Annotated in this window: 40 protein-coding genes and 2 pseudogenes; 23 read left to right on the top strand and 19 right to left on the bottom strand. The window is 66.4% G+C overall.

Annotated elements, in window-relative coordinates; translation table 11 throughout:
- Window positions 1–178: 178 nt before the first annotated feature.
- From ACTJKF_RS13380 to ACTJKF_RS13390, 3 genes are all read right to left on the bottom strand, one after another.
- A complete protein-coding gene (locus tag ACTJKF_RS13380) occupies window positions 179–988 on the bottom strand; it encodes a prolipoprotein diacylglyceryl transferase family protein (RefSeq protein ID WP_440624005.1) in 810 nt (269 codons plus the stop codon).
- 479 nt (window positions 989–1,467) lie between these two features.
- On the bottom strand, window positions 1,468–2,052 hold the full coding sequence (locus ACTJKF_RS13385) for a DUF4410 domain-containing protein (RefSeq protein ID WP_440624006.1): 585 nt from the start codon (window positions 2,050–2,052) through the stop codon (window positions 1,468–1,470).
- 152 nt (window positions 2,053–2,204) lie between these two features.
- Window positions 2,205–3,209, bottom strand: coding sequence for a hypothetical protein (locus tag ACTJKF_RS13390; RefSeq protein ID WP_440624007.1), 1,005 nt, complete (start codon window positions 3,207–3,209; stop codon window positions 2,205–2,207).
- A 25-nt stretch (window positions 3,210–3,234) separates the two neighbouring features.
- Between ACTJKF_RS13390 and ACTJKF_RS13395 the strand changes: the two genes are divergently transcribed.
- Complete coding sequence (locus ACTJKF_RS13395; RefSeq protein ID WP_440624045.1) at window positions 3,235–3,504, top strand: type II toxin-antitoxin system prevent-host-death family antitoxin; 270 nt, start codon at window positions 3,235–3,237, stop codon at window positions 3,502–3,504.
- Entirely contained in the window at window positions 3,501–3,920 is a 420-nt protein-coding gene (locus tag ACTJKF_RS13400; RefSeq protein ID WP_440624008.1) for a type II toxin-antitoxin system VapC family toxin, read from the top strand. Before ACTJKF_RS13395 ends, ACTJKF_RS13400 begins: the two co-directional genes overlap by 4 nt.
- Window positions 3,921–4,038: 118 nt before the next feature.
- Here ACTJKF_RS13400 and ACTJKF_RS13405 read toward each other — a convergent pair whose 3' ends face one another.
- Window positions 4,039–4,515, bottom strand: a complete 477-nt coding sequence (locus ACTJKF_RS13405; RefSeq protein WP_440624009.1) for an N-acetyltransferase family protein — start codon at window positions 4,513–4,515, stop codon at window positions 4,039–4,041.
- A gap of 202 nt (window positions 4,516–4,717) precedes the next feature.
- Here ACTJKF_RS13405 and ACTJKF_RS13410 point away from each other — a divergent pair.
- From ACTJKF_RS13410 to ACTJKF_RS13430, 5 genes and pseudogenes are all read left to right on the top strand, one after another.
- Window positions 4,718–4,954, top strand: a pseudogene (locus tag ACTJKF_RS13410) (ArsR/SmtB family transcription factor); the annotation flags it as partial.
- Between the two features lie 20 nt (window positions 4,955–4,974).
- Window positions 4,975–6,327 carry a pyridoxal phosphate-dependent decarboxylase family protein gene (locus ACTJKF_RS13415; RefSeq protein WP_440624010.1) on the top strand — a complete coding sequence of 451 codons (1,353 nt, stop codon included), beginning with the start codon at window positions 4,975–4,977 and terminating at the stop codon, window positions 6,325–6,327.
- A gap of 87 nt (window positions 6,328–6,414) precedes the next feature.
- Window positions 6,415–7,638, top strand: a complete 1,224-nt coding sequence (locus ACTJKF_RS13420) for a Zn-dependent hydrolase (protein ID WP_440624011.1) — start codon at window positions 6,415–6,417, stop codon at window positions 7,636–7,638.
- Between the two features lie 128 nt (window positions 7,639–7,766).
- Window positions 7,767–8,234, top strand: coding sequence for a cupin domain-containing protein (locus tag ACTJKF_RS13425; protein WP_440624012.1), 468 nt, complete (start codon window positions 7,767–7,769; stop codon window positions 8,232–8,234).
- A gap of 34 nt (window positions 8,235–8,268) precedes the next feature.
- Window positions 8,269–9,090, top strand: a complete 822-nt coding sequence (locus tag ACTJKF_RS13430) for an SDR family NAD(P)-dependent oxidoreductase (protein ID WP_440624013.1) — start codon at window positions 8,269–8,271, stop codon at window positions 9,088–9,090.
- A 124-nt stretch (window positions 9,091–9,214) separates the two neighbouring features.
- On the opposite strand, the gene surE is transcribed toward ACTJKF_RS13430, so the two are convergent.
- The 3 genes from surE to ACTJKF_RS13445 all read right to left on the bottom strand — a co-directional run bounded on the left by surE (window position 9,215) and on the right by ACTJKF_RS13445 (window position 11,218).
- Window positions 9,215–9,994, bottom strand: a complete 780-nt coding sequence (gene surE, locus ACTJKF_RS13435) for a 5'/3'-nucleotidase SurE (protein WP_440624014.1) — start codon at window positions 9,992–9,994, stop codon at window positions 9,215–9,217.
- 194 nt (window positions 9,995–10,188) lie between these two features.
- The gene (locus ACTJKF_RS13440; RefSeq protein ID WP_440624015.1) at window positions 10,189–10,491 is read right to left on the bottom strand and encodes an AzlD family protein; all 303 of its coding nucleotides are present in this window, start codon (window positions 10,489–10,491) and stop codon (window positions 10,189–10,191) included.
- Window positions 10,481–11,218, bottom strand: a complete 738-nt coding sequence (locus ACTJKF_RS13445; RefSeq protein ID WP_440624016.1) for an AzlC family ABC transporter permease — start codon at window positions 11,216–11,218, stop codon at window positions 10,481–10,483. Before ACTJKF_RS13445 ends, ACTJKF_RS13440 begins: the two co-directional genes overlap by 11 nt.
- 125 nt (window positions 11,219–11,343) lie before the next feature.
- Between ACTJKF_RS13445 and ACTJKF_RS13450 the strand changes: the two genes are divergently transcribed.
- Both ACTJKF_RS13450 and ACTJKF_RS13455 read left to right on the top strand, forming a co-directional pair.
- The gene (locus ACTJKF_RS13450) at window positions 11,344–11,802 is read left to right on the top strand and encodes an Lrp/AsnC family transcriptional regulator (protein WP_006749370.1); all 459 of its coding nucleotides are present in this window, start codon (window positions 11,344–11,346) and stop codon (window positions 11,800–11,802) included.
- Between the two features lie 219 nt (window positions 11,803–12,021).
- On the top strand, window positions 12,022–12,591 hold the full coding sequence (locus tag ACTJKF_RS13455) for a hypothetical protein (RefSeq protein WP_440624018.1): 570 nt from the start codon (window positions 12,022–12,024) through the stop codon (window positions 12,589–12,591).
- Between the two features lie 78 nt (window positions 12,592–12,669).
- Here ACTJKF_RS13455 and ACTJKF_RS13460 read toward each other — a convergent pair whose 3' ends face one another.
- The 7 genes from ACTJKF_RS13460 to ACTJKF_RS13490 form a co-directional block, all read right to left on the bottom strand.
- Window positions 12,670–15,507 (bottom strand): nitrate reductase, encoded by a 2,838-nt coding sequence (locus ACTJKF_RS13460; RefSeq protein ID WP_440624019.1) that lies wholly within the window; start codon window positions 15,505–15,507, stop codon window positions 12,670–12,672.
- Window positions 15,504–15,902, bottom strand: a complete 399-nt coding sequence (locus ACTJKF_RS13465) for a nitrite reductase (NAD(P)H) small subunit (RefSeq protein ID WP_440624020.1) — start codon at window positions 15,900–15,902, stop codon at window positions 15,504–15,506. Before ACTJKF_RS13465 ends, ACTJKF_RS13460 begins: the two co-directional genes overlap by 4 nt.
- A gap of 35 nt (window positions 15,903–15,937) precedes the next feature.
- Window positions 15,938–18,388 (bottom strand): nitrite reductase large subunit NirB, encoded by a 2,451-nt coding sequence (nirB, locus tag ACTJKF_RS13470; RefSeq protein WP_440624021.1) that lies wholly within the window; start codon window positions 18,386–18,388, stop codon window positions 15,938–15,940.
- A gap of 324 nt (window positions 18,389–18,712) precedes the next feature.
- A complete protein-coding gene (locus ACTJKF_RS13475) occupies window positions 18,713–20,113 on the bottom strand; it encodes an MFS transporter (RefSeq protein ID WP_440624022.1) in 1,401 nt (466 codons plus the stop codon).
- 350 nt (window positions 20,114–20,463) lie between these two features.
- Window positions 20,464–20,751: a helix-turn-helix domain-containing protein gene (locus ACTJKF_RS13480; protein WP_440624023.1), complete on the bottom strand. Its 288-nt coding sequence runs from the start codon at window positions 20,749–20,751 to the stop codon at window positions 20,464–20,466.
- A gap of 516 nt (window positions 20,752–21,267) precedes the next feature.
- Window positions 21,268–22,128, bottom strand: coding sequence for a hypothetical protein (locus tag ACTJKF_RS13485; protein WP_440624024.1), 861 nt, complete (start codon window positions 22,126–22,128; stop codon window positions 21,268–21,270).
- Window positions 22,129–22,134: 6 nt separating this feature from the next.
- Complete coding sequence (locus ACTJKF_RS13490; RefSeq protein ID WP_440624025.1) at window positions 22,135–22,467, bottom strand: DUF2322 family protein; 333 nt, start codon at window positions 22,465–22,467, stop codon at window positions 22,135–22,137.
- A gap of 486 nt (window positions 22,468–22,953) precedes the next feature.
- Here ACTJKF_RS13490 and ACTJKF_RS13495 point away from each other — a divergent pair, with 486 nt between their 5' ends.
- Window positions 22,954–23,280: a thioredoxin family protein gene (locus tag ACTJKF_RS13495; RefSeq protein WP_440624026.1), complete on the top strand. Its 327-nt coding sequence runs from the start codon at window positions 22,954–22,956 to the stop codon at window positions 23,278–23,280.
- 10 nt (window positions 23,281–23,290) lie between these two features.
- Window positions 23,291–23,711: pseudogene (locus tag ACTJKF_RS13500) on the top strand (secondary thiamine-phosphate synthase enzyme YjbQ).
- Window positions 23,712–23,793: 82 nt separating this feature from the next.
- Here ACTJKF_RS13500 and atsR read toward each other — a convergent pair.
- Genes atsR through ACTJKF_RS13515 form a run of 3 tightly spaced genes read right to left on the bottom strand, consistent with a single transcriptional unit; the run spans window position 23,794 to window position 27,039 of the window.
- Window positions 23,794–25,605, bottom strand: coding sequence for a hybrid sensor histidine kinase/response regulator AtsR (gene atsR / locus ACTJKF_RS13505; protein WP_440624027.1), 1,812 nt, complete (start codon window positions 25,603–25,605; stop codon window positions 23,794–23,796).
- Between the two features lie 9 nt (window positions 25,606–25,614).
- The gene (locus ACTJKF_RS13510; protein ID WP_440624029.1) at window positions 25,615–26,115 is read right to left on the bottom strand and encodes a molybdopterin-dependent oxidoreductase; all 501 of its coding nucleotides are present in this window, start codon (window positions 26,113–26,115) and stop codon (window positions 25,615–25,617) included.
- 48 nt (window positions 26,116–26,163) lie between these two features.
- Window positions 26,164–27,039, bottom strand: coding sequence for a response regulator (locus tag ACTJKF_RS13515; RefSeq protein ID WP_440624030.1), 876 nt, complete (start codon window positions 27,037–27,039; stop codon window positions 26,164–26,166).
- 236 nt (window positions 27,040–27,275) lie between these two features.
- Here ACTJKF_RS13515 and ACTJKF_RS13520 point away from each other — a divergent pair, with 236 nt between their 5' ends.
- Entirely contained in the window at window positions 27,276–27,524 is a 249-nt protein-coding gene (locus ACTJKF_RS13520) for a hypothetical protein (protein WP_440624047.1), read from the top strand.
- Between the two features lie 184 nt (window positions 27,525–27,708).
- On the opposite strand, the gene ACTJKF_RS13525 is transcribed toward ACTJKF_RS13520, so the two are convergent.
- Complete coding sequence (locus tag ACTJKF_RS13525; protein ID WP_440624031.1) at window positions 27,709–27,903, bottom strand: hypothetical protein; 195 nt, start codon at window positions 27,901–27,903, stop codon at window positions 27,709–27,711.
- A 125-nt stretch (window positions 27,904–28,028) separates the two neighbouring features.
- On the opposite strand from ACTJKF_RS13525, the gene ACTJKF_RS13530 reads away from it, so the two are divergent.
- From ACTJKF_RS13530 to ACTJKF_RS13580, 11 genes are all read left to right on the top strand, one after another.
- On the top strand, window positions 28,029–31,112 hold the full coding sequence (locus ACTJKF_RS13530) for an ATP-binding protein (RefSeq protein WP_440624032.1): 3,084 nt from the start codon (window positions 28,029–28,031) through the stop codon (window positions 31,110–31,112).
- Window positions 31,113–31,233: 121 nt separating this feature from the next.
- Complete coding sequence (locus ACTJKF_RS13535) at window positions 31,234–31,422, top strand: hypothetical protein (RefSeq protein WP_440624046.1); 189 nt, start codon at window positions 31,234–31,236, stop codon at window positions 31,420–31,422.
- 273 nt (window positions 31,423–31,695) lie between these two features.
- Window positions 31,696–32,358, top strand: coding sequence for a response regulator (locus ACTJKF_RS13540; RefSeq protein ID WP_440624033.1), 663 nt, complete (start codon window positions 31,696–31,698; stop codon window positions 32,356–32,358).
- An 83-nt stretch (window positions 32,359–32,441) separates the two neighbouring features.
- Window positions 32,442–35,471 (top strand): ATP-binding protein, encoded by a 3,030-nt coding sequence (locus ACTJKF_RS13545; protein ID WP_440624034.1) that lies wholly within the window; start codon window positions 32,442–32,444, stop codon window positions 35,469–35,471.
- A gap of 461 nt (window positions 35,472–35,932) precedes the next feature.
- Window positions 35,933–36,469, top strand: coding sequence for a CS1 type fimbrial major subunit (locus ACTJKF_RS13550; protein WP_440624035.1), 537 nt, complete (start codon window positions 35,933–35,935; stop codon window positions 36,467–36,469).
- Window positions 36,470–36,573: 104 nt separating this feature from the next.
- A complete protein-coding gene (locus ACTJKF_RS13555; RefSeq protein ID WP_440624036.1) occupies window positions 36,574–38,829 on the top strand; it encodes a TcfC E-set like domain-containing protein in 2,256 nt (751 codons plus the stop codon).
- A gap of 33 nt (window positions 38,830–38,862) precedes the next feature.
- Window positions 38,863–39,549: a pilus assembly protein gene (locus tag ACTJKF_RS13560; protein WP_440624037.1), complete on the top strand. Its 687-nt coding sequence runs from the start codon at window positions 38,863–38,865 to the stop codon at window positions 39,547–39,549.
- On the top strand, window positions 39,549–40,025 hold the full coding sequence (locus ACTJKF_RS13565) for a hypothetical protein (protein WP_440624038.1): 477 nt from the start codon (window positions 39,549–39,551) through the stop codon (window positions 40,023–40,025). The genes ACTJKF_RS13560 and ACTJKF_RS13565 overlap by 1 nt, the downstream gene beginning before the upstream one ends.
- Before the next feature lie 99 nt (window positions 40,026–40,124).
- Entirely contained in the window at window positions 40,125–41,180 is a 1,056-nt protein-coding gene (locus ACTJKF_RS13570; RefSeq protein WP_440624039.1) for a hypothetical protein, read from the top strand.
- An 8-nt stretch (window positions 41,181–41,188) separates the two neighbouring features.
- On the top strand, window positions 41,189–41,758 hold the full coding sequence (locus ACTJKF_RS13575) for a hypothetical protein (RefSeq protein WP_440624040.1): 570 nt from the start codon (window positions 41,189–41,191) through the stop codon (window positions 41,756–41,758).
- Window positions 41,759–41,952: 194 nt separating this feature from the next.
- On the top strand, window positions 41,953–42,618 hold the full coding sequence (locus tag ACTJKF_RS13580; protein WP_440624041.1) for a hypothetical protein: 666 nt from the start codon (window positions 41,953–41,955) through the stop codon (window positions 42,616–42,618).
- 457 nt (window positions 42,619–43,075) lie between these two features.
- Here the strand turns inward: ACTJKF_RS13580 and ACTJKF_RS13585 are convergent.
- A partial coding sequence (locus ACTJKF_RS13585) for a beta strand repeat-containing protein (protein ID WP_440624042.1) occupies window positions 43,076–45,008 on the bottom strand: 1,933 nt, incomplete at its 5' end.

Below are 45,008 nucleotides of genomic sequence, written 5' to 3' on the forward strand. Positions count from 1 at the left end.
TGGCGTTCGAACTCACGCGCGAATGCCGCGCATCGCCCGCGCCAGTGCTTCGGTCGGCACGCACGGTCCAGAGATTTCCCGTTCCCCGATCAACGCAAACGCGCCGCGCATGCCGTGAATCTGCGAGCGCGCGACCAGCAGATCGCCGGCGATAACGGCGGCAGCTCGTCGGCAGGCGTCACTGTCCGAAGCGCTGCGTCACGGCGTCCTTCAACCGCGCGGCAGTAATCTCGCCCATGTGCGATTCGACGAGTTCGCCTTTCGCATTGAAGAACAGCGTCGTGGGCAGCCCGCGCGAACCATACGCCTGCATCGCGCGCAGCGAGGGATCGAGCAGCACGTTGTCGAAGCGCAGCCCCTGTTGTTCGAGGAACGCGCGCACCGCCTGCGCGTTTTCTCCCTGGTTGAGCATCAGCACCGTGATGCCCGGATGATCGCGCTGTGCCTGTTCGAGGATCGGCATCTCGCGGCGGCAGGGCGGGCACCACGTCGCCCACAGGTTCACGACGACCGGCTTGCCGGCGAAGCGCTGCGGCAACACGGGCGTCGCATCGAGCGCTTCGAGCTGCATCGCGGCGAACGGCGGCGCGGTGCGCTGCAGCGTCGCCAGCGTGCCCTGCGCGATGCCCCAGGCCGCGAGACCCGCGACGATGCCGGCCATCACCGGTTTGCGCAGCGCGGGCAGGCGGCGCAGCCGCCACACCGTGAACACGAGCGCGGCTGCGAGGCCGATGCGCCAGTCGAAACCGCCGTCGCCGAGCGCGACGATCGAGCGCGGCGCGGCCGCATAGTCGCGCCACCATTGCGCGACGTAGCCGATGCGTGCGGCGATCAAGCCGAGCAGCAGCACGTCGAGGATCAGGCTCGACGCGCTCTTGTGCTGGCCATCCGGTGGGCGGCGCTGGATCAAGCGGGCGACGAGCCACGCCAGCAGCGCGGCGGCGGCTACCGCGACGACGCGGATCGAGAAGGGACCGATGCTCAACATGGGAACGAGAGGATGGGGAGGGAGGATCGATCGGTGAAAGCGACGCCGTCGACGGTCAGGTCGCGTTTCGACCCGACATCGTGTGCGGGGTTCCCGCTGCGGCGGTAACGGCGCGTTTCGGCTCCGACGATATGACGGATGCACTTCGCGCGGAGGGCTGGCCGGTAATCAGGACACCGCCGTTTCGATGCGGACGGCGCGTGAGTCGGGCTGGGCCGATGGTCGGCGCGATGCCGGTCGTCGACACGATGTACGCCGGTACCCCGTTCCGGGATCGCTCCTTGACGGCCGCTCTTCCCTGGGCGGCTGATTTTCTGTCGTCATGCGAGCGGGCGTGGTGAATGCCTGGTGGCGGCCGGTGGGCGCGGCCGCAATCGAATTCAAATCGGCTGGATCAACGGGCACCGTCGCCGGACGATGGGCACGGCGACTGTCGCCCGGCGGGCGGCGATTCCGCGATCCGCCGGGCGCGTCGGACCTTACAGCTTCTTGTCCGGTGCCGCGGCGGCCTGCTTCGCAGCGGTTGCCGGATCGAGCGTCGCGAGCGTCTGCTCGGTGAATTTCTCGTACAGCCAGTCCAGGCGCACGCTGTCGACGCCGGCGATGCCGCCGAGCGCATACGATGCCGACACCTTGAAGTGGTCGACCGGATGATTGTCGGCATCGACGAGCGTCACGTTGCCGTTGACATGATCGTTGCCCGCCATGAAGCCGAACATGACCGCCGAAAAGCTCGACCGCACGCGAATGCCGGTGACTTCGACATTCAGGTGCATCGCATCGGTGGCATCCGCTTTTGCCAGCAGTTTGCGTGCGTCCAGTGCGCTTTCGATTTTCCCCTGCAGTTGCTTCACGTCGAACTTCAGGTTGTCTTTCAACTCTTCCCGCGCGGCATCGTCGAGCGTGACCTTCACGATCACGGGTTTCGTGCCGAATTGGGTCGTCGATGCGGTCACGGGGGCCCCCGCCGAATTGCTCGCATCGCGTGTCACGCTGCTCGCGCAGCCCGACAGAAAGCCAATCGTAACCAGTGCCAGGGCGGCATGACGGAAAAGAGATTTCATGGTTTGGTCTTTTATTTCAGGTTATTGGAATGGGCTCGGTGGCCGGGAGTGAATCTAGCACGGGACGATTCGATTCAATTCGTCGAAAAGACGGGCAAGATCGAAAACCGGTTCCGCATGGATTCATCGCGGCGCCGGCGATTGACGTGCGATTACCGTCCGTTGGCGGATACCGCCGCGCCAAGTCGATACGCGGTAAAGAACGCGTACCACGGCGACCCTTGCCCGACCGGTATGCCGAGCGCCGACGTGCGCTGTTTCAATGCCGTGAACACGTCGTTGATGCGTGCGGTCTGTGCCGTATCGCTGAACGGACGCGGCTTCGCCTTGCCGGCCGCGAATGCGCCGTAGGCGATCGCGAGCAGGCGTGCCCGGTCGTCGATCGAGAAGATCGACCCGTTGATCGTTTCGACGAAGCGCGGCCGGTCTGCTTCACGCGATGCGGCGATGCACTGAAATACGATCGCCGAGACTTCGCGCAGGTCGTTCGCACGCAGCAATGCCGGCAGGCGCGCGGCGATCCGGTCGGCCGGTTCCTCGTGCAGCGCGGCGCCGAAGTCGAGCACGGCCACCATCGGGTTGCCGTCCTGCGTCACGCGATCGAGCGCCGATGCCGGTGAAGCGGCCGCTGCTTGCGCGTTGTTTCCGGACGCGGCGCGCAGCACGTCGGCCACCTGCTGCTGCCATTCCGGAAAGATCATCCGCACGTTGCCGAACTGTTCGCCGCCTTGCGCATCCGGATTCCAGCGATAGACGATCGTGCCGCCGTGAATGAACGGCGAATACAGATGCTCGGGCGTCTGCGGCAGCGGCCGCCGGTTGATCGGCAGCCACGCGAGCGTCAGCCAGTCGTAGCGGCCGGTGGCCGGCACCGACGGGCTCGAACTCGCGACGACCTGCCAGGTGCCGCGGTTCGCATAACGCCGGCGCGCGTCGGGCACGGCGACGGTCTCCTGTTTGGCGGTATCGAAGTAGGTGGTGCCGGTCACGTTCGCGCCGCTGTCCGCGGCCGGCGTGATGGTGGCGATGACCCACGACGAACCGTCGGCGGAACGGTAGTCGGAGGGCTGCAACGTGGCGACGTCGTGCACCATCCGCGTTTCGGCGGCGACGGAGCTCGGTGGAAGCGTGGCGGGACCGGCGACGATACTCGGCATGGACGTTCCTCGAAATCGGGTGCGCATCGCGCAACGGCGACGCAGGTCGTTTCTCGTCACTTTAGGACGTTGGAACGGGTCTCGCGAGAGGGTTGCGCACAAGCCAAAGGATGGCCCCGTGTTTATCACGGATCGTGGCAGACCCGCTCATGTGTTGCTGAGTTTCGCTGAATACCAGCGCCTGACCGGGCAACGGCGCAACATTGCCGATGCGCTGGCCTTGCCCGGTGTCGAGGACGTCGAGTTTGATCCTCCGCGAGCGGACATCAGGATCAAAGAGACTGATTTCAGATGATGTTTATTCTTGATACAACTGTCGTTTCGGAGCTCCGAAAGGTGCGCGCAGGGCGGGCGGACAAGAATGTGGCGGTCTGGAGTTCGTCCGTCGACGCGTCGACGCTTTTTGTCTCGGCCATTACGATCATGGAGCTGGAGACCGGTGTTTTGCAGATCGAACGTCGAGACTCGGTCCAGGGCGCGCTTCTCAGGACATGGCTGGACGGGCATGTCCTTCCCGAGTTCGCAGGCCGCGTGCTGCTGGTCGATACTGCGGTTGCTCAACGATGTGCGCGGCTCCATGTTCCCGATCGACGCTCCGAGCGGGACGCGCTCATTGCTGCGACTGCGCTCGTGCACGGCATGACGGTCGTGACGCGTAATGTGGCCGACTTTGTCGAAACCGGTGTCGCCATCGTGAACCCGTGGGATTGAGCGACTCTTCCATCCCGCTGACGAACAGGACGCGGATTCGCACGTTCCCGCTTCGCCGTTGGGAGCGCGATCGGATCGTCCACTTGAATCCATCCCGGCGCGGTCTCGCACATCACATTCAGCGCGGCAACACCTTCCGGTAGATCACGAACCCGGTTTTCTCCGCGACGGTGTCGTAAAGCCGCATCGCCGTGTGATTCGTTTCGTGCGTCTGCCAGTACACGCGTTCGGCGCGCTGCTGCCGCGCCGCGTCGTACACGGCTTCGATCAACGCGCGGCCCACGCCCTTGCCGCGTTCGCTGTCGAGCGTGAACAGATCCTGCAGATAGCAGGTCGGGCCGACGAGCGTCGTGCTGCGGTGATACAGGAAGTGCACGAGCCCGACGAGCCGGCCGTCGCGTTCCGCGACACGCGCGTGCACGGGCTCGTCGCCGTCGAAGAAGCGCGACCACGTGAGCTCGGTGATCTCGCGCGGCAGCGCGGTGTCGCCGAAGCGGCCGTAGAAGCGGTTGTAGTCGTCCCACAGCGGCAGCCAGTGGTCGAAATCGTCGTCGCGCACGGGGCGCACGGTCAGGCCGGTGTCGGTAGCGTTCACGATCGCGAACCTCTCGAGGATGGATGGAATGAAGCGTTGCCGGCGCGGCCGGAAACGCGTGTAGACCGCTACGATAGAAAGTTCGTGGCACCATGTGTAGACCCATGAAACCTACCCATTCTGGCGCCACGATGGATTACGCGGTGCTGCTGTCGACCTTCGAGCGCGAAGCGGGGCCGCACGCGGCCACGCGGCCACGCGGATGTCGCAGCCGCGCCAGCACGTCCCGCCGCAGCCGCACGGCGACTTCGACGAACTCGGCGTGTGCTGCACCTACATCGCCGAGAAGCTCGGCATCGCGCCGGCGACGACCACGCGCCACATGCGCATCCTCGCGGATGCCGGGCTCGTGCAGGCGACGCGCGTCGGCAAGTTCACGTACTACAAGCGGGTCGACGATGCGCTGCATCAATTGGGCCGCGAGCTCCTGCAACGCTGATCCGCACCGAGGCAATCGACATGGATGAACTCGCCCTGCTGGCCGACGCCGACCGGCGCGCGCACGCCTATCTCGCCGCCACGAACGAACGGCGCGCGTATCCCGACGCGGCCGCGCTCGCCGGACTGGCCGCCTTCGACGAGCCGCTGCCCGACACCGGCTACCCGGCCGGCGACGGGTTGCGCCTGCTCGACGCGCGCGGCACGCCCGCGACCGTCGCGTCGAACGGCCCGAACTACTTCGGTTTTGTGATCGGCGCGACGCTGCCGGCCGCGGCGGCGGCCGAGCGGCTGATGCTCGCGTGGGACCAGTGCGCGTCCTCGTTCGCGAATTCGCCGGTGGCCGCGACGATCGAGCGGCAGGCTGCGCGCTGGGTGGTCGACGTGCTCGGACTGCCCGAAGGCAGCGCGGTCGGTTTCGGCACGAGCGCGACGGCCTGCACGCTCGTCGCGCTGGTCGCCGCGCGGCGTGCGCTGCTCGCGCGCAAGGGCTGGAACGTCGACGAGGACGGCCTGATCGGCGCGCCCGAGGTCAAGGTCGTGCTCTCCGAGCTCGCGCACATTACGGTGAAGAAGGCGCTGCGCGTGCTCGGCTTCGGGATGAAGCGTCTTGTCGTCGCGCCGGTCGACCCGCATGGCCGCATCGATCCCGCGCAATTGCCGCCGCTCGACGACCTGACGATCCTCTGCGTGCAGGCCGGCGAAGTGAACACCGGCGAATTCGACCCGTTCGCGGCGCTGATGCCGCCCGCGAAGGCCGCCGGCGCGTGGGTGCACGTGGACGGCGCGTTCGGGCTGTGGGCGCGCGCATCGTCGAAGCGCGCGCTGACCGACGGCATCGACGGCGCGGACAGCTGGACCACCGACGGTCACAAGTGGCTGAACACGCCGTACGACGGCGCGATGGTGATCTGCCGCGACGCGGCCGCGCTCGCGACCGCGATGAACAGCGATGCCGTCTACCTGAGCGGCGCGCACGACGCGCAGAAGAACCTGAACCTCGAATTCTCGCGGCGGGCGCGTGGCATTCCGGTGTGGGCCGCGCTGCGTGCGCTCGGCCGCGCCGGGGTGGCGACGATGGTCGAGCGGCATTGCGCGCAGGCCCAGCGCGTCGCGGACGGCCTGCGCGCGGCAGGCTACGACGTGCTGAACCGGGTGGTGCTGAACCAGGTGCTGGTGCGCGCCGGCACCGACGACGAGACCCTCGCGATCCTGCAGGCCGCGCAGGATTCGGGCGACGTGTGGTTCGGGCAGACCGTGTGGCAGGGGCGGCCGGCGTTCCGGATCAGCGTGTCGTCGTGGCGCACCGAGGACGAACACATCGATCGTCTCGTCGCGTTGCTGACGAAGCTGCGCGGCGTGCACGTGGGTTGACCGGCGGCGATTGCCGTCCATGGCCGCCGTCTTTGCCCGACGCGGCCGCCGATATATGCTCGCAGTTTTTCAGGAGGAGCGGTCGCGATGATTCTCGTGAACCAGCAACGGCTGTGGGATTCGCTGATGGAGATGGCGACGATCGGCGCGACCGCGCGCGGCGGCAGCTGCCGGCTCGCGCTGAGCGCCGACGAGGTGCTCGGCCGGCAACGCTTCATCCGCTGGTGCGAGGAAGCCGGGTGCGAAGTCCGCATCGATCCGATCGGCAACGTGTTCGCGCGCCGGTCCGGCACGCAGCCTGACGCGCCGGCCGTGATGTGCGGCAGCCATCTCGACACGCAGCCGCTCGGCGGCCGCTTCGACGGCGTCTATGGCGTGCTCGCCGGCCTCGAGGCGATTCGTGCGCTGAACGAGCAGGGTGTCGTCACGCGTCATCCGATCGACATCGTCGCGTGGACCAACGAAGAAGGCTCGCGCTTCACGCCGGGCATGATGGGCTCGGCCGTCTATGCGGGCACGCTGGAGCTCGATGTCGCGCTCGCCCGGCCGTGCATGCAGACGGGCGTGCGGCTCGGCGACGAACTCGCGCGCACCGGCTTCGCCGGCCGCGAGCGCGAGCGGCAGATGCCGAAGGCGTATTTCGAAGCGCATATCGAACAGGGGCCGGTGCTCGAGAACGCCGGTGTGCCGATCGGCGTGGTGACGGGCGTGCAGGGCATCTACGAACTCGACATCACGGTGACGGGCTTCGAGTCGCATGCGGGCACGACGCCGATGAGCGTGCGCCGTGACGCGATGGGCGTGGCGGCGGCGATGATCGCCGCGATCGTCGATCACGGGCACGCGTTCGATGCCGATGCGCGCGTGACGGTCGGCCATGTCGCGTGCCAGCCGAATTCGCCGAGTACGATTCCGGGCCGGGTGCGTTTCAGCGTCGACGTGCGTCATCCGTCGCGACCGGCGCTGCAGCAGCTCGTCGCCGACATCGACGCGATCTGCCGGGAGCGCATCCCGCTGCGCGGCACGCAAGTGCAGGTGCAGACCATCGCCGAATACGAGCCGGTGGTGTTCGATGCCGATTGCATCGCGCGCGTGCGGCAGGCGACGGCCACCGCCGGCTATGCGTACATGGAGATGTGCAGCGGCGCGGGGCACGACGCGGTGAACCTGTCGTACGTCGCGCCGAGCGCGATGGTGTTCGTCCCGTGCAAGGCCGGACTGAGCCACAACGAGGCCGAGGATGCCGATCCGGTACACCTTGCGCAAGGTGCGTCGGTGCTGGCGAACCTGCTGGCCGATTGCGCACGGTAGCGGTGCGGGGCGGCGTGCGCATCCGCCTTTCTCGTCTGCGCGAAAATGTCGGACAATAACGCGGCATGCGCGCCGCGCGGCGCCCGGGCGGCGCATTCGATCGATGCATTCACGCTCACGAGATCCCCATGTCCACGACACCTCCCCGGGAATTGCTGAAAGCCGCCGATATCGCCAAGATGGAACCGACGCGCGCGGTGCATTCGCTGAATCCCCATGCCGTTCGCCTCAAAAAGCAACTCAGCGACCTGACCGGCCTGACGCAAATCGGTGCGCATTTGCTCACGCTGATGCCGGGCAGCGAGTCGTCCGAGTATCACCGCCACCTGTACGAAGAAGAATGCGTGTACGTGTTGTCCGGCACGGGCACGGTGACGATCGGAGCGTGTCGTCACGACGTCGGGCCGGGTGACTTCCTCGGCTTCCCGCGCGGCGGCGAAGCACACGTGCTCGAGAACACGAGCGATGCGCCGCTTCACATGCTGGTCATGGGCCAGCGGCTCGAACACGACGTGTGCGAATACCCGCGAAGCGGCAAGCGGCTTTACGTCGCCGGCGAACTCGAAGACTTCGTCGATTTGCCGAAGCAGCCATAATCCCGGCTGAATCTCACCGACAGGATTCCCCGCCATGGACACGCCGCATCCGCCGATGACTGCCCCGATTGCCGAAACGGAACCTGAAACCGAAACCGTCGCCGAGCCGCGCGCATCGCGCGTGCAGCGGCCGGTCGCGCTCGTCACCGGATCGACGTCGGGAATCGGCGCGGCCATCGCGCGACGCCTGGCGGCGGACGGCTATGCGGTGATCCTGCATTCGCGCAGTTCCGCCGACACGGGCCGCGCGATGGCGCGCGAACTTGGCGCGGCCTACGTGCAGGCCGATCTCGCGGACGATGCGCAGCGCGTGCGCCTGATCCGCGATGCGCTCGCGGTGCACGGCCGGCTCGACGTGCTGGTCAACAACGCGGGCGTCAGCCGCGTGATTCCGCATGACGATCTCGCCGCCGCGACGCCCGACGTGTGGCGCGAGATGCACGAGATCAACGTGATCGCGCCGTTCCGGCTCGTCGCCGAAGCGCAGTCCGCGCTGCTCGAAGCGGCGTCGAGCGGGCGCGCCGGGTGTGTGATCAACGTCAGCTCGCATGCGGGCGTGCGGCCGAAAGGCGCGTCGATCCCGTACGCGGCGGCGAAGGCGGCGCTCAATCACACGACGCGCTTGCTCGCGCGCACGCTCGCGCCGGCGATCCGCGTCAATGCGGTGGCGCCGGGGCTCGTCGATACGCCGCTGACCGCCGACTGGACCGGCGCGCAGCAGCTCTGGCGCGAGCGTGCGCCGATGCGCCGCGCGGCGACGCCCGAGGACGTCGCGCAGACGGTCGCGATGCTCGTCGCGTCCGATTACGTGACGGGCGAGATCGTGATGCTCGACGGGGGAATGAACCTGACGTGACGGGGCGCGGCCGGTGCGGCCGGTACGGTGAGCCGGCGCGGCGACCTCGTGCCGGCGTCATGCGCGCCAGCGCCGCCGCCTGCCGGTTTTGCCTGTCGATTTCCCCGTTCAGCGATCTCGTGAGTCAGCCGAGATTCGACCGCAGCCGCGCGAGCGCCTGATCATGCGTGCGTTCGAACTTCAGCGGCGTGACCGCGACATAGCCTTCGCCGAGCGCGACCGTTTCCGAATCCGCATCGTCGTCGCGCGGTGCGCGCGTCAGTTTCAGCCAGTGGTATTCGAGGTCGCGCGGATCGCGCCCCGACACGATGTCGACACCCTGCAGCGTGCCGGCGCCCTGGTTCGTCACCTTCAGGCCGCGCACGCCGTCGGCCGGCCGCGGCGGGAAATTCACGTTGAGGCACGCGTCGCTGTCCCAGCCGGCTTCGACGAGCCGGCGAATCACGTCCGGCGCATGCGTGAGCGCCGTATTCCACGGCACCGCGTTGCGGTCGCTGAACGCCTGGCTCAGCGCGATCGCCGGCACGCCGACCAGCATGCTCGTCATCGCGGCGCCGACCGTGCCGGAGAACACCGTTTCGGTGCCGAGGTTCGCGCCGCGATTCACGCCGGACAGCACGAAGTCGGGCCGGGCGCCCTTCATCAGGTGGCTGACCGCGATCGCGACGCAATCGCCCGGCGTGCCGCGCACGGCGAAGCGGCGCTCGCCCTTGCGATGCACGCGCAGCGGTTCGTGCAGGCTCAGCGAATGCGACGTGCCGCTCTGGTCTTCCGCCGGCGCGACGATCCAGACTTCGCGCGCCAGTTGCGTGGCGACCTGTTCGAGCACTTCAAGGCCGGGGGCGTCGAATCCGTCGTCGTTGGTGAGCAGGACGCGGTCGAACAGCGGGCGGGTTTCTTGCATCGGGACGATCCTCGCAGGGTGGCAATCAGAGGGAAAGGCATCGCGGGTACACCCGCAAGGCTAGCATTCCGTCGTGACGCGTGTCGTGCCGAGCCACGCCGCGCGCGGCCCGCACATGCAAGAACGGGCGCATCGCGCGCCCGTTCCCTGGTTCATCTGCCGCCCGTGCAGCGGGCCGCAACCGCGTATCCGCGTTACCCGAGCACATGCCGCAGCACGCCGGCCGACACCACGCCGACGATCACGGTCGGCAGGATCGACAGGCGCGTCGCCGCGATCAGCGTGACGGCGAGCGCGAGCAGGTCGGCCGGGCGCGTCGACACGAACGCCGGTGCGATCACCGAGATCAGCACGCAACCGGGCACGTTCTCCATCACCGACGCCATCCGCGGGCTCAGCGTGCGGTTGCGCAGCAGCACGTAGCCGAGCACGCGCGACAGGTAGGTCGTCGACGCCATCAGCACGATGGTCGCCACCGTCGCGAAATCAGGCAGCATCGCGCGGCTCCCACAGCAGCGCGGCGATCAGGCCCGCGCACGCGCCGGCCGGGACGTACCACGCGCCGGGCAGCGCCAGATGCGTGGCCGCCGCGACGACGAGGCTCACGAACCACGGACGGCTCGTGCGCATGCCTTTCCACATCCCGCGCAGCAGCACCAGAAACACGGCCGTGAACGCCATGTCGAAGCCGTACTGCTCGACGTTGCCGATCGTCGGGCCGACCGCCGCGCCGAGCGTGGTCATCGAGATCCAGGTCAGGTAGAGCCCGCTACAGATGCCCGCGTAATAGGGGGCGCTGATGTGCGTGGCCGAGCGCGAGCGGGCGTCGGCGAGCGACATCGCCCAGCTTTCGTCGCACATGAAAAACAGCGCGGCGAATGCGCGGCGGCGCGGCAGGCGCCGGATATAGGGCGCGAAGGCCGCACCCATCAGGATGTGGCGCGAATTCACGAGGAACGACATCGCGACGATCAGCGCGATGTGCGGCGGCGATGTCCACAGATGGATCGCCGCGAATTCGGAACCGCCGCCGAAGTTCAGGCCCGTCATCATCGGGACCTCGAACAGGCTCAGCCCTTTTTGCGCGGCTTGCGCGCCGAGCACGAGCGCGAACGGCACGAAACCCAGCATGACGGGCAGCGCCGCGCGCAATCCGCGACCCATCTCGGCGACATAGGCGGGCTTGTCGCGAAGCCCGGACGACGTTGAAACGCTACTGCTCATTACTCCTCCTTAGGGGAGTAGGATTGTCTGCTTTTTTGACTCGAATCGGGTTGCGTTGTGGCCAGATCTTGCGGAGAATTTGGCATTGAACGCATGATTCACGATTTTTTTGGAATTGGATGCCAATGAAGCTTGACGCTATCGACCGCCGGATCCTGAGCGCGCTGCAGCGCGACGGCCGCATGCAGAACGTGGAGCTCGCGCACGAGGTCGGGCTGTCGCCGTCGCCGTGCCTGCGGCGCGTGCGGTTGCTCGAGGAGGCGGGGGTGATCGAGAAATACGTGGCCGTGCTGAATCCGGCGAAGGTCGGCAAGGGGCTGACGATCTTCACGCGCGTATGGCTGAAGGGGCAGGACGCGGAATCCGTGAACCGCTTCGCCGACGCGGTCCAGCAGATGCCCGAAGTGGTCGAATGCCACCTGATGGCCGGCGACTGCGATTTCCTGCTGCGCGTGGTGGCGGCCGACATCGACGACTACCGGCGCTTCCAGATGGAGACCCTGACGCGCATTCCGGGCGTGTTGAGCGTGAAGACCGACATCCCGATGCAGAAGGTCAAGCTCACGTCGGCGCTGCCGACGTAACGCGGCGCGGGGCCGTCACGACGATCCGGCCCGTGGTCACCGGCCGGTGACAATCGCCCGATACACTGACGGAACCCGCCGTTTTGCCGTGCACCGGTGGCAGCACGGCGCGACATCGATGTGCAAGCAACTAACGGTCAACCGCGAGGCGAACGGCGCACCCGCGCGCAGCGCGCGATGCGATCCGCCCGGCGGTGCATTTCTCTTGTCGAGCCTTTCATGCAGCCATTCAACACGCCGTGGAATTCGCTGGAAATCGTCAAGCTCGTGCTCGGCGTGCTGACGCCCTTGTCGGTCGCGTGTCTCGGCTGGCTCGTCGCGCGCCGGCTGAAGCGGCTCGAACTCGTGCAGTGGACCAACCAGCGGCTGATCGAGAAGCGGCTCACGCTGTACGACACGGTCGCGCCGCAGCTCAATGCGCTGTTGTGTTTCTACACGTGGATCGGCTACTGGAAGGACATCTCGCCGGACGACGTGATCCGCGCGAAGCGCGAACTCGACCGCACGTTTCACATCTACCGCTACCTGTTCGACGACGACGTGTACGACGCGTATCACACGTTCATCCACGCGCTGTTCGAGATGCATACGGGGCCGGGGCGCGATGCGCGGATCCGTTCGCTGATCCAGGCGCCGGACGGCGACCGCAGCGTGCACGGTACGTATGAATGGAAGCCGGCGTGGGCCGAGCGGTTCTCGACCGCGGACGTCGTGTCGAAGGACGACGTGGTGCGGCATTACACGCGGCTGATGGAGCGGCTGCGCGTCGCGCTCGGCGCCAATCGCTGACGCTCGCGCACGCGCTCGGGGCATCGGTAGCGGAATTCGCTACCCGGCGGCGCGGATTGCTCCTCTCGCGTGAGCCCGCTACGACACGACCGCCTCCGCACTCATCCGCCGCAGCTCGGGCACGCACGAGCCGCACTGCGTGCCGCATTTGAGTTGTGCCTGCAAGCCGGCGAACCGCTCCGCCGGCGTCGCGCCTGCCGGGCACGCCGACAACACCGTACGGATCTCGCGCTCGCTGACGCCCACGCAATTGCAGACCGCGCGGCCACGTGCGGGCGCCGCCTGCAACGGCACGCGCCCGGCGAACAACAGCATCCGGCCGATCGCGCCGACGCCGGTGCCGCTGTCGACGTAGTCGCGCAGCACGGCGGCGCTGTCCTCGGTTGCGCCGGCCGCGCCCGACACGGAAAACGCCGTCAGCGCACCGTCGACCACGCGTATGCGGCGGGCGGTGCCGCGCCGTGCGTCGCCGTAGCTCATCACGTCGATCGCATGGTCGGGCAGGCCGAGCAGTGCCTCGACTTCGCGTTGCAACTCGATCGGTACCGGCTCGTAGGCCGCCGCGCGCCATGCGAGTCCGCCGCCGGCGTCGTCGCCGAACGGCACGCAACTCGCGTACGGGAATCGCGCAAACAGCGCACGCACGTCGCGCTGCCGCGCCAGCAGTTCGTCTGCGGCCAGGCGTGCGGCGATCAGCCAGCGCCACGGCAGGTCGGCCTTCAGCAACTTGATTGCCGCGTGCTTCAGTTCCGGCTGACGCGAGTGCGGGTCCAGCGCGGCGGACGTCACCGTATTGACGCCGGCGCCGATGCGATTGCCGGCCACGCCGGACACGAATTCGTCGCCCCAGTGCATCGGCGTGAACGCCTGTCCGGGCAAGATCGCGTCGTCGGCACGCGCGGGCAGCAGCATGCTGCCGCGGCGCGACGTCAGGTGCACGAAGTCGTGCGGGCCGATGCCGAGGCGTGCGCAGTCCGCGGGGTTCAGGTCGACGCTCGGCGCCGGGGCATGCGAGAACAGTTTCGGCACGCTGCCCGTGCGGCTGCAGCCGTGCCACTGGTCGCGCAAGCGGCCGGTCGTCAGCGCGAAGCGAAAGCGCGAATCGACGGGCTCCGCGACCGGCTGGTACGGGGTCGCGATGAAACGGGCGCGGCCGTCGGCCGTGGGAAACCGGCCGTCGGCGTAAAGGCGCGCGGCACCGTGCGGCGCGCCCGCCGGAAACGGCCATTGCTGCGGGCCGTCGGACTCGAGCCGCGGCCACGACAGTCCGCCGATGTCGCAATCGCGCCCGGCGGTCGTCGCGCGATGCTCGTTCCACACGGCTTCCGTGTCCGCATACGGAAACAGCGTGGCCCGGCCCGGCGTGAGCCGGGCCTCCAGCCGCCGGCCGACCTCGGCGGCGATCCGCCAGTCCGCGCGCGCGTCGCCGTACGGTTCGACGGCCGCCCGCACGCGCGAGATGCGCCGCTCCGAATTGGTGACGGTGCCTTCCTTCTCGCCCCACGTGGCGGCCGGCAGCAGCACGTCGGCATACGGTGCGGTACCGGTATGCGCATACGCGTCCTGCAGCACGACGAATTCTGCGCGGGCGAGCCCCGCGCGCACGGCCGCCTGGTTCGGCAGCGAATGCGCCGGGTTCGTGCAGACGATCCACACGGCCTTGAGCTCGCCCGCGGCGAGCCGGTCGAACATCTCGACCGCCGTCAGGCCGGGCTGCGCCGGCACGTCGTCGACGCCCCACAGGCGCGCGATCTCGGCGCGATCGTCCGGGTTCGCGAGATCGCGATGCGCGGACGCGAGCGTCGCCATCCCGCCCACTTCGCGGCCGCCCATCGCGTTCGGCTGCCCGGTCAGCGAGAACGGCCCCGCGCCGGGCTTGCCGATCTGGCCGCTGGCCAGATGCAGGTTGATCAGCGCGACGTTCTTGTGCGAGCCGTCCGCCGACTGGTTCAGCCCCTGGCAGTATAGCGACAGCGACGGGCCGTCGGCGAACCAGCGCGCGGCGGTCACGATGTCGTCGGCGCGCAGCCCGCAGACTTGCGCCGCAACCGCCGGCGACCATTCGCGCACGCTGTCGCGCACCGCGTCGAAGCCGTTCGTGTGCGCGTCGATGAACGCGCGGTCGAGTGACCCGTCCCACACCAGCACGTGCAGCATCGCGTTGAACAGCGCGACGTCGGTGCCGGGCTGCAGCGCGAGGTGCAGCGTCGCGTCGCTCGCGGAATCGGTGCGGCGCGGATCGGCGACGATCACCTTCATCGCCGGATTGCGCTCGCGCGCGGCTTCGAGCCGGCGGTACAGGATCGGATGCGCGAACGCCGGGTTCGCGCCGGCGATCAGCACCGTGCCCGCGTGTTCGAGGTCGTCGTAGCTGCACGGCGGCGCGTCCGCGCCGAGCGACTTCTTGTAGCCGACCACGGCCGAGCTCATGCACAGCCGCGAATTCGAGTCGATGTTGTTGGTGCCGATCAAGCCCTTCGCGAGCTTGTTGAACACGTAGTAGTCTTCGGTGAGCAACTGGCCGGAGACATAGAAGCCGACCGCGTCGCGGCCGTGCTGCTCGACGATCCGGGCGAAGCGCGCGGCGACGTGGTCGAGCGCGTCGTCCCACGACACGCGCGTGCGCGCCGCGTCGCGCACGTGCCGCAGTTCGGGATGCGTCGCACGCGTTTGCGCATAGCGCTCGGGCGCGGCGGTCAGGTGCAGCGTGCTGCCCTTCGAGCACAGCCGGCCGAAGTTCGCCGGATGATCGGGGTCGCCGCGCACGCCGACGATCCTGCGTTGTCCGTCGCCGTCGCCGCGCGTCTGGATGATCACGCCGCAGCCGACACCGCAGTAGCAGCAGGTCGAATGCGTTTCGCGCAGGTCCGCGTCGGCGTGCGCGTCGCGATCGAGTGCTGCCGCCAGTTCCGTCATGCAGCGTGTCCCGGTTCGGTGCACGCGGGTGCGCCGGATGCGTCGTCGCCGATCGCGAGCGACGCGAGTTCGCTGCGCCTGAGCAGCACCGCGTCGCCGTCGCACGCGACGCTGAACACGGGCGTGCAGCCGTCGTCGGGCGGCAGTGCGCAGCCGTTGCCGAACGCGACGTTGAAGCCGTGCAGCGGACACGTCACCTGTTCGCCGTGCACGATCCCCTGCGACAGCGGGCCGCCGCGATGCGGACAGCGGTCGAGCAGCGCGAACACGCGGTCGCCCGCGGTGCGAAACAGCGCGACGGGCGCGCCTTCGGTCCGCTTGACGACCCGCGCGCCGAGCGGGGGAATGTCGTCGATCCGGCAGACTGCGATCCAGTCGGGTTCGAAAGTGGTCATCGTAGGGCTTCCTGGCGGTGGCAGTGACGGCCGCGTCAGCGGCCGGCCGTCTCGACGGCGATCGGGGTGAACTGGCGCAGGTCGACCTGCGCGTCGTCGGTGTCGTGCCACGGATCAGGCTCGTCCTTCAGCGCGAACTGCAGGCGTTCCCACAGCGCCGCGCGGTTGCCGGCATCGTCCAGCACGCGCGCCTTCACGTAGTCGAGGCCGACGCGCTCGAGGTAGTGCACGGTGCGCTCCAGATACCAGCCTTCCTCGCGATAGAGCTGCAGGAAGGCGCCCGCGTATTCGAGCACTTCCTCGTGCGTCTTCACCTTGCAGAAGAATTGCGCGACCTCGGTCTTGATCCCGCCGTTGCCGCCGACGTAGATTTCCCAACCGGAATCGACGCCGATCACGCCGACGTCCTTGATCCCCGATTCCGCGCAGTTGCGCGGGCAGCCCGACACCGCGAGCTTGACCTTGTGCGGCGCGTACATCCGCCACAGCGCGCGTTCGAGCTGCTGGCCCATCAGCGTCGAATCCTGCGTGCCGAAGCGGCACCATTCCGAGCCGACGCAGGTCTTCACGGTGCGCAGCGCCTTCGCGTACGCGTGCCCGCTCGGCATTCCGAGGTCGTGCCATACGCCCGGCAAGTCTTCCTTCTTCACGCCGAGCAGGTCGATGCGCTGCCCGCCCGTGACCTTGACGGTCGGAATCGCATACTTGTCGACGACGTCGGCGATGCGGCGCAGCTCGTCGGCGGTCGTCACGCCGCCCCACATGCGCGGTACGACCGAATAGGTGCCGTCCTTCTGGATGTTCGCGTGCGCGCGTTCGTTGATGAAGCGCGATTGCGGATCGTCCGTGGCTTCATGCGGCCAGGTGCTGATGCAGTAGTAATTGAGCGCCGGGCGGCAGGTCGAGCAGCCGTTCGGCGTGCGCCATTCGAGGAAGTGCATCGCGGCCGGCACCGACAGCAGCTTGTGCTCGCGAATCGCCGTGCGCACTTCCGCGTGCGTGCGGTCGGTGCAGCCGCAGACCGGCTTCGCCTTCGGCGACGCGGAATAGTCGCCGCCGAGCGTCGACATCACGATCTGCTCGACGAGGCCCGTGCACGAACCGCACGACGCGGACGCCTTCGTGTGCTTGCGCACGTCCTCCAGCGTGAAGAGCCCCTTCTCCTTGATCGCGCTGACGATGGTGCCTTTGCAGACGCCGTTGCAGCCGCACACCTCGGCGGTGTCGGGCATCGCCGCCGCGTGCGTGACGCCGCTGTGCCCGGTGTCGCCGAGGCTCGTCTCGCCGAACATCAGCGTCTCGCGGATGTCCGCGATGTTGCGGCCCTCGCGCAGCAGCTTGAAGTACCACGCGCCGTCGGCCGTGTCGCCGTACAGGCAGGCGCCGACGATCCGGTCTTCCTTGACGACGATCTTCTTGTAGACGCCCGCGAGCGGATCGGACAGCGTGATGTCCTCGGTGCCTTCGCCGCCGAGGAAGTCGCCCGCGGAATAGAGATCGATGCCGGTGACCTTCAGCTTCGTCGACGTGACCGAGCCGGCATAGCGGCCGATGCCGAATTCCGCGAGATGGTTCGCCGCGACCTTGGCCTGCTCGAACAGCGGCGCGACGAGCCCGTACGCGATGCCGCGATGACTCGCGCATTCGCCGACCGCGTAGATGCGCGGATCGTAGGTCTGCATCGTGTCGCTCACGACGACGCCGCGATTGCAGTAGAGCCCCGCGCTTTCCGCGAGTTCGGTGTTCGGCCGGATGCCGATCGCCATCACGACGAGATCGGCGTCGAGCGAATCGCCGTCGGCGAAGCGGACCGCGCGCACGCGCGTGCCGTCCGGGCCGTCGGCTTCCAGCGCGGCGGTCTGCTTCGACATCAGGAAAGCCAGGCCGCGCGCTTCCAGCGACTTGCGCAGCAATTCGCCCGCGGTGGCGTCGAGCTGCCGTTCCAGCAGCGTCGGCGCGAGGTGGACGACCGTGACGTCCATGCCGCGCAGTTTCAGGCCGTTGGCGGCTTCGAGGCCGAGCAGCCCGCCGCCGATCACGACCGCACGGCGATAGTGCGACGACGCATCGATCATCGCCTGCGTGTCGGCGATGTCGCGATAGCCGAGCACGCCGTCGAGCCCGATGCCGGGGATCGGCAGCATGAACGGGTTCGAGCCGGTCGCGAGCAGCAGGCGGTCGTACGGCGCCTCGGTGCCGTCGTCGGCGATCACGACCCGGCGCACGCGGTCGATCTTCACGACCTTGCGGCCGGTCAGCAGCGTCACGCCATGCTGCTCGTACCACGCGTAATCGTTCAGGACGATCTGCTCGAGCGTCTGCTCGCCGGCGAGCACCGGCGACAGCAGGATCCGGTTGTAGTTCGGATGCGGCTCCGCACCGAACACCGTGACGTCGTACAGATCCGGGGCCAGCTTGAACAGTTCCTCGAGCGTGCGGACGCCCGCCATACCGTTGCCGACCATCACCAGTTTCAACTTCCGCATACCGACGTCTCCTTGGCCTTGAGCGTGCAGGTCGCCCTGCGTGTCAAGGAGACAAAAAGCAAGCGGCATGCCAATCGCGCCGGGGCGCGGCCCGGTGCGTTGCGTGCAGGTTGGTGCGCACCGCGCGTATGCGCGGCACGGCCTACATTGGTGCATCGCAATGCAAGTCGGTGCACGGGGTCGGTCGCGAAGTCGGTCACGGTCGATTCGTCAGCGGTTTCCCGTCGCAGGTGCGTGGCGGCGCGCGTGCGGCGCCGCCGGCATTGCGCTCGTCACGCAGGCTGCGCCGGTTGCGCGGGCCGATGTTCCGGCCCGTGGCGGCGCTCACTCGGCGACCTGCGTGACGCCGTGCGCGGGCATGGCCGGCATGCCGGCCGGGCGCGCGTCGGCGGGCATGGCCCAGCCGAGCCATTGCGCACGCAGCCACACGAGGGCGCCGCACGCACCGGCGGCGAGCGCGCCGAACGTGACGAAGCCGAGCTGATAGCTGCCGGTGCTTTCCTTCGCGATGCCCATCACGACGGGCAGATAGAAGCCGCCGATGCCGCCCGCGGCGCCGACGATGCCGGACAGCAGGCCGGTCTTGCCCTGCCAGCGGTGCGGCACGAGTTGGAAGGTCGCGCCGTTGCCGAGCCCGAACGCGACGTACAGGCAGATCAGCAACGCAATGCCGCCCGCCAGCGGCGGCATCCACGCGGCGAACGCGAAATCGGCGACGGCGATCGCGGCGAGCAGCACGATCAGCGCGCGGACGCCGGTGACGCGGTCGGCGATGAAGCCGCCGAGCGGCCGCACGATCGCGCCGAGGAACGCGAGCAGCGACATGAACAGGCCGGCGTCGATCTTCGACATTTGGTACAGCGACGTCAGCAGCAGCGTCACGTATGACGACATCCCGACGAAGCCGCCGAACGTGATGCTGTAGATCAGCATGATGACCCACGTATCGCGCTCGGCGAGCACCGTGCGGTAGCGCGCGGGCAGGCTCGCGATCGCGAGCAGCGCGCCCATCACCGGCAACAGCAGCACGCCGGTCTTGCCGGTGCCGAACAGGCCGCCGTGCACGGCCAGGACCAGCGCGACGAGGCCCGCGAGCGTGATCGCGAAGGCACCGAGCGCACGCGGCACGCTGCCGGATTTCTCGCCGCGATCGTCGGCCCACGCGGCAATCGCCAGGCCGGCGATCGCGAGCAGCGGCAGTGCGGCGGCGGTCGACAGCTTCCAGCCGACGGCGGCCGCGATGTGCGGAAACATGAAGCCGTCGAGCACCGCGCCGATGTTGCCGGCCGCGGCGAGACCGAGCACGAGCCCCTGCACTTTCGGCGGATAGCTGCTGCCGGCCATCGGCAGCGCCACCGCGAAACTGGCGCCGCCCATGCCGAGCAACACGCCGAGCACGAGCAGCAGCGCATACGACGGCGTGCCGGGCACGCACGGCAGGACGATGGCCGGCAATGCGGACAGCACGACGCCCATCAACGCGATCGTGCGTCCGTTCGCGGATTGATACAGATTGCCGAGCGTCACGCGCAGGATCGCGGCGGCGAGCACCGGCACCGCGACGAGAAAGCCCTGCTGGGCCGCGGACATCGCGATGTCCTTGCCGATGAACGGCGCGAGCGGGCCGTACAGCACCCAGACGGTGAAGCCGGTGTCGAAATACAGGAAGCACGCGAGCAGCGAGCGCCAGTTGCCGCTCTGCAGGGAGGTGCGCAAACGCGTCATGGTGAAGACCTCGGCGGATTGCCGGTCGGACACCGGCGGGATCGGTCGGAACATCGGAGGGCGCCGCGTCGCGGCGTCAGGTCTTCGTTGGCAATATGTATGCCAGGCAGCGACAGATGGCGACGCATGCGGCGCCGGGCCTTGTCGGGAGCGGGCGTTGGGGGATCCGCGGCGATCGGTGCGACGCGGGGCGCGCGGCACTGCCGGCGTGCGCGCGGCGCGGTGCCGGTGCGGCGATGCACCGGGATGATTCGGGGTGCTATCGGTGATTGGGCAGGGTGGTGGGGATGGGGGGGAGCGACGGCGGCGACCGCCGGCCGCTCGAACGGCGGCCGGCCGGATACGGCGAATCAAGCGAACGAGATCACGAGTTTCTTGCCGCACGCTGCCGCGTACTTGCGCAGCGTATCGATGGACGGTGAATGCTGGCCCGTTGCGAGCGCGCGCTCGAGTCGCGTCACGGCCGGTGCTTTCGTCCCCATGCGCTCCGCCACCTCGGCTTGCGACAGGCCAGCATCTCGCCGGGCGGCCAGCATCACGTCGAGCAGTGCGAGTTCTTCGCGGTTCAGTCGTTCGTACTCGGCGCGCACCTCGGGGTTGGACAAGGCACGCTCGCGCAGTTCCTTATACGTTGCCATCTTGAACCTCCTTGAGTCGACGGCGTGCGATTTCCAGTTCTTTCCGCGGCGTCTTTCATACGAGTTAAGCTACACAGTAACAAATATGTTATGTTCGGGCAAGTGCGATGTCCGACCGCGACTATGGATGCAGGCGGCCGGGCGGACGTTCGAAGCGTCGTTACGGCTGTCGGGGAAGACGATCAGGAAGGCGGTATCGGACCAGGTTCGGGCGACCTGAACGAGGTGACGTGTGCGATTCGGTCCCGGCGCAGGTTGGAAGCGCCGGCAAGGTCAATTCCGTCCCACCACCGCCGTGGAGAGATCGATCATGGAAGTCCCCTTGTGCCGGAGCGGCGTGAATAGGGGGTCAGTTTGGGAGCGTGTTCGGAGCGGGTCAATTGACCGATCGGCTGACGATTCGCTGCGCCGGCGCAGCCGGTCGCCAACGGATGCACGCCGTTTTCGGCGCGCCGGGAGACGTACGCCAGGCCGTCACGCGCAAATCGAGCGCATGCGCCGACGCGCACACGCCGACTACTGTTTCCTGCAAGCCACCTGATGATCGATCACGGTATTCGCCGACGGCGTGTCCGGCTCGCCGCCGACCGTCGTCACGCCGAGCACGCCGGCCGCGCTCCGATATCGCAGCGCGCAATACCCCATGCCGGTGCCCGAGCATGCTTCGGCTTCGATGATCCCGTGCTTCGCGAGCGTCGCCGCGCCGTCCATCGGGTCCGGCTTGTCGTGTGGAGGCAGCGGTTGCCAGCCATGCGAGATCAGGATCCTGCGCGCCTGGTCGAGCGGTTTGCCGTACACGTTGGGCACGACCGCACGGCCGTGGCAGTACGTGCGTTCCGCGGCGACCGCGGTCAGCCGCAAGCCGCCATGCTCTTCGCGCAGCTCGCCCACGGGTGCCGCCGGACCATCGCCGCCCCAGACCAGCAGCGCGCCGCTTTCCAGCGGCTCCACCGAGCCGAGCTGCCAGCGGGCCGCGTGTGTCGTATAGCCGAGCGCGACGAGCGTCGTGCCGTCGAAGACGCCGACGTTGGCATGGCGCGCAAAGCAGATCGCGCTCGTCCCCGGCTTGAACCCACTCGTGAACGTGACGACCGTATAGCGGCCGAGCGGCGCCTCGGACGTCACGACCCAGCCGAGCTTCGCGACGTCGCGGCCGGCCGCGGTGGCAATTTTTGCGCGATATTGCGCGCAAAACGCGTCGAGCGCGCCGTTCTCCGGCGAGCGCGGCAGCGCGCCGAGCCGAACCAGCGACGCGCCGTCGATATCGGAAGCCGTGCGCAGCGTCTCGGCCGATGCCGCCCCGCCGAGCACGACGCACGCGAGTGCCGCGAGCGATGCGCCGCGGCGGGCAAACGGCCGGGCAGCGATGCGCCGCACGTGGGCTCAGCCCTTCGCGATCACGTCGATCCGCAGCGCATCGCCACCGTCGACGATCGCCAGCAGACGATCGACGTTCGGATGCGCGCCCGGGCGGTTGCGTGCGTCGGCGGTGTGTTCCGCGAACACGGCGAGGCCGTGCTCGGCAGCCTTCGCATCGAGCGTGCCGAATGCCTGCTTCAGGTAGTGGTACACCGCGAGCGAGCCTTGCTTGCCCGGCTGGTTCTCGATGCTGGCGACCACGTCGCCGTTCGGGCCGACGAGATCGATGCGCGCGATACCGTCGATGGCCGGCAGTTGCGCGAGGTTGTCCTTGAATACTTGGGTCGGTTGAATCACTGAAACACTCCGTCGGTTCGGTCATGGGCCAATCGGCCCGTATCTTATCCGATCGGCCAACGTGCCCCCCGCGCCGCCTGCGGCTCGCCAGGATGGCGGAGATCGATATGACGATGGGTGGGGAGCCGGCACCTTGTGCAATACGTCATCATGAAATACCGTGGTCGATGACTCTGACAAAATAGAACTCCTGACCGTATGCGGGCGAGTGGGCCGCGCTCGGACAGCCGGTCGTGTGGGAGCGCTAGCCGACGCGCGAACGGGTCGAGAGAGTCCCGTCGCGCGTTCGCGGAAGTCGCCGAGCCGTGACGCAGGTACTGCCGGCCGATCCGGGCCGCGCGGTCCTGCGCCAACCCGATCGCTACGCGCGCTCCGAACCGCGCCGGCATCGCCCGCGCTTTTCCGCTAGAGTAGGCAATCAGGTCACGCACGCCGCCCGTGCCGGCATGCGGCGGCCCCTTACCGCAACTGCACACGAGGGCTCCGATGGACACACAGGAACGCTACACCGCCAACGCGCCGACGCGCGCGGAAGTCGATGCACTGGCCGGTGCTACCGTCATCGAATTCGGCACGAACTGGTGCGGGATCTGCGCGGGCGCGCAGCCCGCGATCGTCGCGTCGTTCTCCGCGCATCCGGCCGTGCGGCACCTGAAGATCGAGGATGGCCCGGGCCGGCCGCTCGGCCGTTCGTTCCGCGTGAAGCTGTGGCCGACGCTGGTGTTCCTGCGCGACGGGGTCGAAGTCGCACGGGTCGTGCGTCCCGCCGATGCGAAGCAGATCGAAGCCGACGGCTTCGCCGCGCTCGCCTGAGGTTGCGATCATGCAACAGGCCATCACGCACCTCGGCGTCGAAACACGCGGGAGCGGCTTGATCGAATTCACGCCGCAGGTGCGTGCGTTCGTCGACCAGCAGACGATCCGCACCGGGCTGTTGACCGTGTTCTGCCGCCATACGTCCGCAGTCGCTGCTGATCCAGGAGAACGCCGACCCGTCGGTGCAGCGCGATCTCGAACGCTACTTCGCGACGCTCGCGCCCGAGGACGACACGCGCTACGAGCACGACACGGAAGGGCCCGACGACATGCCCGCGCATCTGCGCACCGCGCTCACGCAGGTGCAGCTGTCGATCCCGGTCGAGCACGGGCGCATGGTGCTTGGCACCTGGCAAGGGATCTATCTGTTCGAGCATCGTCGCGCCGCGCATCGGCGTGACATCGTGCTGCATCTGATCGGCGAGTAAGCGCCGAAACGCCGAAACGCCGAAACGCCGGCACGCGAACGAGCAGGCAGGCGCTCGCCGCGTGGCACTCTCGCAACCGCGTTCAGCCGAGCAGCTTCTCGACGAGCGCGCCGAGTTCGCGCAGGTGAACGGGCTTCGGCAGGAATTCGTCGAATACCCGCTGGTTCTCGCGCAGCGCGGCCGATTCGTACGCGCTGACGCCGAGGATCGACGGAAACCGTCCATCGTCGTCCGGCTGCGCGACTGCCCGGATGCGATGCGCGACTTCGAAGCCGCTCAGGTCCGGCAGCTCGAGATCGAGCACGACGAGGTCGTAATGCGCGTCGCCGAAACGCGCGACACCTTCGTGACCGGTGCCGCACAGATCGGCGTCGACGCCAAGCGCCGACAGCATCGCACCGAGCGTTTCGCGCGCGTTGTCGTTGTCGTCGACCACGAGCGCGCGGCGATTGCGCTGCGCGGCGGCGGCCGGCCACGCGGGCACGTCGCCGGTCATTTCGCCGGCATCCGGCACCTCGGCCGGCAGCGTCACGATGAACTCGCTGCCTTCGCCGACCGTGCTGCGCACGTCAACATGGCCGCGCAGCGTCGTCACGATCTCGCGCACGACCGCGAGCCCCATCCCGATCCCGTCGACATGCAGGCCGACCGCGTCGTTCGCGCGATAGAACGGCTCGAAGATCTTCGACAGATGCTGCTTCGCGATGCCGGCGCCCGTATCGCGCACGACGAGTTTCAACTCGCGGCCGGCCGGTGCGGCGACGAGCATGATCGAGATGTCGATCGAGCCGTCGGTCGTGTACTTCACCGAATTCTCGATCAGGTTCGACAGCACCTGCCGCAACAGCTTGCGATCGGAGCGGATCGCGAGGTCGTGCGGCTCGACCCGCTGCGCGATGTCGATCCGCCTGGCCGCGATCTTCTCGCGCAGCGGATCGAGCACCTCGGCGAGCAGCGACGCCATGCCGACGGCTTCGGCTTCGGCGAGACGCTTGGTCGAGCGCAACTTGATGTAGTCGGTCAGGTCCTTGACCAGTGCTTCCAGCGACGACGCGGAATTCTGCAACCGGCGGATCGTCTTCAGGTTCGCGTCGGACTGCGGCCGCGCGAGCAGGATCTCGATCGATCCGCAGATCGCCTGCAGTGGCGTGCGCAATTCATGGCTGACCATCCCGAGGAAGGCGTTCTTCGCCTCGATCATCTCGAACGCGCGATCGGACGCCTTGCGCTCCGCATCGAGCGCCGCGTCCTGCCGCTCGAGCAGGTCGTCGCGCGTGCGCATCGTATAGAACAGCAGCAGGAACAGCGCGCACAGGATCACGCCGAGGATGATGCCGAGCGACAGGATCGCCCGCTGCTTTTCCTTCAGCTGATGGAACGTGAAGTCGCGCTGCGCCATCTCGATCGCGCGGAAGTCGTTCGCGAGGCCGTTGACCTTCGGCCAGTACGCATCGACCTCGTCGATCACGCGCTGCGCGCCGTTCGGCGCACCGCGCAGCAGCGGCACATCGTGCTTCAGGCGCGCCATGAATGCGCCGAGCATCGCGATCTGGGCGCGCGCGCGCGGAATGCGCAACCAGTATTCGGATACCTCCGACGGCCGCTGCAGGAATCCGAACGACACCGACAGGCTGTCGAGCTGCGTCTGCACGTGGTCGAAGTCGTCGTCGACGTGCGTTGCGTAGAGGATCAGCTGGCGGTCGAAACGCGTGTAGACGTTGCGGTATTGCGCGGCGGTCCAGAACACGCCTTCACGCGGGCCTTCGAGCACGCCTTCGTTGACCGACGTCGCGAGCAGGTCCCACAGCAGGAATGCCCACGCGGCGAATCCCAGGATCCACAGGGATCCCAGGACCAGGATGATCTTTCGGTTCTTCCATCGCCCGCGCATCATGCCGCGTGCTTACTTCACGGTCAGGCCGATGATCTGCCACGCGAACTTGGCTTCGCCGAGCGGCGTCTTCAACTCGTCGGGATACTGGTCGCGCGGATACATGATCCACAGCGGGCCGTAGTTGTCGTTGCCGAGCACCTTGCCGTTCATCGTGCGCGCGAGGATCACGCCGTACTTGTCGGCGTCCGACACGGGGATCGTGAACGTGTATTCGTCGATGCAGCGGAACTCGATCTGCGTGCCGTGCGCGTCGACGGTCTTCAGCACGTCGGACAGGCGCGGGCCGGTAAAGGTCGCGGTGGGCGTCCAGCTGGTCGACGTGACGATCGTGTGCTGCGGCAGCGCCATCAGCGCCTGTTCGGAAAAGACGAAGGTCGTCTTGCCGGGCTGGTTGCTGCGGCCGATCTTGCCGTCGACGGTGAACGTGAACGACGCGGCCCAGCTTGCGACGGCCATGCCGAGCAGGCCGGCCGCGACCAGGCTCTTGATCCAGATGGTCGAAATGCGCATGTCTTTCCCCTTGGTCGTTGTCGTGTGATGGTCGGTCGTGTGGTGAGCTCAACTCGCGGCGGCAGCGACGGCCGGCAGCGTGATCTTCAGTTCGCGCGCGACTTCGGCGAACAGGATCGGCAGCCGCACCGGCTTTTCCTCGCAGCGCGCGTTGTAGTGCGACACGATGTGCGCGATTTCGTCCTCGCTCGCCTCGCCGGTGGAGATCTTGCCGGTCAGCAGGAAGATCGGCGCGCCGCCGTTCTCGCTCGACCGGATGCCGCGCACGAGCTCGGCGGCGGTCTGGTCGCCGAGCATCCAGTCGAGGATGTAGCCGTCGAAATCCTCGACTTCCAGCGCCTTGCGGAACGACGCGCCGTCATAATAGGGGATCGCGTTCACGCCTTTTTCGATGAAGTATTCGCACACCGTTTCGGCGACGTCCTGCGAATCGTCGACCACCGCGATCCGCGCCGCATAGACGTTCGGCTGGTTCGAGCGCAGCTCGATGACGTCGACCGGATAGGTGCGGCCCTCGCGTGCATGCTGGCGTTCCGTGACGATCCATTCGCCCTGCCACTGCAGTGCGACGAAATCCGTTTCGATCTGGCTGCTGGCCTTCGTCGCGATCGCCGCGCGGCAGCGAAAGCGGCGCGACTCGATCACGAGCGTCGCGTCGATCATCTCGGCGGCGGCCGGCTGCGTGCCCTTGTCGTCGAGCAGGATCGCGGGCGGCACGCCGAAGTGCGTCGCGATGTCCTGCAACTGCGACAGGTTCCACGGAATCAGGCCTTTCATCTTGCGCGTGACGACCGAGAAACTGAGGCCCAGCACGTTCGCGATCGTCGTGTTGTGGCTGCGCGGCGGAATGCCGTTGCGCGTCAGCAGATCGCGCACCTTGGTGGCGGTGATGAGATCGGCGTTGGCCTGCTCGCTGGTGGACATCTCGAAGGGGTCTCCTGGGTTTGAGCGACGAAGAGCATATTCAAAAGTGACGCGATACGCAAACTCTGATCCAGAAAATCACCTTGACATGCCATATTTCTCCATTATTATTGCTCATCACGTCACTATTGTTTGCCGCGTCAGGTTTGGGGCGGGTGCCGACGGCAGTCGGCCCGTTAAAAAAGGCGGCCGCAAGCGCGTGACTGAACGATTCGAAGAGAGAACCTGAGAGAGCCTTGGACTGCGTGTCGGCGTTGGCGAATTGTATTCGCCTCGCCGCGCGCAAGCCGGGTATGCGCTCGCGGGTTGGGATAGCGCGAAGTCGTGCGGCGCAAATAAAACGTGAGAAAAAGACGCCGGGAGGCAAGGCGACGGTCGTCGCGTTCATCAACGCCTGCAACAAGATGGTCGTCGCGCTGCGCAGCTACAAGGCGCAGAACGTCAAGGGCGGCCTCGGCTGCGGAGGCCAGCTGCAGGTCAATTGACGTTGCGGGCCGGCGATGCGCCGCCACTCGTGATGGCTTCGTTCCGTTTCACGCAGGGGTCATGCACGGGTGTCCCGTGCGTGACGCCGAATCCGCTCACGCGGCACTGAGCGGGCGTACCCTGCGCAACGGCATCGGATGGATATCCGTTGGCCGAAGCGCCGTATCGCGTGCCTCAGGTGCGTCACGTCCCCGTTGACACGCCTTTTGCCGCCGGCTTGCCGGCGGCGTTTCCATTTGCGCGGCCGCCCGCCGCGAATCGACGACGCGACTTGTCCGATCGGATCAGTTCCTTGTGACGCGATTTCGTGCCGACTTCTCGTTCGAGTTCAAAATTCCAAATCAAATAAATCGGACATGTACTAAAAAGATAATGCATGACTGATTTTCGCGGTGTCGTTTGGCATGATCGGGCTACCACTATCCCGAATGCTTTCATCGTGACGTTCGGCCCGCCGGGGAATCTGCCGCTGGTCCGCACCCCGGGTGCCGTCACGCCAGGCCATGCCATACAGCACGCTTCAGTCCATCCGCCGCTACCAGAGCATCTCGATGTTCGGGGGCGGCATCGTCGTCACGATCCTGATCCTGATCGCCTGCGGGCTCGGGATCACGTCGATCGTCTACGGCTATCTGGACGGCGAGCGGCGCAATTTCCTGAACGGTGTCGAGGAAACCGTCGACGAGGTGCAGGTGGCCGAGACATCGTTTCGTAACGGTGTCACGAATACACAACTCATCTGGCGCGAGCTTGGCCCGGCGCCGGCGGACGTCACGAAGGCGTTTTTCGACAACGGCCAGCAGCTTGCGATCAAGCCGTATCCATCGCTGGTGATCGGCGTACCGGGGCAAACCGCGCAGCGCGACGACGTCGCGCGCTATCTCGCGCTGTCGTTCCTGCTGTCGCGCATCGGCGCGGCGAGTTCGATCAATCGCGGGCGCACGCTCGAGGGCTATCACTACAGCACGCGCACGGGCGTGTTCGGCTTCGTGCCGCATCTGTCGCGCGACAATCCCGCGCTCGCGTCGGCCGATGCGCGCGCGCAGGTTCGCGCGGCGCTGCATATCGATTTCGATGGCACGGCACCGGCCTCGAACGACGGTCGGCCGAACGTCCGCTGGTTGCCGCCCTATCTCAATCCCGTGACCGGGCAGGCACGCATCCGGATTGCCGCCGAAGCGCGTGCCGGCGGCCAGCCGTTCGCGGTGCTGGTCACCGAATATGCGCCGGAATACCTGCTGTCCTGGCTGCCCGAGCACGGCACGGCCGGCGTGTTCTTCATCACGTCGGCGGACAACCGGGTGATCGCGATCGATCCCGCTGTCGAGCGCACCAACGCGCTGACCGAGCGCCTGTTGAAACTCGACGTCGCGCGTGACGGCCACGCGTCCGGCGAGCCGCGCTTTCGCGACGGCGCGATCGTGTTCGACAGCAAGCTCGCGGCAACCGGCTGGACGATCGCCTATGCGCTGTCGTGGGCCGACGTGGCGGCCGGCATCGGCGTGCAGGCCGGCGCGCTCGCGGGCGCAACGCTCGTCGCGATCGCGGTGATGTGGCTGCTGCTCGTGCGCTTCCATCGGCGCGTGCTCATGCCGGTCTACGCACGTTCGGCGCGCGTGTTCGACAGCGAGGCGCTGTGCCGCAGCGTGATCGCGATGGCACCGGTCGGCATCAGCCTCGTGTCGCTGTCCGACCGGCGCGTGATGCTCGCGAGCGACGCGCTGACGCAGATGCTGTTGCCGCATGGCGGCGATCACCGCGCGCTGTCCGCGCAGGTGCTCGAGAAGTACGATGCGTTCGTCGCGAACGGCGGGGCCGGCCAGGCGATGATGACCGAGCTCGTGCTCGATGCACGCGGCGATGTGCCGCTGCATCTGGAGATCATCGCGCAGGGTGCGCGTTACGAGGGCGAGGACGTGCTGATCGCGATCTTTGCCGATACGACCGCGCAGCGCCGGCTCGTGCATCAGCTCGAGGAGGCGGTGCGCGCGGCCGATTCGGCGAATGCGGCCAAGTCGTCGTTTCTCGCCGCGACGAGCCACGAGATCCGCACGCCGCTGAACGTGATTCTCGGCAATCTCGAACTGCTCGAACGCACGGCGCTCGATGCGTCGCAGCAGAGCCGGGTGCAGACGCTGCGCGCGTCGGCCACGGGGCTGCTCGCGATCGTCAGCGACGTCCTCGATTTCTCGAAGATCGAAGCCGGCGCGATGTCGGTCGAGTCGATCGAGTTCGACGTGATCACCGTGATCGAACGCGAGCTCGCGGCCTTCGCGCCGGTCGCGAAGGCGAAAGGGCTGCCGCTGTTCGCCGATATCGATGCGGGCGGCGCGCAGCGGATGCGCGGCGACCCGACGCGGCTCGCGCAGGTGGTCGGCAACCTGTTGGGCAATGCGATCAAGTTCACGAGCGAAGGGCGCATCGTCGTGCGCGTGTCGGTCGGGCAGAATGCGCGCGGCGCAGCGGAGCTCGCGATCGGCGTCGAGGATACCGGCATCGGGATCGATCGCGCGCACCAGGCGAGGCTGTTCAAGCCGTTCTCGCAGGTCGATGCATCGATCACGCGGCGCTACGGCGGCACGGGGCTCGGGCTCGCGCTCTGCGATCGGCTGGTTGCGGCGATGGGCGGGGCGATCGCGGTCGACAGTGCGCCCGGCATCGGCAGCCTGTTTACCGTGCGTCTGCCGCTGCGCATGGGGATTGCGCCGAAATCCCCGGTCGGTGCGGTTGCGTGCGCCGGCCAGACGCTGATCGTCGTGTCGCCGGAGGACGCGTGGCGCGCGTTCGCGTTTCCGCATCTGCGGGCGTGGGGTTTCGACGTCGCGATGCATCCGAGTCCGATCGGGATTGCCGCCGGGTGCCTCGCGCGTGCCCACGCGATCGTGCTGTTCGGCGATTCCGATCATTGGCGGCGCGAGGAGCTCGACAGCCTCGGCGGTGGCACGCCGATCGTGCTGGCGACGCCGGACGGCCCGCTGCAGCCGAATGTCGCGGGCCGCACGATCCGCGTGTCGAGCTATTCGCTGAACGGGCTGCGCACGGCGATCGAGCAGGCCCGCGTCGCCACGGCCGAACCGCCGCGCGGGCCGGGCTGCGCGGCCGATGCCGTCCGGCCGGCGGTGCCGGTTGCCGGCGCGCGTGTGCCGCGCGTGCTGGTGGCCGACGACGCGTCGGTCAACGGGTCGATTTTCCGCGAGCAACTGGACGTGCTCGGCTGCGTGGTCCGGTGCGTGTCGTCCGGCGGCGCGGCGCTCGACACGCTCGCCGGCGGCGCGTGGGACGTGCTGCTGCTCGGCGCCGACCTGCACGACATGTTGACGCGCGAACTGGCGGAGACGGTTCATGCACGCGCGCTGCCGTGCGACATGATCGTCGTGGCATCGCATCTCGCGCCCGACGACGCCCGGCGTTACGCGGCATCGAACGTCGAATGCGTGCTGACCAAGCCGGTGACGCTGGCCGATCTGCGTCGCGGTCTGGCACGCATCGCGCGGCGGCGCGGGATCGCGTTTCCCGCTGGTGCGGCGGACGAGCGGCCCGCGTCGAGCGTCATGGCGGCCGCAGCGGCGCACTGGTCGGGACGATAAGAAAAAAGCGACGTCAGGGCGGCGTAGATCGCCTGCGTCAGAACGGGGAAGGCAGACACGCCGCATCGCTTCGGTGCCGCGTGATTTCGACTGAAGAAGGAAGGGTAAGGCCGTGCGCTATATGGGAAAGGTGTTCGGGCTGCTGCTTGGATTTGCGACGCTGCCGGAGAAATCCAGACGGGATTTCCTCACGAAGCTGAATGAATTCATGATGATGTCGCCATCGCAGAAGCGGCGGATCATCACCGAGTGGCAGCACGCCGCGGATGACGGGTCGGGTGAACCCGACAAATCCGTGGTCAAACGTTAGGCGGCGGCTCCGGCCGCCTCGCGGGACGCGACCGATCGGCAGCGTGGGGGCGCTGCCGATCGGTCGCGCGTGGGCGTCGGATCGGTACGGGTGCAGGCCGCCAAGCCCGATCGCGCCGCCGCGACGCAGAACCCGTCTATTATCTTAAAATTATGCTGCGCACCGCCCGGTTCGCCGAACGTTGCAACGCGACCGTGTTGCGGGATCGACTTGAATCACGGCGCGTCGCACAACATGGCACGTTAGGCCGCGTGTATCGGGAGAAGAATAGAGATGGATGAATTTTTTGTGCGAGTGATGGTGGCGGACGATCATCCTTCGTCCGCACTCGGGATGTCGCAGGCGCTCGCGGGCAGCAGCACGATCAAGCTGCTGGGAACCGTTTCCAATTCGACCGACCTGGTGGCGATGCTCGACGAGCAGCAGAGCGACGTGCTCGTCGTCGATTACGTGATGCCCGGCGGCAAATACGGCGACGGCCTGTCGTTGCTGTCGTTTCTGCAACGTCGCTATCCGGCGCTGCGCCTCGTGACGATCACGATGATCGATAACCCGAGCGTGCTGCTCGCGATCCAGAAGCAGGGCGTCGGATGCATCCTGAGCAAGTCGGATGCGATTTCGCATCTAGTCGGCGCCGTGCATGCGGCGTTCGTCGGTGCCAATTACCTGTCTCCGTTCGTCAAGAAGTTGCTGGAAGAATGCCAGCCGTCCGCGGGTATCCGCACGCTGACCGCCCGCGAGATCGAAGTCGTGCGGCTGTATGGGGCCGGCCTGACGGTCGGCGAGATCGCCATCCAGTTGCACCGAAGCAAGCAGACGATCAGTTCGCAGAAGTCGAGCGCGATGAAGAAGCTCGGCATCGTCCGCGATGCGGATCTGATCCGCTACGCGAGCGAAGGCAAGCTTCCCGACATGCCCGGCGCCGAGGCACGGTGAATAGCTGCATGCGATGCACGATCCGGTGTCGGTGCCGGCGGCGCGCAGCGGCCGCCGGCACGCGCTTCGGCACGCGATAGTCCATGCCCGCCAAACTGAAGCGGTTCGCCAGCCAGGTCGCCAATGCCGGCCGCAAGCCGTTCGATCCCGGCCGGGTGCGCCGTCAGCAGCAGTTTCTGTCGTACGGCGGCGGGATCGCGGTCACGCTGTTCATCCTGATTTGCGCCGCGCTTGTCCTGCGGCTCGACGTGCAGGACTATCGCGCGCAGGCACGCGCGACTTTCCTGTTCCGCGAAGCGCAGTTCTTCGGGAGCATGCAGGCGGGCGACATGGTGCTGGCGACCACCGGGAGCAGGATCGAGCAACTCTGGAATCAGGGCGTGCGGCCGTCGCCCGATGCGCTGGCGCAATTCTCGGCGGCGGGCGGCGTGCTGGGCGCGAACGACGGCGCGGGTATCGAGACGCTGCTCGCCTTGGCGGAAATCACGCCGGATCGCCCTGCCGCGTCGTATGCGCGCTATCTCGGTGCGTTGCTCGGCGTGGTCCGGAAGGACGACCGGTCGGGCCCGATGTTTCCCTCGACGCGTGCGTCCGGCGCCGAACCGTTCGGTGGCTATCTGATCGGGCTCGATGGCCGGTTTCTCGCCGTCGTCGGGCCGGGGCTCGTCGCACGCGCCCGCTCGCTCGAGCCGGGCACCACCGATCTGGCGGCGCTGATTGCCCGGCTGATGCCGACCGGGATCGCGAAGCAGAAGACGTTCATTCAGAGCCGGCCGGTCATGCTCGATCGGCGTTTCGATCCGTTGTCCGGACGGAACGTCGTGCGGTTCGCGCGCCGGCTCGACGACGCGGCCGGACGGCCGTTCGGATGGCTCCTCGTTAATGGGGCGTACCGGGTCGACGACGCGATGACGCCACGTTCCGACGATGAGGACGTCGCGGTCGTCGACGAGTACGGGAACATCGTCTTCGGGCGCGAGCGCGACCCCGCGATGATCGAGCACGTGCTGAGCAACGCACGCGATCCGTTCGGTGAACACGTGGTCGTGCGGCGGGTCGGCGCGCGCTTCGTCGTCTACGATCGCTTGCCCGGGTCGAGCCTCGTCGTGATGACGACTTTTTCGTGGCGCAGCGTGGTGAAGGCGACGTTCATCAGCGTGAGTGTCACGGTCGGCGCCGCGCTGTTCGGGATCATGTTGCTCTGGTCGACGATCGTGCTGTTCGATCGCCGGGCGTTGCGTCCGGCGAACCGGCGTGCGATCCGCCTGATCGAAAGCGAGGCGTTCAACCGGACGCTGATCCGCCATGCGCCGGCCGGGCTACTGCTGCTGTCTGTGGCGGACGGCGAGACAATGGTGCGCAACGATGCGGTGCTCGCATACGACAGCGGCGCGGCCGGACAACCGCTCGGCAAGCGTATCTGGCAGGCCTATAGCGAGCGCCAGGGCGCGGGCGGCGGCCGACGCGGCGTCATGCAGCAGGAACTGGCGATCGAGCGCCCGGATCACGGCACGGTCTATCTGGCCGCGCACGTCGTGCGGACCAAGTTCCGCGGCGTCGATGTGCTGCTCTGCACGTTGACCGACGTCACCGCGCGCAAACTGACGGAAGACAAGCTGAAGGAAGCGCGCACGGCGGCGGACGAAGCGAACAAGGCGAAGTCGACGTTCCTCGCGACCATGAGCCACGAGATCCGCACGCCGCTGAACGCGATCGTCGGCAACCTCGAGCTGATGGAGCGCGCGCCGTTGCCGACCGACGAGCGGCGACGGTTGAAGACGGTGATGTCGTCGTCTGACGCATTGCTGCGCACGATCAACGATGTGCTCGACCTGTCGAAGGTCGAGTCCAACCAGATGGTGCTCGAAGCGGTGCCGTTTGATGTACGCGCCGTTCTGCATGACGTCGCGGCGGTCTTTCGCCCGCTCGCGGAAGCGAAGGGTCTGACGCTCCAATGCGCGATCGCGGCCGAGTTGAACGATGGATACGTCGGCGATCCGACGCGCCTGCGCCAGATCGTCTCGAATCTTGTCAGCAACGCGATCAAGTTCACCGGGCATGGCGGCGTGACGATCGAAGCGCGTGCGGCGCGTGCGACTCGCGGAGCCGGTCACGCGCGCGGCATCGAGATCGCGGTGCGCGACACCGGCATCGGCATCGCGCCGGAGAGCGTGCCGACCCTGTTCGACGTGTATGTGCAGACCGACGCGTCGATCTATCGGCGCTTCGGCGGCACGGGGCTCGGGCTGCCGCTGTGCCGGCGACTCGCGCGGCTGATGGACGGCGATCTGACGGTCGAGAGCCGGCCGGGCGCGGGCACGACGTTTACGGCGTCGCTGCCGCTGCCCGAGGCGCCGCGCCGGTGGCAGGCCCGGCTCGACACGCCGGAACCCGAGGCGCCGGTGGCGCCGATGCAGGTGGACGACGAGACGCCGCTGCGCGTGCTGGTGGCGGAGGACCATCCGGCGAGCCGCGCGTTGCTGCGGGATCAGCTCGACGCGCTGCATTGCGATGCCACGCTTGTCGCGAACGGTGTCGAGGCGATGCGCGCGTATTTCCAGCATCCGTTCGATGTCGTGCTGACCGATCTGGGGATGCCGGAACTCGACGGTTTCGCGCTTGCGAATTTCCTGCGCGAACAGGGCGCGACGGTGCCGGTGATCGCGATGACCGCGCATGCGACCGACGAGGACCGGCGCCGCTGCGCGCAGGCGGGGGCCGTGGAAGTCGTGCTCAAGCCGCTGTCGATCGATGCGCTCGAGACGGTGTTGCGACGACACGGGATGCGCGGTGCGGCGGCCGAAGCGCCTGCGGCCGATTCCGGCGGTCGGGCGCCGCCGGTGATGAGCGACGAAATCCGCGAGACATTGCGGGCCGCGACGCTGCGGTCGCTCGCTGTAATCGATGACGCGTTGTCGCGCGGTGACGCCGATCCCGTCAGGATCGAACTGCACTCGATGCGGGGCGGCTTCGCGCTGGCCGGCGATACCGACGCACGAGACGCATGCGAACAGGCTGAACGGACCTTGTCGCAAGGCGGGGCTGCTGCACTCGAGCCGGCGTGGCCGGCATGCCGGGCGGCGCTCGAGGATGCCCTCGAGCGGCTGACCTGAGCCGCCCCTCGGGAACCCTGCACGGTCCGCGCACGCGCGGTGGCGGCGAGCCGGATGATCCGGTTCGCGTGGTGACAACGTCGTGTTGTCCGGCGGAATGCCTGATTCCGCGCGATCTTCTTCCTCTGGCCATCGGCACCGTCGCCGACTGGCCTCCAACTTGACGGTTATCCGGGGCGTTCCCGCGCGCGCGGCCGCCCGTGGCGTTCGTGTGCGAACCGGCCGTAGGAACGATGCGATAAGTGTGAGATTGATTTAACAATCAACTGGTTGAGTTTGTTGGATTTGCATATTCGTACGTATACGAATATATCGAGCACTATTTTTAGAGATCGTCCTATTTAGCGATGGCCGTGGTTTTCGGAAAATTGTGTCAGTGGAGGCAAACAACATTCCACGCATCGATTGCCGATTCAATACGGCAGTTCATTTTCCGAAACTCGCTCTATAGAGATCATCTGATGAAACTCAACAAACTCGTTCTGGCACTGGGCGTGACCACGGCACTGTTCGGCATGGCACACACGGCTCAAGCCGAGCCGGTGTCGAAGAAGATCACGCTGACCGCGCAGATCAACGACGGCATCTTCGTGTCGAAGCCGGACGGCTCGACGTGGTACGGCACGGAAGAACTGCAGGCTACCGACTACTCGCAAACCAAGTTCGAAAAGACGCTGCCGGTCCGCGTGTGGACGAAGAACGCCGATTTCAACGTCTCGCTCGCGCAACCGCTGAAGCTGGCGAGCGGCAAGTACGAAATGAAGAACGCGAAGGTCACGCTGTCGGGCAACTCGGGTGATTCCGAAGTCAAGTTCGGCGCAGCCCAGAAGATCACGCAAGTGACGGCCGGCAACGGTGGCTTCGACGAAGTGCACAACCTGAAGATCAACGTCGACGCACCGGCCATGGTCGGCAGCATCAGCACGAACGGCAGCTACAGCGGCGATCTCGTGATGGTGTTCGAGCCGGTCGCGGCATCGGGTGGCGATACGAAGTAACTGCCCCGCCTGGAACCCCGATCCCATCGGGGTTCCTTCTCCGCCGTTTCCTCCCGCCGAATTCCTGCGGCCGTTCGTCTCATTCCTCTTCAGAAGAAAACAGCGTGTTCGCCTATCAAGCTCCCTTTCGATTCAACAAGCTGTGGTTGGGTGCGTTTCTTTTCATTTCATCAAACTCATTTGCAGAACTAAAGGTTACGTACGGCGTGCCCGAAGGGTTCAGTGCGGCTGAGCTTGATGATAGCGCGAACTATGTTGCGACCTTCAACGGGCGCACGCTGCCGGGGTTCATCAGCTATTCGCAACAGGATACGTCGCTGCAGTTCGATGCGGCGAAGTATGCGGCCAACGGCATTTCGCCGGACGACGTCGACACGATCCGTAACGTCATCTCTCAGCTCGACTACAAGCGTTGCAGCAAGGGCTGCGACGTGGAGATCGCCGGATATTACGTTACCGTCGACAAACTGAAGCGCTCGATCTCGATCCGGAATTCGAACCAGGATTACATCGCACCCGAAACGGGTTTCGGTCTGGTCAACAACCAGGCGCTCGACTTGCGAGCGTCGTCGGACGGCTACCGGGCCGTCAACGTCAACGGCAACACCTATGTCGGGCTCCCGTTCCAGAGCTTCGGCTACATGAGCTGGTACGCGAACCGGACCGACTCGCGCAATTTCAGCGGCAGCCAGAAGGGGCTGTCGTCATATTACCTGCAGAAGAACTTCGCCAGCACGTATGTGCGGGCGGGCAAGCAGAACAACATCGACTACGCGGCCGGGACGGTCAGCACGCTGCTGTCGCCGAGCTTCGACCAGTTCGTGACGGTCGGCAGCCAGACCCACCTTCAGGTCGCAAGCAACGCCGGTTCGCTGGTCCTTTATGCATCGGCTGACGGCAACTACGAGTTCTACCGGAATGGCCGCCTGATCCTCAAGCGGCCTGCCGTGATCGGCCGTAACGAAATCAGCTTTGCCGATCTGCCGGGCGGTTACTACTCGGTCGAAGTTCGCCTTGTCGACCGCAACGGCAACGTGGTCAACCGCGAAACCCGCGAGGTCAACAACCTCAATTTCGGCGCGAGCAGCGGCAACGCCTGGCATTTGACGGCCGGCAAGGAGATGGGCACCGGCGGCTATCTGCTCGAAGCCGCGATGAGCCGGAACTTCAAGCAGTTCTATCTGAATACGTCGATGCTCGCGGGCAAAGGCGGGAAATGGGCGGCGGAAGTCAACGTTACCCGACCGATGCAACTGGGCCGCGTCGACATCACGCCTACTCTGGGCCTGTTGAGCGGCGAACGCAGTACCGGCGCCTACGCCAACATCTCGATGGCGAGCGAGGCGCTCGGCAGCCTGATGGTCAGCCGCTATCAGAACACCGAGGTGTCGCGCTTCTACTTCGGTCAGCCGAGCACCGCCGTGACCTACAGCCGCAACATTCGCGGCGTGACGTTCGGCTACAACTACCAGCGCTCGCGGTACAGCGAATCGCAGCAGGCCGAAGCGCGCTGGAACTACCGGCCGAACGGCCTGTGGGGCACGTTTGCGCTGGGCGTCCAGAAGGGCGGCTATCAAGGCAGCGGCGGCTATGGCGTGTATTTCAACATGACCATGATGCTGGAGAAGGTGCAGGCGAGCTTCAGCGCCGCGCATTCCGGCGGGCAGACGCAGCTCAGCGGCGACGTCCGCAAGGATTTTGTGGATGGCTTCGGCACGTCGACCATCGGCCTGACGGCGAGCCGGATTGGCACCGATTACAGCGTGAACACCTACGGCACCCGCTCCGGCTCGCGTGGCGACGCGTCGCTGAACCTGGGCACGAGCAGCGTGGGCAGCAACGTCGATTTCAACTATCGCGGGATGGTCGCGGCCAGCCGTGAGGGCGTTGCGTTCGGTCGCTACAGCTCGAGCGGCAGCGCGATGCTGTTGAAGACACCGAACATCCCGGGCATGAAGTACGGCTTCAACGTCGAAGGCAGCCCGGTTGCCGGCAACAGTACGTATGCCGTGCCGCTCAGTGCGTATCGGGACGTGCCGTTCGCACGCGTGATGAGCACCAGCGAAAAGGTCGACATGAACGTCGAGGTGCCGGCGAACATCGTCCGGGCTCACCCGGGCCAGGTCTACGCGGCAACGGCGAAGGTCGACATCAACATGGTGTACAGCGGATTCCTGAAAGATGCGAACGGCAAGCCGGTGAGCGGCAAGGTGATCGAAACCGGCGATACGGTGCATCCGAACGGCCTGTTCTCGATCGTCAGCAAGACGATGCTGTCGCAGATCACGCTCGACCAGAACGGACATCGCTACACGTGCAGCTTGAAGGACGCGAACGGAAACGATTTCCGTTGCCAGTGACGGCCCACTCAACCATTTATAGGGATTGACGACATGAATCTGAATTTGCGAACCACGTTGCCGATCGTGTGCGGTCTGCTGTTTGCCGTCGCTCAACCGGCGCAGGCCGACGGCGAGCTGATGGTGATGCCCGCCACGACCAAGGTGTTCAGCAACCACGACCAGAATGTCACCGTGAAGAATATGGGCGACGCGCCGCTGTACCTGTCGATCTCCGTTCAGAAGGTGATGAATCCGGGCAAGATGCCGGAAGAAAAGAAGGATCTCGGCGAACTGCAGCATCCCGGCATGCTCGCGAGCCCCGACAAGCTGACGCTGGGGCCGAACCAGACGCGCTCGATCGTGCTCAAGTCGCTCGCGGAGCCCTCGAGCGAAGAACTGTACCGGCTCTATATCGTGCCCGTCAGATCGCTCAAGGTGGACGACGCGCCGCAGGACAAGATCAGCGCGCCGATGTCGGTGTCGGTCGGCTATGGCGTGCTCGTCCGGCACATGCCGCCGCCGGGCAAGCAGCGCGGCGGCTGGACGCATCGCTGCGAGAGCGGCGGGCTGACGCTCGAGAACACGGGCAACGTGCGCCAGATCTTTACCGATGTGACGTATGACAAGGCGCCGCAGGCACAAACGATCGCCGTATTTCCGGGCACGCCGCAGCATTTCGCGACGAAACGGATGACGTTGAGTGTCGACAGCAAGCCGCAGACGCTGGAGTGCCCGTGATGATGCGCATCGCGCGCGTCGGGCTCGGCTTGCTCGCTGTGTTGGCCTGCACGTACAGCTCGGCCACCGGCCTGCTGAAGCTGTCGCGCGCGGAGCTGACGCTGGAGCCGGGGCAGGCGGCGGCGCGCGAACTGTATGTCGAGAATGTGGGCGATACGCCGCTTTATCTGAATGTCGAGCAGCACCTGCTGACCAATCCGGGGGAATCCCCCGAGCATCTGGTGCCGGTTGCCGAAGTGGCGCGTCCCACCTTGCTGGTATCGCCTGCGCGGTTGACGCTGGCGCCGGGGCAGAAATACCGGATGGGGCTGAAAGAACTGGCCGTGCCTTCGGAAACACAGGTTTGGCGCATCACGTTCAAGCCGAAGGAACGGATCGTTGTCGACGCTGCGCAGGGCGAAGGCGTACCGGCCCCGCTGTTCGTCAATGTTGGATATGGCGTGGTGATTTATCAGCATGCAGCTCAGGTGCGCTAATGCGTGTGCATCGAAGCGGAGTGCGCCGGCACCTTGTAAAGGGCGAGCGGCAAGCAATCACTCATCCAGTGTGTTGACCTAATCGGAATGAAGAGATCGATGAAGAAATTCGAAATTGTCCGGCATTGGCAAAGGTGCATGTTCGGCGCACTTCTGGCGGTGCTTTCCTGCAATACGTCAGCTCAGACCATCGTGAAACTTCAGTATGGCAATGTGATCAACAGCTATGGTGCGTGCTCCTGGCAAAACAACGGAGATGGAACCAGCACGATCAGTCTGGTCGTCAATTACCGACCCATTACGGGTAACTTGGGTAAAACGAGCACCGGGGAGCTCAGACCTGACACAGTGTTCAATTCCCGTGGTGTCATGGTCTACACGTACGACGGAGAGGGGAGGATGAATCCAAGCAGCGCTACGGCCAAGTATGTCGTAATGAACGGCACACGACACTCGAAATATTATGATAACCACGTCACTTATGTGATGTATTACGCACTAGACGGTCAGAAGCCGGCGAAGCCTCTGCCTGGATGGGACAACAAGGGCGCGCATTCTGCCACGATCGAGGTTTTGGTCGACAATTCCGTGATCAAGGATTGGCCCGGCATTGCCATCCGCGCCGGCAACTACACAACCGGCGACGATGTTGGCGAAATCACGGGTGCAGCCTATGTCAGCAGCATCGGCAGCGGCAGCTCATGCAAGGTGATCGATCCGGAGATTAAGCCGCCGCAGCCGCCGGCCGCCATCATGGTCGATGCGGTCGTGCCGGACTGGAATCTCGGGGAATTGCCGCGCGGCGACGGCGAGAAGACGCTCGCGGGTGTTGCAGAGCAGCTCTGCTTCACGTACACGCGCAAGGACGAAGGTTATCGTAGTTTCGTGATCAACGCGACGAGCGAGAATGGCATTCTGGATAACCGGTATCTGCTCAAGAATACCAGCAAGCCGTCCCAGACGGTTCCGTACGATCTGACACTGGACAGCGGCAGCGCCAGGTTTGCGTTGCCGAATACAGCCGGAAGCCCGGTGCAGTTGAACCAAGGCAATCGCACCTGCTTCGTTCCCACGTTCAGGACGTCGGTGGGTTCGGGCGCGGATGCAGGCGACTATAGCGATGTGCTGTCGTTCACGATCATCACGAAGTCGTAGGAGGCGAAATGCGGACAGTCATTTTGAAAGGACTGCTGGCGGTGGTGGCGTGCCTGCCGATGGCCGCGTCGGCGCAGCTCATCTTGATCACCGGCAAGATGACAAGCAAGGTCACGGCCAAGGTCGTTCGCCCGAACAACCTGATCATCACCGATGGCACGAACGGCTGTGATGGCAAGAACGGCTGGTTCGAACGGGGCCTGACGATGCAGCAGTTGGGCGGCTGGGAGACTGCCTACGAGGTGCAAGCGCGGTTGTGCGTGGTGTCGACGACGGGCAAGTTCCAGGTTCGCATGGATCAGCCGCTGGATATCCGGAACCAGGCGAAACCGACGCTCGCGTTCCGGAAGGCGGCCGTCACCATCGGCGCCGAAGGCGCGGAACAGAAGCCGATGGTCGTCGGCCAGGCGATCGAGTTCAACAACCCGACGCCACCGTCGCCGAATATCGATTCCGAGGGTTTCTACAGTCTCGCGGTCTCGGCGTTTCCGCCGGAAGGCGATTTCCAGAGCACGGCTGGCACCTATACGGGCGAACTGTCGCTGGTTTTCGAACCGATCGTGCCGAAGCAAAAGTAGCAACGGCAGCCTCCCATGCCGGGGGCAATCCAGCTTTCTGACCGCCCGCCGTGTTGCGGGCGGCGTTCTTTCTACCTTCTGTTTCCGATTGTCGTCCACGTTCATCCGTGCGTGCCGTGCCGGCAGATGCGAGCGCACGCGAGACGGCAGTCCCGGCCTGCTTTCGCAGGGGGCCGACTTACGAGGATCCGAACATGAGATTGCATGCATTCATTCTTCCGATTGCGGTAGCGTCCGCCGGATTCATTCCCGGCCTTGCCGCTGCGACGATCGATCTGTTTCCCAAGGAGATCGTGATCGATTCGGGCACGACAAGCGTACAGATCATCAACAACGGCGACCGTCCGGAGTACGTGACCATTTCATTGTCACGCTTGCTCAACCCCGGTGTGCTGCTGAAAGACGAGAAGCTCGAACCGGTCGGCGAAGAGGCGCAGCCGACGCTGGTTGCGTTTCCATTCAAGCTGAGTCTCGCGCCCGGGCAGACCAAGAACATCGTATTGAAGCCGTTGAAGGCCGTTCAGCACGAGACGGTTTATCGGCTGGACGTCAAACCCGAGATCAAGGTGATGACGCAGGGGCGGCAGAAGGCCACCGGCAGTGTCGTCGTCAACCTGGGGTTCAGCGCGCTGGTCCGGCAAATGCCGGAGAGCGAGCGGGCGAAGTTGTCCGTTGCGTGCGACGCGCAGGGCGCGCGGCTGACTGCGACGGGAAGCGTGCGTTATGCGGTGAAGGGCGCCAAGGTGGACGGGAAGATCACGGAACCCTTCAATGTGTATCCAGGCGTGCCGCAAACGCTGGAAGGGCGCGTGGTGGAGATTCCCGACCATTCCATTTGCGACGGGGCCGCCGCGAAGTAAGCTTGTCCCGATTGAAGCGGGATGAGCGTGCGGCATTCGCAAGAGGTACGCGATCGCGTATCGATGCTTTCGTCGACATACCTGTCGATGCTGTGCAACGACTCTCCTCTCTATCCAACAGGCCCGCATTTGACGTGTTCGTTCGGCGCGCCCTGTTTGTCGAGCGCGATGTGGCCAAGGCGTTGCCGCGCGCGATGTCAAGGGGTGCTGAAAATCGTGGTAGCACGTCAACGGTACTGATGCGGGCGCAGTCCCGATGGTGACCAGCGCGCGAAAAACATGAGCACCTCGTACAACGGCAGGGTACGGGTTCTCGAAGGCGATGCTGCGGCGTGGCTACCACGGTGTTATCGCGACGACGGGGCGGCTTCGACGAAGCCGCCCCGTCATCGCTTTTCGGGCCCCGCTCGTCACCCGAGCGGAGCGTCATGCCGAACCCAGCCGGTTCGACTCGACATTACCAACTGACCGAACCGTAACGCCACTGCCCGTCGATCTTGCCGATACTCATGCCGACCATCCGGTAAGGCTGGGGCGCGCCACCGACCGAGCTGGCTTCGATGTTGCCGGTGCGGTCGTTGAAGCCGACCAGGGTGCCCCAGTAGAGCCCGGGGTATGCCGCCGATGCCGAATCGAAACGGCTGCTCGACGTCGACGCACGGATCGTGCCGACGTTTTCGCCGACGAGGCCGCCCATGATCGAATAGGTGCCCGCAAGCGTGCCGGTGGACGACGCGCCTTCGATGACGGCGCCCTGATCGTTCAGCCCCACCAGGCCGCCGACGGTCGAGCTGTTCGCCGTGGCATTGCCAGTCGCGGTCGCACGACGCACGATCGCGCGGTTGCCCTGGTTCGTGCCGACCAATCCGCCGACACGGCTGCCGTTGCCCGCCTTCACGTCGGCGGCGGCTTTCACGATATCCAGCGCCCCCGTGTTCAGGCCGACGAGCCCGCCAGCATCGCTGTTGTCGCCAGCGATGACCTTACCCATCGCACGCGCGTTCGACACGGTGCCGTAGTTCGTGCCGACGAGCCCACCGGCGTGGCTATTTCGGCCCGCCGCCACCGTGCCCTTGGCTTGCGCGTTGCGAATCGTGCCGCCGTTCCTGCCGATCAGGCCGCCGACATGGCCGCTGGCAAGATCGGTGACGTCGCTAACCGATTGCACGCCGTCGAGCGTGCCGCGCTCGTTATCGCCGATGAACCCGCCGATCGCGATCGCACCGTTGGCCGAGACCGGGCCGGATGCGGACGCATTCGAGATCGTACCGGTGTTGCGGATCTTGCCCGCGAAGCCGCCGACATAACTGCCTCTGCCGGCCGTGACGGTCGCGTTGGCCGACGCGTCGCGAATCGTGCCGAAGTTGACGCCGACGAAGCCACCCGTGCTCGTATCTTCGCGGCCGGACACGCGCCCGCTGCTCGATGAACGAACGATCAGGCCGTCATTCATCCCGACGAGCCCGCCGGCGCTCTGGACTTCCCGGTTGAACGATCCATCGATGGGGAAGACGGTGCGGCCGGACAAGGTGACGTCGCCGGAAGCCGTGCTGTCGGCGATCGTGCCGCCGTTGGCGCCGACCAGGCCACCGACGGAAAGCGTGTTCGCGGTACCCGCGACGCGCCCGGAGAAGTTCGCGCGCTCGATCGTGCCGAGGTTCCGGCCGACGAGGCCGCCCATCATGACCACTTCCCGGCCGGTGTACGAGACGTTCGTGTTTTTCGCGGTGACATTGGTGATGCGTCCACCCAGGTTGTCGCCGACGAGCCCGCCGACGAACCGCGCGCGGGCGGCCGACGTGCCGTCGACCGTCAGCGAATCGAGCGTCAGGTTCGCGAGGTAGCCGGTGTTTTGCCCGAACAGGCCGACATTGGGTCCGGTGTTGGTGATCGACAGGCGGCTGATCGTGTTGCCGAGGCCGTCGAATACGCCGCGGAACGTGCCGTTTCCACCGATACTGCGGAAGCTTGCGTTCGCACCGTCGATCGTATTGCCGATCACGTAACGACCGCCGAGATTCGTATCGACGTTACGCAGGTCGGCCACCGTGTGCAGCACCTTGTAGTCCTCGCCGTTGGAGCGGAACGATGCGTTGTCGCCGGACAGCGTCACGGCAGCGCCGTTGTTCAGCGTATGGCCGTTCTTCGAATTGAGCTCGAGGTGCGCGTTGCGGCCGGTGAGCTTGACCGCCTCGTCGATGCGGATCTTGTCGGCGGCGTTGACGTTCAGGCTCGCGTTCGCGCCGGTGGCGGACAGCGCCTGCTGCAGGTCGACGTTGCCCTTCTGCGACGTGAGCGTGAGTGCGCGGTCGCTGTTCCACGCGACCGGGCCGCCGACGGTCAGGTCGCCTTGCGTGTTGGTGAGCGCGACGTTGGTGGTGCCGAGGTTG

It is taken from the genome of Burkholderia sp. 22313, from assembly GCF_052045245.1.
Classification (GTDB): Bacteria; Pseudomonadota; Gammaproteobacteria; order Burkholderiales; family Burkholderiaceae; genus Burkholderia.

What these genes read in the sequence shown, in the direction of transcription:
- ACTJKF_RS13400 (WP_440624008.1), top strand. Translation starts at nt 3,501, where the DNA reads ATGATGTTTATTCTTGATACAACTGTCGTTTCGGAGCTCCGAAAGGTG.
- ACTJKF_RS13525 (WP_440624031.1), bottom strand. Translation starts at nt 27,903, where the DNA reads ATGCATTATCTTTTTAGTACATGTCCGATTTATTTGATTTGGAATTTT.
- ACTJKF_RS13455 (WP_440624018.1), top strand. Translation starts at nt 12,022, where the DNA reads ATGCAGCCATTCAACACGCCGTGGAATTCGCTGGAAATCGTCAAGCTC.
- ACTJKF_RS13565 (WP_440624038.1), top strand. Translation starts at nt 39,549, where the DNA reads ATGATGCGCATCGCGCGCGTCGGGCTCGGCTTGCTCGCTGTGTTGGCC.
- ACTJKF_RS13425 (WP_440624012.1), top strand. Translation starts at nt 7,767, where the DNA reads ATGTCCACGACACCTCCCCGGGAATTGCTGAAAGCCGCCGATATCGCC.
- ACTJKF_RS13420 (WP_440624011.1), top strand. Translation starts at nt 6,415, where the DNA reads ATGATTCTCGTGAACCAGCAACGGCTGTGGGATTCGCTGATGGAGATG.
- ACTJKF_RS13390 (WP_440624007.1), bottom strand. Translation starts at nt 3,209, where the DNA reads ATGCCGAGTATCGTCGCCGGTCCCGCCACGCTTCCACCGAGCTCCGTC.
- ACTJKF_RS13475 (WP_440624022.1), bottom strand. Translation starts at nt 20,113, where the DNA reads ATGACGCGTTTGCGCACCTCCCTGCAGAGCGGCAACTGGCGCTCGCTG.
- ACTJKF_RS13510 (WP_440624029.1), bottom strand. Translation starts at nt 26,115, where the DNA reads ATGCGCATTTCGACCATCTGGATCAAGAGCCTGGTCGCGGCCGGCCTG.
- ACTJKF_RS13440 (WP_440624015.1), bottom strand. Translation starts at nt 10,491, where the DNA reads ATGCTGCCTGATTTCGCGACGGTGGCGACCATCGTGCTGATGGCGTCG.
- ACTJKF_RS13495 (WP_440624026.1), top strand. Translation starts at nt 22,954, where the DNA reads ATGGACACACAGGAACGCTACACCGCCAACGCGCCGACGCGCGCGGAA.
- ACTJKF_RS13480 (WP_440624023.1), bottom strand. Translation starts at nt 20,751, where the DNA reads ATGGCAACGTATAAGGAACTGCGCGAGCGTGCCTTGTCCAACCCCGAG.
- ACTJKF_RS13385 (WP_440624006.1), bottom strand. Translation starts at nt 2,052, where the DNA reads ATGAAATCTCTTTTCCGTCATGCCGCCCTGGCACTGGTTACGATTGGC.
- ACTJKF_RS13575 (WP_440624040.1), top strand. Translation starts at nt 41,189, where the DNA reads ATGCGGACAGTCATTTTGAAAGGACTGCTGGCGGTGGTGGCGTGCCTG.
- nirB (WP_440624021.1), bottom strand. Translation starts at nt 18,388, where the DNA reads ATGCGGAAGTTGAAACTGGTGATGGTCGGCAACGGTATGGCGGGCGTC.
- surE (WP_440624014.1), bottom strand. Translation starts at nt 9,994, where the DNA reads ATGCAAGAAACCCGCCCGCTGTTCGACCGCGTCCTGCTCACCAACGAC.
- ACTJKF_RS13515 (WP_440624030.1), bottom strand. Translation starts at nt 27,039, where the DNA reads ATGTCCACCAGCGAGCAGGCCAACGCCGATCTCATCACCGCCACCAAG.
- ACTJKF_RS13580 (WP_440624041.1), top strand. Translation starts at nt 41,953, where the DNA reads ATGAGATTGCATGCATTCATTCTTCCGATTGCGGTAGCGTCCGCCGGA.
- ACTJKF_RS13570 (WP_440624039.1), top strand. Translation starts at nt 40,125, where the DNA reads ATGAAGAAATTCGAAATTGTCCGGCATTGGCAAAGGTGCATGTTCGGC.
- atsR (WP_440624027.1), bottom strand. Translation starts at nt 25,605, where the DNA reads ATGATGCGCGGGCGATGGAAGAACCGAAAGATCATCCTGGTCCTGGGA.
- ACTJKF_RS13540 (WP_440624033.1), top strand. Translation starts at nt 31,696, where the DNA reads ATGGATGAATTTTTTGTGCGAGTGATGGTGGCGGACGATCATCCTTCG.
- ACTJKF_RS13530 (WP_440624032.1), top strand. Translation starts at nt 28,029, where the DNA reads ATGCCATACAGCACGCTTCAGTCCATCCGCCGCTACCAGAGCATCTCG.
- ACTJKF_RS13450 (WP_006749370.1), top strand. Translation starts at nt 11,344, where the DNA reads ATGAAGCTTGACGCTATCGACCGCCGGATCCTGAGCGCGCTGCAGCGC.
- ACTJKF_RS13445 (WP_440624016.1), bottom strand. Translation starts at nt 11,218, where the DNA reads ATGAGCAGTAGCGTTTCAACGTCGTCCGGGCTTCGCGACAAGCCCGCC.
- ACTJKF_RS13560 (WP_440624037.1), top strand. Translation starts at nt 38,863, where the DNA reads ATGAATCTGAATTTGCGAACCACGTTGCCGATCGTGTGCGGTCTGCTG.
- ACTJKF_RS13465 (WP_440624020.1), bottom strand. Translation starts at nt 15,902, where the DNA reads ATGACCACTTTCGAACCCGACTGGATCGCAGTCTGCCGGATCGACGAC.
- ACTJKF_RS13415 (WP_440624010.1), top strand. Translation starts at nt 4,975, where the DNA reads ATGGATGAACTCGCCCTGCTGGCCGACGCCGACCGGCGCGCGCACGCC.
- ACTJKF_RS13550 (WP_440624035.1), top strand. Translation starts at nt 35,933, where the DNA reads ATGAAACTCAACAAACTCGTTCTGGCACTGGGCGTGACCACGGCACTG.
- ACTJKF_RS13460 (WP_440624019.1), bottom strand. Translation starts at nt 15,507, where the DNA reads ATGACGGAACTGGCGGCAGCACTCGATCGCGACGCGCACGCCGACGCG.
- ACTJKF_RS13545 (WP_440624034.1), top strand. Translation starts at nt 32,442, where the DNA reads ATGCCCGCCAAACTGAAGCGGTTCGCCAGCCAGGTCGCCAATGCCGGC.
- ACTJKF_RS13535 (WP_440624046.1), top strand. Translation starts at nt 31,234, where the DNA reads ATGGGAAAGGTGTTCGGGCTGCTGCTTGGATTTGCGACGCTGCCGGAG.
- ACTJKF_RS13380 (WP_440624005.1), bottom strand. Translation starts at nt 988, where the DNA reads ATGTTGAGCATCGGTCCCTTCTCGATCCGCGTCGTCGCGGTAGCCGCC.
- ACTJKF_RS13430 (WP_440624013.1), top strand. Translation starts at nt 8,269, where the DNA reads ATGGACACGCCGCATCCGCCGATGACTGCCCCGATTGCCGAAACGGAA.